The organism is Gemmiger sp. An194, assembly GCF_002160145.1.
GTDB lineage: Bacteria > Bacillota > Clostridia > Oscillospirales > Ruminococcaceae > Allofournierella.
Window position 1 is genome coordinate 171,061 of record NZ_NFKA01000002.1, and the last position, 57,671, is coordinate 228,731.

Annotated in this window: 48 protein-coding genes and 3 tRNA genes (2 of these 51 only partly in view); 12 read left to right on the top strand and 39 right to left on the bottom strand. The window is 62.4% G+C overall.

Going from position 1 to position 57,671, the window contains the following annotated elements; translation table 11 throughout:
• The 4 genes from B5F28_RS15240 to B5F28_RS02025 all read right to left on the bottom strand — a co-directional run.
• On the bottom strand, positions 1–1,166 hold the 5' portion of the coding sequence (locus tag B5F28_RS15240) for a SpoIID/LytB domain-containing protein (RefSeq protein ID WP_087292808.1). The gene continues 1,723 nt to the left of window position 1, outside the view; only the first 1,166 of its 2,889 coding nucleotides appear in the window; the start codon lies at positions 1,164–1,166; its stop codon lies off the left edge, out of view.
• A gap of 45 nt (positions 1,167–1,211) precedes the next feature.
• On the bottom strand, positions 1,212–2,510 hold the full coding sequence (locus B5F28_RS02015; protein WP_087292812.1) for a competence/damage-inducible protein A: 1,299 nt from the start codon (positions 2,508–2,510) through the stop codon (positions 1,212–1,214).
• A gap of 78 nt (positions 2,511–2,588) precedes the next feature.
• On the bottom strand, positions 2,589–3,815 hold the full coding sequence (gene thiI / locus B5F28_RS02020) for a tRNA uracil 4-sulfurtransferase ThiI (RefSeq protein WP_087292815.1): 1,227 nt from the start codon (positions 3,813–3,815) through the stop codon (positions 2,589–2,591).
• Positions 3,816–3,858: 43 nt separating this feature from the next.
• Entirely contained in the window at positions 3,859–5,028 is a 1,170-nt protein-coding gene (locus B5F28_RS02025; protein ID WP_087292818.1) for a cysteine desulfurase family protein, read from the bottom strand.
• A 314-nt stretch (positions 5,029–5,342) separates the two neighbouring features.
• Here B5F28_RS02025 and B5F28_RS02030 point away from each other — a divergent pair, with 314 nt between their 5' ends.
• Positions 5,343–7,004: a formate--tetrahydrofolate ligase gene (locus B5F28_RS02030; RefSeq protein ID WP_206423043.1), complete on the top strand. Its 1,662-nt coding sequence runs from the start codon at positions 5,343–5,345 to the stop codon at positions 7,002–7,004.
• Positions 7,005–7,337: 333 nt separating this feature from the next.
• On the opposite strand, the gene B5F28_RS02035 is transcribed toward B5F28_RS02030, so the two are convergent.
• Together B5F28_RS02035 and B5F28_RS02040 are read right to left on the bottom strand one after the other, a co-directional pair.
• The gene (locus B5F28_RS02035) at positions 7,338–8,351 is read right to left on the bottom strand and encodes a GDSL-type esterase/lipase family protein (protein ID WP_087292823.1); all 1,014 of its coding nucleotides are present in this window, start codon (positions 8,349–8,351) and stop codon (positions 7,338–7,340) included.
• Positions 8,352–8,393: 42 nt separating this feature from the next.
• Positions 8,394–9,437: a GDSL-type esterase/lipase family protein gene (locus B5F28_RS02040; protein WP_087292826.1), complete on the bottom strand. Its 1,044-nt coding sequence runs from the start codon at positions 9,435–9,437 to the stop codon at positions 8,394–8,396.
• 404 nt (positions 9,438–9,841) lie between these two features.
• Here B5F28_RS02040 and B5F28_RS02045 point away from each other — a divergent pair, with 404 nt between their 5' ends.
• The 3 genes from B5F28_RS02045 (at position 9,842) to B5F28_RS02055 (ending at position 12,843) form a co-directional block, all read left to right on the top strand.
• Entirely contained in the window at positions 9,842–10,690 is an 849-nt protein-coding gene (locus B5F28_RS02045) for a helix-turn-helix transcriptional regulator (protein ID WP_087292829.1), read from the top strand.
• Positions 10,691–10,850: 160 nt separating this feature from the next.
• Positions 10,851–11,870, top strand: a complete 1,020-nt coding sequence (gene galE / locus B5F28_RS02050; RefSeq protein ID WP_087292832.1) for a UDP-glucose 4-epimerase GalE — start codon at positions 10,851–10,853, stop codon at positions 11,868–11,870.
• A gap of 76 nt (positions 11,871–11,946) precedes the next feature.
• Entirely contained in the window at positions 11,947–12,843 is an 897-nt protein-coding gene (locus B5F28_RS02055; protein ID WP_087292968.1) for a nucleotidyltransferase family protein, read from the top strand.
• Positions 12,844–12,901: 58 nt separating this feature from the next.
• Here B5F28_RS02055 and B5F28_RS02060 read toward each other — a convergent pair whose 3' ends face one another.
• The 18 genes from B5F28_RS02060 to B5F28_RS02145 form a co-directional block, all read right to left on the bottom strand.
• Entirely contained in the window at positions 12,902–13,555 is a 654-nt protein-coding gene (locus B5F28_RS02060; protein WP_087292835.1) for a YczE/YyaS/YitT family protein, read from the bottom strand.
• Between the two features lie 115 nt (positions 13,556–13,670).
• A complete protein-coding gene (locus B5F28_RS02065; RefSeq protein ID WP_087292838.1) occupies positions 13,671–15,809 on the bottom strand; it encodes a polyribonucleotide nucleotidyltransferase in 2,139 nt (712 codons plus the stop codon).
• Positions 15,810–16,006: 197 nt separating this feature from the next.
• Complete coding sequence (gene rpsO, locus B5F28_RS02070; protein WP_087292841.1) at positions 16,007–16,264, bottom strand: 30S ribosomal protein S15; 258 nt, start codon at positions 16,262–16,264, stop codon at positions 16,007–16,009.
• A gap of 130 nt (positions 16,265–16,394) precedes the next feature.
• Positions 16,395–17,957: an ArnT family glycosyltransferase gene (locus tag B5F28_RS02075; RefSeq protein ID WP_087292844.1), complete on the bottom strand. Its 1,563-nt coding sequence runs from the start codon at positions 17,955–17,957 to the stop codon at positions 16,395–16,397.
• A gap of 15 nt (positions 17,958–17,972) precedes the next feature.
• Complete coding sequence (ribF, locus tag B5F28_RS02080) at positions 17,973–18,887, bottom strand: riboflavin biosynthesis protein RibF (protein ID WP_247643376.1); 915 nt, start codon at positions 18,885–18,887, stop codon at positions 17,973–17,975.
• Between the two features lie 33 nt (positions 18,888–18,920).
• On the bottom strand, positions 18,921–19,796 hold the full coding sequence (gene truB, locus B5F28_RS02085; protein WP_087292851.1) for a tRNA pseudouridine(55) synthase TruB: 876 nt from the start codon (positions 19,794–19,796) through the stop codon (positions 18,921–18,923).
• 4 nt (positions 19,797–19,800) lie between these two features.
• Positions 19,801–20,784 (bottom strand): DHH family phosphoesterase, encoded by a 984-nt coding sequence (locus tag B5F28_RS02090; RefSeq protein WP_087292854.1) that lies wholly within the window; start codon positions 20,782–20,784, stop codon positions 19,801–19,803.
• A 34-nt stretch (positions 20,785–20,818) separates the two neighbouring features.
• Positions 20,819–21,178 carry a 30S ribosome-binding factor RbfA gene (rbfA, locus tag B5F28_RS02095; RefSeq protein WP_087184075.1) on the bottom strand — a complete coding sequence of 120 codons (360 nt, stop codon included), beginning with the start codon at positions 21,176–21,178 and terminating at the stop codon, positions 20,819–20,821.
• Positions 21,179–21,264: 86 nt separating this feature from the next.
• On the bottom strand, positions 21,265–23,580 hold the full coding sequence (gene infB, locus B5F28_RS02100) for a translation initiation factor IF-2 (protein WP_087292857.1): 2,316 nt from the start codon (positions 23,578–23,580) through the stop codon (positions 21,265–21,267).
• The gene (locus B5F28_RS02105) at positions 23,577–23,900 is read right to left on the bottom strand and encodes a L7Ae/L30e/S12e/Gadd45 family ribosomal protein (RefSeq protein WP_087292860.1); all 324 of its coding nucleotides are present in this window, start codon (positions 23,898–23,900) and stop codon (positions 23,577–23,579) included. Before B5F28_RS02105 ends, infB begins: the two co-directional genes overlap by 4 nt.
• Positions 23,890–24,168 (bottom strand): RNase P modulator RnpM, encoded by a 279-nt coding sequence (gene rnpM / locus B5F28_RS02110; RefSeq protein ID WP_058963858.1) that lies wholly within the window; start codon positions 24,166–24,168, stop codon positions 23,890–23,892. The genes B5F28_RS02105 and rnpM overlap by 11 nt, the downstream gene beginning before the upstream one ends.
• 44 nt (positions 24,169–24,212) lie before the next feature.
• Complete coding sequence (nusA, locus tag B5F28_RS02115) at positions 24,213–25,298, bottom strand: transcription termination factor NusA (protein WP_087184073.1); 1,086 nt, start codon at positions 25,296–25,298, stop codon at positions 24,213–24,215.
• A gap of 54 nt (positions 25,299–25,352) precedes the next feature.
• On the bottom strand, positions 25,353–25,844 hold the full coding sequence (locus B5F28_RS02120) for a ribosome maturation factor RimP (RefSeq protein ID WP_087292863.1): 492 nt from the start codon (positions 25,842–25,844) through the stop codon (positions 25,353–25,355).
• A gap of 154 nt (positions 25,845–25,998) precedes the next feature.
• Positions 25,999–27,150, bottom strand: a complete 1,152-nt coding sequence (locus B5F28_RS02125; protein ID WP_087292866.1) for an acyltransferase family protein — start codon at positions 27,148–27,150, stop codon at positions 25,999–26,001.
• Positions 27,147–28,964, bottom strand: a complete 1,818-nt coding sequence (locus tag B5F28_RS02130) for a DUF6020 family protein (protein WP_087292869.1) — start codon at positions 28,962–28,964, stop codon at positions 27,147–27,149. The genes B5F28_RS02125 and B5F28_RS02130 overlap by 4 nt, the downstream gene beginning before the upstream one ends.
• 29 nt (positions 28,965–28,993) lie before the next feature.
• Entirely contained in the window at positions 28,994–30,232 is a 1,239-nt protein-coding gene (locus B5F28_RS02135) for an aminopeptidase (protein WP_087292871.1), read from the bottom strand.
• Between the two features lie 126 nt (positions 30,233–30,358).
• Complete coding sequence (locus B5F28_RS02140; RefSeq protein ID WP_087292874.1) at positions 30,359–31,774, bottom strand: glycine--tRNA ligase; 1,416 nt, start codon at positions 31,772–31,774, stop codon at positions 30,359–30,361.
• 218 nt (positions 31,775–31,992) lie between these two features.
• Positions 31,993–32,358, bottom strand: coding sequence for a helix-turn-helix transcriptional regulator (locus tag B5F28_RS02145; protein WP_087292877.1), 366 nt, complete (start codon positions 32,356–32,358; stop codon positions 31,993–31,995).
• Between the two features lie 164 nt (positions 32,359–32,522).
• On the opposite strand from B5F28_RS02145, the gene B5F28_RS02150 reads away from it, so the two are divergent.
• Positions 32,523–33,401, top strand: a complete 879-nt coding sequence (locus tag B5F28_RS02150) for a GGDEF domain-containing protein (RefSeq protein ID WP_158097487.1) — start codon at positions 32,523–32,525, stop codon at positions 33,399–33,401.
• Positions 33,402–33,929: 528 nt separating this feature from the next.
• On the opposite strand, the gene B5F28_RS02155 is transcribed toward B5F28_RS02150, so the two are convergent.
• From B5F28_RS02155 to B5F28_RS02165, 3 genes are all read right to left on the bottom strand, one after another.
• Positions 33,930–34,005: transfer RNA gene (locus tag B5F28_RS02155), tRNA-Asn, on the bottom strand.
• Positions 34,006–34,010: 5 nt separating this feature from the next.
• Positions 34,011–34,086, bottom strand: a tRNA-Lys gene (locus B5F28_RS02160).
• Positions 34,087–34,091: 5 nt separating this feature from the next.
• A tRNA-Glu gene (locus B5F28_RS02165) sits at positions 34,092–34,166 on the bottom strand.
• 1,522 nt (positions 34,167–35,688) lie between these two features.
• Here B5F28_RS02165 and cuyB point away from each other — a divergent pair.
• The 5 genes from cuyB (at position 35,689) to B5F28_RS02190 (ending at position 40,734) form a co-directional block, all read left to right on the top strand.
• Positions 35,689–36,399, top strand: a complete 711-nt coding sequence (gene cuyB / locus B5F28_RS02170; protein ID WP_087292883.1) for a cysteate racemase — start codon at positions 35,689–35,691, stop codon at positions 36,397–36,399.
• A 265-nt stretch (positions 36,400–36,664) separates the two neighbouring features.
• The gene (gene metG / locus B5F28_RS02175) at positions 36,665–38,656 is read left to right on the top strand and encodes a methionine--tRNA ligase (protein ID WP_087292887.1); all 1,992 of its coding nucleotides are present in this window, start codon (positions 36,665–36,667) and stop codon (positions 38,654–38,656) included.
• Positions 38,657–38,666: 10 nt separating this feature from the next.
• Positions 38,667–39,458: a TatD family hydrolase gene (locus B5F28_RS02180; RefSeq protein ID WP_087292890.1), complete on the top strand. Its 792-nt coding sequence runs from the start codon at positions 38,667–38,669 to the stop codon at positions 39,456–39,458.
• A 42-nt stretch (positions 39,459–39,500) separates the two neighbouring features.
• On the top strand, positions 39,501–39,725 hold the full coding sequence (locus B5F28_RS02185; protein WP_058963870.1) for a hypothetical protein: 225 nt from the start codon (positions 39,501–39,503) through the stop codon (positions 39,723–39,725).
• A gap of 232 nt (positions 39,726–39,957) precedes the next feature.
• The gene (locus B5F28_RS02190; RefSeq protein ID WP_247643378.1) at positions 39,958–40,734 is read left to right on the top strand and encodes an HAD-IIA family hydrolase; all 777 of its coding nucleotides are present in this window, start codon (positions 39,958–39,960) and stop codon (positions 40,732–40,734) included.
• 85 nt (positions 40,735–40,819) lie between these two features.
• Here B5F28_RS02190 and B5F28_RS02195 read toward each other — a convergent pair whose 3' ends face one another.
• From B5F28_RS02195 to proB, 3 genes are read right to left on the bottom strand one after another with little or no spacing between them, the layout of a single operon-like run.
• Positions 40,820–41,704 (bottom strand): hypothetical protein, encoded by an 885-nt coding sequence (locus B5F28_RS02195; RefSeq protein ID WP_087292896.1) that lies wholly within the window; start codon positions 41,702–41,704, stop codon positions 40,820–40,822.
• A gap of 30 nt (positions 41,705–41,734) precedes the next feature.
• Complete coding sequence (locus tag B5F28_RS02200) at positions 41,735–42,991, bottom strand: glutamate-5-semialdehyde dehydrogenase (protein ID WP_087292899.1); 1,257 nt, start codon at positions 42,989–42,991, stop codon at positions 41,735–41,737.
• A 3-nt stretch (positions 42,992–42,994) separates the two neighbouring features.
• Complete coding sequence (gene proB / locus B5F28_RS02205; protein ID WP_087292902.1) at positions 42,995–43,768, bottom strand: glutamate 5-kinase; 774 nt, start codon at positions 43,766–43,768, stop codon at positions 42,995–42,997.
• Between the two features lie 186 nt (positions 43,769–43,954).
• On the opposite strand from proB, the gene B5F28_RS02210 reads away from it, so the two are divergent.
• Both B5F28_RS02210 and B5F28_RS02215 read left to right on the top strand, forming a co-directional pair.
• A complete protein-coding gene (locus B5F28_RS02210) occupies positions 43,955–44,980 on the top strand; it encodes a threonine aldolase family protein (RefSeq protein WP_087292905.1) in 1,026 nt (341 codons plus the stop codon).
• A gap of 5 nt (positions 44,981–44,985) precedes the next feature.
• Positions 44,986–45,276, top strand: coding sequence for a chorismate mutase (locus B5F28_RS02215; RefSeq protein WP_087292908.1), 291 nt, complete (start codon positions 44,986–44,988; stop codon positions 45,274–45,276).
• A gap of 245 nt (positions 45,277–45,521) precedes the next feature.
• On the opposite strand, the gene galT is transcribed toward B5F28_RS02215, so the two are convergent.
• The 9 genes from galT to B5F28_RS02260 all read right to left on the bottom strand — a co-directional run.
• A complete protein-coding gene (gene galT, locus B5F28_RS02220) occupies positions 45,522–47,018 on the bottom strand; it encodes a UDP-glucose--hexose-1-phosphate uridylyltransferase (protein WP_087292911.1) in 1,497 nt (498 codons plus the stop codon).
• A gap of 6 nt (positions 47,019–47,024) precedes the next feature.
• Positions 47,025–48,338, bottom strand: a complete 1,314-nt coding sequence (locus B5F28_RS02225) for a galactokinase (protein WP_247643379.1) — start codon at positions 48,336–48,338, stop codon at positions 47,025–47,027.
• A 29-nt stretch (positions 48,339–48,367) separates the two neighbouring features.
• Positions 48,368–49,384, bottom strand: coding sequence for an aldose epimerase family protein (locus tag B5F28_RS02230; RefSeq protein WP_087292914.1), 1,017 nt, complete (start codon positions 49,382–49,384; stop codon positions 48,368–48,370).
• A 129-nt stretch (positions 49,385–49,513) separates the two neighbouring features.
• Positions 49,514–50,551 (bottom strand): galactose ABC transporter substrate-binding protein, encoded by a 1,038-nt coding sequence (locus B5F28_RS02235; RefSeq protein WP_087292917.1) that lies wholly within the window; start codon positions 50,549–50,551, stop codon positions 49,514–49,516.
• Positions 50,552–50,711: 160 nt separating this feature from the next.
• Positions 50,712–51,638 (bottom strand): sugar ABC transporter substrate-binding protein, encoded by a 927-nt coding sequence (locus B5F28_RS02240; protein WP_087292920.1) that lies wholly within the window; start codon positions 51,636–51,638, stop codon positions 50,712–50,714.
• Entirely contained in the window at positions 51,635–53,449 is a 1,815-nt protein-coding gene (locus B5F28_RS02245) for a sensor histidine kinase (RefSeq protein WP_087292923.1), read from the bottom strand. Before B5F28_RS02245 ends, B5F28_RS02240 begins: the two co-directional genes overlap by 4 nt.
• A 24-nt stretch (positions 53,450–53,473) precedes the next feature.
• Entirely contained in the window at positions 53,474–55,072 is a 1,599-nt protein-coding gene (locus B5F28_RS02250; RefSeq protein WP_087292926.1) for a response regulator, read from the bottom strand.
• Positions 55,073–55,272: 200 nt separating this feature from the next.
• Complete coding sequence (locus B5F28_RS02255) at positions 55,273–56,331, bottom strand: galactose/methyl galactoside ABC transporter permease MglC (protein ID WP_058963882.1); 1,059 nt, start codon at positions 56,329–56,331, stop codon at positions 55,273–55,275.
• Between the two features lie 17 nt (positions 56,332–56,348).
• Positions 56,349–57,671, bottom strand: partial view of a sugar ABC transporter ATP-binding protein gene (locus tag B5F28_RS02260; protein ID WP_481808385.1) — the 3' portion only. 180 nt of this gene lie beyond the right edge of the window; the window shows 1,323 of its 1,503 coding nt (coding positions 181–1,503); its start codon lies beyond the right edge, outside the window; the stop codon is at positions 56,349–56,351.

Genomic DNA, 57,671 nt, shown 5'->3' on the forward strand with positions numbered 1-57,671 from the left:
GTGCCGCCCAGCTTGGGCAGGGCCAGGTAAGCCGCCACCTGGCTGTTGTCCTCCTGGGCCCGGGTCAGGTAATCCCGGGCGGCGGTGTCGTAGTCGGCAGTGCCGTAGCCCGCGCCGCTCATCTGCTGGGCGGCGGGCCGCTCGGCCCGCCACACCACACCGAAGGCAACGGCCGCAATGAGCAGCACCAGGATCAGGCAGGCCAGCGGACGGCTGGCCGGATTCCGTTTTCTGGCGGGCGGCTCGGGCAGCTGGGCGGATTCATCGAACAGCTGCCGGCCGGCACTGCGCAGGTTGGCCGCCCGGCTCACCGGAGGCACCGCACCGCCGGATTTCTGCCAGGCGGCGTTTTGCGCGCTTTGCTGGGGTGCTGCCGCCGGACGGGGCCGGGGTGCCTCGGCTTTTTGAGGAACGGGGGTTTTCAGCACCGGCAGCACCGGAGCGGGCTTGCCGTAGACAAAGCTCTGCACCCCTTCTGCCGTCTCCAGGCCCAAAGCCAGGCGGCGCAGCATGTCAAAGATCCAGTTGGCTGCCAGCATGCCGGGCTGAGCACTGGGAGTCAGCACATGCAGGTAGACGGTCTTTGCCCCGCACACCAGCACAAAGCCGGGCTGCACGCCCTGGGCGGGCTGGTAGCTGACCGCCCAGTCCGCGCCCGAGAGTGCCAGCGCCTGATGGGCCCGACCCGCCGCCGGCTGCACCGGGCAGTCGGGGTATTTGTCCAGCAGGGCCCGGGGCGGCTCCAGTCGGTCCGCCTTGGTGGGATGCCGGTAGCTGTGGTCGCCGAAATCGTAGACCGCTGCGGCCTCTTTCTCGCTTCGGATGCGCGCCTCCAGCAGATGGCCGGTGGCCTCATCCGCCGCCACGAACAGCTTGTGCTTTTTTGCCAGCCCGGTCAGGGCCGCTTTGGCCAGCTCGGTATCGCCTTCACCGAATACCGCCGGGCCGAACTGCTCCCGGAAGTATTCGTTCCACTGCTTGCAGATTCGGCTGGCTTCGGCCTCGCTGTCGGCCTGCACGTTCACGCAGACCACCAGCTCCTCTTCCCGGCTCAGCAGCCGCAGGCCCGGGCAGCCCTGAGCCGCGGCGGCCTTGAGCACCGCCTGGGCCCTCGCCTGGGGCACACCGAACAGCCGCAGCGCCAGCATGCGGTTGGCTTGCGCCATTTTCTCCACCTCGTTTCCCTTTTCTTCCTTGTCGTTGTTACTTCTTCATCTCATCGCCTGTTTCTGCTGCGCCAGTTCCTCGGCGCTCAGCTTGTCCGCGCCGGGCATGGGCAGCCCCAGCGCCAGCCGCCGGGCATAGTCCAGCGCCCGGTTGGCGGCACTGATGCGGATGCTCTGCCGGTCCCGGTTGCCCAGCAGCAGCTTTGCCACATAGACCTCATCGCCCCGGGCTGCACCCACATACACAAGGCCCACCGGCTTTTCGGCAGTTCCGCCGCCGGGGCCCGCGATGCCGGTGAGCGAGACGGCGATGTCCGCCCCGCTGACCCGGGCCGCGCCCAGCGCCATCTGTGCGGCAGTCTGCCGGCTCACCGCCCCCACGGTGGCAAGCGTTGCCTCGCTCACACCCAGCAGCCTGTGCTTGGCTTCGTTGGCGTAAGTACAGAAGCCGAAGCCGAACACCTCCGAGGAGCCGGGCACCTGGGTGATGCGCTGGCTCACAAGGCCGCCGGTGCAGCTCTCGGCAGTGGCAACGGTCAGGCCCTTTTCCGCGAGGGTCTGCACCAGGGTGTGCTCCAGGTCGTTTGTATCCTCGCCGTAGATCACATCCCCCAGAATGGCGCGGAATTGTTCCGCATAGGCCCGGCAGGCCACTTCGCCCTCCTCATGGCTGGCGGCCCGGGCGGTAATGCGAATCTGCACCTCGCCGGTCTTGGCGTAGATGGCAGCGGTGGGGTTCTCGTTTTCAAACAGATGGCCTACCTGTTCCTCCACATGGCTCTCGCCGATGCCGGTGATGCGCAGGGTCAGGCTGTGCAGCACCCGCTGCGTCCCATCCGACAGGAAGGGCCGCACCTGCTCGGTCCACAGGGGCTTTAACTCGCTGGGCGGGCCGGGCAGCAGCACCGCCCGTTTCCCGTCCTTTTGGAACCAGACCGCCGGGGCGGTGCCGTTGTGGTTCTCGAACCAGCCGCCCTTTTGGGGCACCATGGCCTGCTTTTCGTTGTGGGGCGGCATGTGCCGGCCGGTGGCGGCGAAGTAGGCCCGGATATTTTCCAGAACAGAGGGTTCCAGCTGCAGGGTATCGTCAAAGCAGCGGGCCACCGTCTCCTTGGTCAGGTCGTCCGCCGTGGGACCCAGCCCGCCGGAGAAGACCAGCAGATCGCTGCGCTCCAGCGCCTCGCCCACCAGCTGGGCCAGACGGCCCTCGTTGTCGCCCACCACCCACTGGTGGTGGACCGTGATGCCCAGCGCCGCCAGCTCCTTGGCCAGGAACTGGGCGTTGGTATTCAGAATATCGCCGAGCAGCAGCTCGGTACCCACGCAGATGATCTCCGCCTTCAACTTGGTTTCCCTCTTTCCCACGGTTTGCTGATGGCGCAGCCTTCGGGTGAGTTTTCCACCTCCGGCGCGCCTTATTGTTTAAAAGTCCTCCAGCTCGGACAGGTCGTCCTCCTGCTTCTGGTCCCGCATGTCGATGCGGATACGCTCCACGTTTGCGGCCGCCTGCTCCTCCAGCTCGGCCAGGCCGGGCATGGCGGCCTCCGCCGCCTCGATCTCGGCCAGGGTGGGCTTGGTCTTGGGGTGGGGCGGGGTGAAGATGGTGCAGCAGTCCTCAAAGGGCAGGATGCTGGTCTCGAAGGTGCCGATCTTGCGGGCCACCACCGTGATCTCGCTCTTGTCCATACCGATCAGCGGGCGCAGCACCGGCAGGTCCTGGGCCGCGTCGGTACAGGCCAGAGCATACAGGGTCTGGCTGGCCACCTGGGCCAGGCTCTCGCCGGTGACCAGAGCCTTGGCGTCGATGTCCTTGGCGATCCGGTTGGCAATGCGCATCATGCTGCGGCGCATGAGCACGGTGAACAGCACATCGGGGGCATTGTCCTGGATGTACTCCTGCGGGGTGGTGTAGGGCACCACGTACAGCACGCAGTTGCCGGTGTAGGGGGCAATTTCCCGGGCCAGATCCCGCACCTTATCCTGTGCGGCCTGGCTGGTATAGGGCGGGCTTGCAAAGTGGATGTGATGCAGCGCCAGACCGCGGCGGGCCATGTACCAGGCAGCCACCGGGCTGTCGATGCCGCCGCTGAGCATGGTAATGGCGCGGCCGCTGGTGCCCACCGGCAGACCGCCCGCACCGGGCACCTTGGGCCCGTGTACATAGGCGCCGTAGTCCCGCACCTCCACCATGACCACGATGTCAGGATGGTGCACATCCACCCGCAGATGGGGGTGCTTGCTCAGCAAAAAGCCGCCCAGCTCCCGGCACAGCTCGGGGCTTTTCAGCGGGAAGGATTTATCGGCCCGCTTGGCCTCCACCTTGAAGGTCTTGAGACCCCGCAGGATAGGGCCCAGGTATTCCTCGGCGGTGGCCTTGATGGCGTCGATGTTCTTTTCGCAGACAGCGGCGCGGCTCAGCGCGGCCAGACCGAACACCTTGCTCACCCGGTCGTAGGCTTCCTCCATGTTGGCCTCGGCCATCTCGTCCCGGGGCTCCACGTACATGGTGCTCTGGGCCTTGTAGACCTGGAAGTTGCCCAGATCCTTCACCCGCCAGCGCAGGGATTTGCTGAGCACCGATTCAAACGTGGCCCGGTTCAGGCCCTTCAGGGCCATCTCGCCCTGGTAGCACATGATGATTTCTTTCATTGTAATGGTTAACTCCTTTATTTTGGGTCAGATCCTGACGATTTTACCGGATGCGGGCCAGCGTCTGCATGCCCTCGGCAAGGCCGGCCAGCAGCGCGTCCACATCCGCCTCGGTGTTATTGCCGCAAAGGCTGATGCGCAGGGCGGTGTCCGCCCGCAGCGGCTCCAGCCCCATGGCGGCCAGTGTATGGCTGGCCGCGCCTTTCGAGCAGGCCGAGCCGCTGGACACATACACGTTTTTCGTTTCCAGAAAATGCAGCATGGTCTCGCTCTTGATGCACATGGTGCTCACGTTCACCACCTCGGCCACCGCGTCCTCGGGGCTGTTGAATACAAGGCCGGGCATTGCGGCCAGCCCTTCGCGCAGCCGCCGGTTCAGCTGTGCCATGCGGGCGGTGCGCTCGGCCATGTTTTTGTAGCCGATCAGCGCAGCCTTGGCCATGCCCACCGCGTAGGGCAGGTTCTCGGTGCCGGGGCGCACGCCCTTTTCCTGGCCGCCGCCGTGGCCCCGCTCCTGCCCGCCGCCCAGGTAAGGCGGCTCGATGTTATAGCCCCGGCGCAGGTACAACGCGCCCACGCCCTTGGGCGCGTGGATCTTGTGACCGCTCACCGTGAAGCTGTCGATGCCATCCAGCTTCACCGGCACCCGCAGCCAGGCCTGCACCCCGTCCACATGCACGGCGGTGCGCGGGTTCTTCTCCTTCACCCGCTTTGCCAGCCGGTTCACATCCACCTGTGTGCCGATCTCGTTGTTCACCTGCATGCAGCTCACCAGAATGGTGTTCTTGTCCACCGCGTTCACGAAGGCATCCAGGTCCAGATGGCCGGTCTCGTCCGGGTTAATGGTCACCACATCGAAGCCCAGCTGCCGCAGCCGTTCCATGGGCATGGCCACGCTGGGATGCTCGTAGCCGCTCACCACCACCCGTTTGCCCCAGTTTTTCCGGGCCAGGGCCGCGCCCAGAATGGCAATGTTGTTGCTCTCAGAGCCGCAGCCGGTGAAGAACACCTCCTCGGGGGCGGCGCCCAGAGTCTTTGCCACCCCGGCGCGGGCCTTTTCCAGCAGGCGGCGGCTTTCGCAGCCGGGGCCATACAGGCTGGAAGGGTTGGCCCAGTGCTCGACCATGGCCTTGCGGACGGCATCCGCCACCGCTTCGTCCACAATGGTGGTGGCGGCGTTATCCAGATAATGGAGGGTTTCGTTGTGCAGCATTCCGGTCTCACCTTTTACAAAAAGTATTAAACGCTTTTAAATTTACAAAAATCCGGTAAATTCGTCAAAGAAAAAAGCGCATAGGGATACAGAATATAGTATAGCATACCGGCGCGGGGTTTCACAACCAAAACCGCCGGGGGAAATCTGCCGGGCATAAGAAGTGCGACTTCTTGTGTGACGCTTGTAAGATGGGGCGAATTTTGGTACCCTTATAGAAGAAAGAAAAGGATCCCCGGCCCGTCTGCGCCCCGGCGCGGGCAGGCCGATGTTGTTTGCTGGGTGTATGCCCGGAACAGGAAAGGATGAGCGCCATGAAATCGGATATTCAGATCGCACAGGAAGCCACCCTGCAGCCCATTGCCCAGGTTGCGCAAAAGCTGGGTCTCACCGAGGATGAGATCAGCCTGTACGGCAAATACAAGGCAAAGATCGACCACAAGCTGGCAAAGCGGGAGGCAAAACAGGGCAAGCTGATTCTTGTAACGGCCATCAGCCCCACCCCGGCCGGCGAGGGCAAGACCACCATCAGCACCGGTCTGGCGGACGGTCTGAACGCGCTGGGCAAAAAGACCATGCTCTGCCTGCGCGAGCCCAGCCTGGGACCCGTGTTCGGCATCAAGGGCGGCGCGGCCGGCGGCGGCTACGCTCAGGTGGTGCCCATGGAGGACATCAACCTGCATTTTACCGGTGACCTGCACGCCATCGGCGCGGCCAACAACCTGCTGGCGGCCATGGTGGACAACAGCGTATACCAGGGCAATCCTCACAACATTGATCCCCGGCGCATCGTTTGGAAGCGCTGCGTGGACATGAACGACCGCCAGCTGCGCTTTGTGACCGACGGTCTGGGCGGCAAGGTGAACGGTGTGCCCCGTGAGGATGGGTTCGACATCACCGTGGCCAGCGAGGTTATGGCGATCTTCTGCCTGGCCACCGATCTGAAGGATCTGAAAGAGCGGCTTTCCCGCATTGTTGTGGCCTACAGCTACGACGGCCAGCCGGTGACCGCGGGTCAGATCGGCGCGGCGGGTGCCATGACCGCCCTGCTGAAGGACGCCTTCGACCCGAACCTGGTCCAGACTCTGGAGAACAACCCGGCGATCATCCACGGCGGTCCCTTCGCGAACATTGCCCACGGCTGCAACAGCGTGATGGCCACCCGTCTGAGCCTGAGTCTGGCGGATTACGTGGTGACCGAGGCGGGCTTCGGCGCGGATCTGGGTGCCGAGAAGTTCCTGGACATCAAGTGCCGCAAGGCTGGTCTGTCCCCCAACGCGGTGGTGATTGTGGCCACCGTGCGTGCCTTGAAGCATCACGGCGGATGCCCCAAGGATCAGCTGGGTGTGGAGAACCTGGATTATCTGACCGCCGGTGCGAACAACCTGCGCCGTCATGTGGAGAACATGCGCAATTTCGGTCTGCCGGTTTGTGTGGCGATCAACGCATTCCCCACCGACACCGCCGCCGAACACGACTGCGTGAAGAAGATCTGCGCCGAGCTGGGCGTGCCCTGCGCGCTGGCTGAGGTATTTGCCAAGGGCGGTCAGGGTGGTACCCAGCTGGCCCAGACCGTGCTGGACATCATGCAGGACGACACCGCCATCAACTTCACCTATCCGGACGAGATGCCTCTGAAAGAGAAGGTTCTGGCGGTTGCGCAGAAGATCTACCGGGCCAAGGACGTGACCTGGAGCGCACCCGCTTTGAAGACCCTGGCCGAGATCGAGGCCATGGGCTACGGCAATCTGCCGGTCTGCATTGCCAAGACCCAGTATTCCTTCAGCGATGACGCAAAGCTGCTGGCTGCGCCCTCCGATTTCACCATGACCGTGCGTGACGTGCGGCTTTCCGCCGGTGCGGGCTTCGTTGTGGTTATCATGGGCAGCATCATGACCATGCCCGGCCTGCCCAAAAAGCCCGCCGCCGAAAACATCGACGTGGACGAAAACGGCAAAATCACCGGACTTTTTTAACGGACTCGACCGGCAGCGGGGTGCGGGACGGTTACCGGTACGCACCGGATTTTCCTCAGCGACATACTCTAACTGCCTTTTGACGGACCCGACCGGCAGCGGGGTGCGGAAATATTTTTTCTGATAAGCCCACACTGAACTTTTTTCTTCAGTGGCGTACGCTGACTTTCCTTTTCATCAACCCGATCATCAGCCGGGTGCGGAACCTCTGCCGTTCCGCACCCGGCTTTTTTGCGCTTCGCGCCGTTTCCCTCTTCCATTTTTCCCGATGACAAAAAACAGCCGGTGGGAGATACTCCCATCGGCTGCTTTTTGTTATCCCTTTTAATTTACTCAGGCGTTGTCCGCCAGATAATAGGTGCTGCCCATCACGTAGTCCAGATCGCTGCTGTAGGCCACATGCCGCAGCAGATAGTCCATCCAGGCCCCGTAGCCCCCCGAGTTCAGATGCAGGCCCTCGGTGGTGTAGCTGGGGTTCAGCCCGCCGCTCTCGTCCAGCAGTGCGCTGTAAACATCCAGATAATGGCAGCCCTGCGCCAGCGCCATCTGGGCCAGCTGCTGGTTGATGCGCTGGATGCGCTCGTTGTTCAGATTCGTGTTGGTGTAGTCGGTGGTCACCGGCGTCATGGACTGGATGTAGATCTCCACATCCTGCCCCGCCGCCTCCCGGATCAGAGGGATCATCTGCTCGTAGTAGCCGAAATAACCCTTTTCCACCGCCTCGTCCGCGCTGGTGGCCAGTGCGTTTGCACCGAACATCAGGTACACCGCCTTCGGCTGCTTCTGGGCAATGATGTCCAGCGCCACCTCGGTGGCCACCACCGTTTCCGACTGGTACCGGTTCATGCTCTTACGGTTCACAATGTCACTGGGCACCGCGCCCCGGTAGCCCAGCACCGTGGCCACGCCCTTGGCCGGGTTCTCGTAAAGGTCCAGGCCCTCGGTCACACTGTCGCCCAGAAAGACCACGCCCGGCAGATATTTGGTGCTGTCCACCAGGCCGCACTCCGGCTGCACAATGTCCTCATAGCCCAGCGTCTTGATGGTATATTCCCCGGTCTGCTGCACCGGGCCCATCCGTTCAAAGCCGGTCTCGTTGGTATCCACCACCGGGTTCTGCATGGGCAGCGGCGCCAGCACACTGCCGGAAAGCCCCGGCTGCACCGTCTCGCTGGAGGCAGGCTCCTCCTCGTCCCAGCCGGTCACCGCCTGGATGCCCGCCGTGATGATGCCGGAAACGCCCAGCACCATCACCGCCAGCAGGGCCATGCTCAGCACCCGCCGCTGCGCCCGCCGCCGCTGGCGGCTGCGCACCTGATTGCTGAATTCTCGATAGCTGTTTGCCATGTTTTCTCCTGTTATTTCCCCGCCCTGCTCAGAAAGCGGCGGTTATTCGGCAGCCTTATAATAGGGGCTGCCCTCCAGATAGGGGTTCTCCGGGTTGTATACCGTATGGGTGGTCAGGTAATCCCGCACCAGCGGATAGGCCGATGCATTCAGGTGCACACCATCCGCCGCGGCCAGGTCCGCCCGCAGGTCGCCGTTTTCATCCGCCAGCACATCGTGCAGGTTGATGAAGTAGCAGCCCTTCTCCACCGCCATCTTGGCCAGCTCGTTGTTCACCCGCTGGATACGCTCCCGGTAAAGGCCCGGCTGACTTACCCCCGGCCGCACCGGTGTGACCGACTGCACGTAAATGGCCACCTCACTGCCCAGCGCCTCCCGGAATTTGTCCAGCATCTGGCTGTAGTAGGCCAGGTACGACTGCTCGGCCGCATCATCGTTGCGCACCAAAGCGTTGGTGCCCAGCAGAATATAAAGCCGCTTGGGATTGCTGTTGATGATGGTATCGAAGATGGCCTCCGGCTCACGGCCCGAACCATCGCCCGGGTCCGCCACCTCGTTGTTCACCACCTGGCTGGGGCCAATGTTTTTATAGGCGCACACAAAGGCGTGTTCCTTCATATCGGAAGTTCCGAACACGTTCCAGCCCTGGCTCACACTGTCGCCCAGAATGGCGGTGCGGTCGAAGTATTTCATATCCACCTGGCCGTTCTCCGGCACCGCCAGCAGCCGGAAGTCCGGCGAGTTGATCGTTTGGTCCAGCGTTTTGGTCAGCGGCTGCATGGTGTCCCACGCGGCGGCCCCATCCTGTGCGGTAAGGCTGGCAGCAGGCTGGCTCGTGCTCTCACTCTGGGGTATGCTTTCACTTTCCGGCGTGGTCTGGCTCTGGGTGGTGCTTTGCGCCGTGCTGCCGCTCTGGGCCGTGCTGCCGCTCTCACCTGCCCAGGGCAGGCCGCCGGTCAGCCGGATCACACCGTAAGCCGCCGCCATCACCGCGGCTACCACAACCACAAAGAGCAGCGCCCGGCGCATTGCCCGTTTGCGCTTGCGCCGCCGGACCTGTTCTCTGAATTCCCGGTATGTAGGCATCCTTATTCTTCCCCTTTCCCTGCCCCGGCCGCTGTGCTTATACCTGCCGGGGGTGTTTTCTCTATACCTTTATAACGCGGATGACCGCAAAAACATTTCATGCGCCGCGCTGTTATTTTCTGCGTATGTGTTTTATTATACCCCACCCATGTTTGGGGTTCAATAAGAGCCATACGATTTTCACCGCTTTTCTTGGGCTTTGCGGGAAGAAACGAAAAAGTTTTTCAATTTGTTAATATTTTATCCACTATCCCCAAAATTTCCAATTTTTTTCATTTTTGGTCTTGACGAACACTTTTTCACCCTTCATACTTAAAATACACGGACGCACCGCCCCTGTTCGAGGCTTTCCGGCCCGAAGGGAGCTGCTCCGGTTTTCCGCGGGAAGGAGCGAACCCTGGACCATGATCACCCATCATTTTGATATCGAGCCCAAGCAGCCCTGCCAGCTGCCCTCCGCTCAGCTGCTGCACGCCAACATCCACCACGGCGCGCTTTCGCCCCGCTGCGATGTTCACAGCCACATCTTCACCGAACTTCTGTATGTGCTGCAGGGCACCGGCTGGATCGAGGTGGACGGCCAGCGGGTGGAGCTGCAGACCGGCGATGTGCTGGTGCTGCCCCCCCAGTGCCCGCACCACGGCATCCAGCCCGGGCGCGAGCCCTTTTCCACCCTGAGCCTGGACCTGTGCTGCTCCTGCTGCCTGAGCGGTCAGTCTTCCGGCTGGCTGCGGCTGACCGGCCGGGATGCCGCCCTGCTGGAGCCCTATCTGCGCCTGTTTTTGCAGGAGCTGCAAAACCGCCGGGACTATTTTGAGCCCGCCTGCCATCAGCTCACGGCCCTTTTGATGCTGCAGCTGGGCCGCATCTGCCCCCTCACCCAGAACAGCGCGCCCTCCAGCCGCAAAAGCGCCATGGAGTGCGCCCGGGTGCGCCAGTACATCGACGAGCACTACACCGAGTCCATCACACTGGACCAGCTGGCCCGCTACGCCGGGCTGAACAAATATTATCTGGTGCATGTGTTCAACCGGGAAATGGGCTGCAGCCCCATCAGCTACCTGATCGAGCGGCGCATCAGCGAAAGCAAGCGCCTGCTGGCCGCCACCCGCATTCCGGTGCAGCAGATCAGCGGTCGACTGGGCTTTTCCAGCCCCAGCTATTTCAGCCAGAGCTTCCGGCGAGCCACCGGGTTTTCCCCCGCGGAATTCCGCCGCCAGGCCATGGCAATGGGCACCCAACCGACAGAATGATGCAATGATTCTTCATTGACGAACAACATTTTTTATCGTACACTTAAAGCTAGTCAGCAAAGGTCTTTGCCCCCCGCGTTCCATGCGCTGGCAAAGGCCTTTTTGTTTCGCGTCTCTTCGGCGCGAGCACACAGATGAGAATAGAATGGGAGTGTTTTCAATGGCAATTTTGGTATGCGGCGGCGCCGGTTACATCGGCAGCCACACCTGCGTGGAACTTCTGGCCGCCGGCTACGACATCGTTGTGGCCGATAACTTCTACAATTCCTGCCCCAAAGCCGTGGAGCGCATCAAGCAGATCTCCGGCAAGGATTTCCGCTTTGTGGAGGTTGACCTGACCGACACCGAGGCAGTGGAGGCTCTGTTTGCCCAGAATCCGGACATCGACTCCGTGATCCAGTTCGCCGCCTATAAGGCCGTGGGCGAGAGCGTTTCCAAGCCCATCGAATACTACACCAACAACCTGGAGACCACTCTGGTGGTGCTGGATGCCATGCGCCGCCATGGGGTGCACAACATCGTGTTCTCCTCCTCCGCCACCGTTTACGGCGACCCCGCCACTGTGCCCATCACCGAGGATTTCCCCGTGGGCGCCACCACCAACCCCTACGGCACCAGCAAGGTGTTCAACGAGCGCATGCTCACCGACTGCTGCACCGCTGACCCCGAGCTGAACGTGGCTCTGCTGCGTTACTTCAACCCCATCGGCGCCCACAAGAGCGGCCTGATCGGCGAGGACCCCAACGGCATCCCCAACAACCTGGTGCCCTACATTGCCAAGGTGGCTGTGGGCAAGCTGGAGAAGGTGCACGTGTTCGGCAACGACTACCCCACCCCGGACGGTACCGGCGTGCGTGACTACATCCACGTGGTGGACCTGGCCCGCGGCCATGTGGCTGCCATCAAGAAGCTGGAGCAGAAGCCCGGCCTGTTCATCTGCAACCTGGGCACCGGCCACGGCTACAGCGTGCTGGATGTGATCCACGCTTACGAGAAGGCCTGCGGCAAAACCCTGCCCTATGTGATCGATCCCCGCCGCCCCGGCGACATCGCCGAGTGCTGGGCAGACCCCTCCAAGGCCAAGAACGAGCTGGGCTGGGTGGCCGAGTACGGCATTGAGGACATGTGCGCCGACAGCTGGAAGTGGCAGAGCATGAACCCCAACGGCTACAAAGATTGATATTCATCCCATTTTCTACAAAAAGTATAGCAAAAGGAGTTGTTTTCCCTTGGCGAAAAAACCGATTCTGGTGGTCATGGCAGCCGGTATGGGCAGCCGGTACGGCGGCCTGAAGCAGATCGACCCGGTGGGCCGCTGCGGCGAAGCCATTCTGGACTACTCGGTGTTTGATGCGAAGCGGGCCGGGTTCGAGACCGTGGTCTTCATCATCAAGCACGAGATCGAGGAGGCCTTCAAGTCCACCATCGGCGCCCGTCTGGCCCCGCACATGGAGGTGCGCTACGCCTATCAGCAGCTGGAAAAGCTGCCCGCCGGTTACTCCGTACCGGAAGGCCGCACCAAGCCCTGGGGCACCAGCCACGCCATTCTGAGTGCGGAGGATGTGATCGACGCGCCCTTTGCGGTGATCAATGCCGACGACTACTACGGTCCCGAGGCGTTCCAGGTGATCTACGACTACCTTTCCACCCACGAGGACGGCGCTGTGTATGAGTACAGTATGGTCGGCTATCTGCTGAAAAATACTGTGACCGAAAACGGCTATGTCTCCCGCGGTGTCTGCGTGACCAATGCGGAAGGCTATCTGGACAGCGTGACCGAGCGCACCCGCATCGAGACCTGCCCGGAGGGCATCCACTTCTCCGAGGACGGCGGCGAGAGCTGGACCCCCATTTCCGGCGACAGCGCGGTTTCCATGAACCTGTGGGGCTTCGGGCCCAGCTTCGTGAAGGAGATCCGTGCCCGCTTCCCCGCCTTCCTGGACAAGGCGCTGGCGGAAAACCCGCTGAAGGCGGAATTCTACCTGCCCAGCGTGGTGAGCGCTCTGATCGAGGAGGGCAAGGCCCGGGTCAAGGTGCTGCACAGTGCCGACCGCTGGCACGGCGTGACCTATCAGGAGGACAAACCTCTGGTGGTGGCCGCCATTGGCGAAAAGACCGACGCGGGGCTGTATCCCAGCCCGCTGTGGGGTTGAACTTTTCCCGAATAGCAAAAAACCGGAGAGCACACAGCTCTCCGGTTTTTTTGTTGTCTCAGCTCTCCAGAAAGCGCCGGGAAAAGCGCTGCATGGGCCGGTTCACCTGCTTGGCCACCATTCCCACCAGAACGGCGGCGGCCACGGTGCCCTCCCGCACGCCCTCCAGCCGATGCAGGAACAGCAGCGACAGCGTGCTGGCGATGAGCACCAGCGTCACATCAAAGCCCACCTTAGTTTTGTGGAAGGGTGTTCCGAAGGCCCGGCATACCGCCAGCACCATGCCCTCGCCTGCCAGCGTGACCACATTCGCGGTGACCTCAAAGCTCACCCCGACGCCCACCAGCAGAATCCCCACGGCACACACCAGCCAGCGGGCGGCGTAGCCCTGCACCGAAATGCCCTGAATGGCCCAGACCGCTGTGTCGGTGAGGGTGCCGAAAACCAGGGCCACCGGCAGCTGGATTAGCTGGATGGGGTCGTAATTGCGGCGCAGCAGCAGGATCTGCAGCAGAATCAGCGTCACGTGCATGGCGATGGTGGCGGTGCCCACGGTGAGCGGCGTAAACAGGCTGAGCACATAGGGCAGGCTTGAGATGGGCGAGGTACCCAGACCTCCCTTGATGGAAAAGGCCACACCGAAGGCCATGATCACCAGTCCCGTGCAAAGCAGCAGATAGCGGCGCAGCAGGTGTTTTTGTGCCGTCTTCATAAATTCTCTCTCCTCCCCCGTTTTCTTGGTTTCACAGTGGAAAAGCCCGCTCCGGCTGTTGCCGAAGCGGGCTTTTTGGTTTTGTTTCAGGTCCCTTGCGCAGGGCACTCAGGGCTTAGCCCTTGGCCTTCTTGGCCTCGATGGCAGCCAGAGCGTCCTTGCGGCTCAGGTTGATGCGGCCCTGCTGGTCGATCTCGGTGACCATAACGATCAGCTCGTCGCCCACGGCCACAACATCCTCCACGCGCTCTACACGCTTGGAGTCCAGCTTGGAGATGTGCACCAGGCCTTCCTTGCCGGGAGCGATCTCAACAAATGCGCCGAAGTTCATCAGACGGGTCACGCGGCCCTTGTAGATGGCGCCCACCTCGGGGTCCTCCACGATGGTCTTGATGGTGTGGATGGCCCGGTTGGCGTCGTCGATGTCGATGGCGGAGACGAACACATGGCCGTCCTCCTCCACGTCGATCTTGCAGTTGCAGTTGGCGCAGATGTCCTGGATGACCTTACCGCCCTTGCCGATCACGTCCTTAATCTTGTCCACGGGGATGACCATGCTCAGCATCTTGGGAGCGTACTTGCTCAGCTGGGCACGAGGCGCGGGGATGACGGGCAGCATGATCTCGTCCAGAATGAACAGACGGCCCTTGCGGCACTTCTCGAAGGCTTCCTCGATGATCTCGTAGGTCAGACCGTCGATCTTGATGTCCATCTGGATGGCGGTGATGCCCTTGTGGGTACCGCCAACCTTGAAGTCCATATCGCCGTGGAAGTCCTCAACGCCCTGGATGTCCAGCATGGTCATCCAGCGCTCGCCCTCGGTGATCAGACCGCAGGAGATACCGGCAACGGGGGCCTTGATGGGCACACCGGCGTCCATCAGGGCCAGAGTGCTGCCGCAGATGGAAGCCTGGCTGGTGGAACCGTTGGAGGACAGAACCTCGCTCACCAGACGCAGGGTGTAGGGGAACTCCTCCATGCTGGGCAGCACGGGAACCAGAGCACGCTCCGCCAGAGCGCCGTGGCCGATCTCGCGGCGGCCGGGGCTGCGGGGTGCGCGGGCCTCGCCCACAGAGTAGGGCGGGAAGTTGTAGTGGTGCATGTAGCGCTTGTACTGCTCGGTGCCCAGGTCGTCCATCAGCTGGCTGTCCTTGGTGGAGCCCAGAGTGGCGATGGTCAGAACCTGAGTCTGGCCGCGGGTGAACATACCGCTGCCGTGTACACGGGGCAGCAGGCCGACTTCGGCGGCCAGAGGACGGATCTCGTTGATGCCGCGGCCGTCCACACGCTTGCCTTCATCCAGCAGCCAGCGGCGCACCACGAACTTCTGCATCTTGTACATCAGCTCTTCGATGGTGCCGGCGCCCCACTGCTCGGCGTACTTCTCCTCCAGCTTCTCCCGGATGGGCAGCAGGCGAGCGTCGCGGATGTTCTTGTCGTCGGTGTCCATGGCGGCCTTGAAGTCGTCCAGGAACTCGTTCTTCACTTCCTCGAACAGGTCGTGGTCCAGATCCATGTCCTGGAATTCCTTCTTGGGCTTGCCGATCTCGCGCACGATGCCGCCAATAAACTCGATGATCTTCTTGATCTCCACGTGAGCGGCCTTGATGGCGTTCAGCATGGTGACCTCGTCCACCTCGTTGGCGCCGGCCTCGATCATGACGATCTTCTTCTCGGTGGCGGCAACGGTGAGCTGCAGGTCGCTGACCTCACGCTGCTCCAGGGTGGGGTTGACCACCAGCTTGCCGTTCACCAGACCCATGAACACGCCGCCGATGGGGCCAGCCCAGGGAATGTCGGAGATGGACAGCGCGATGGAAGTACCGATCATGCCGGTGATCTCGGGGCTGCAGTCCTGGTCCACGCTCATCACAGTCATGGTGACGCACACGTCGTTGCGCATGGTCTTGGGGAACAGGGGACGGATGGGACGGTCCACCACGCGGCTGGTCAGGATGGCCTTCTCACCGGGGCGGCCCTCACGGCGCATAAAGCTGCCGGGGATGCGGCCCACAGCGTACAGCTTCTCCTCAAAGTCCACGCTCAGGGGGAAGAAGTCGATGCCGTCGCGGGGCTTCTCGCTCATGGTCACGTTGCACAGCACAACGGTCTCGCCGTAGCGCACCAGGCAGCTGCCGTTGGACAGACCGCACATCTTGCCGGTCTCAACCACCAGCGGACGGCCGGCCAGTTCCATCTCGAAGGTTTTGAAATTGGTGAATTCCTCATGCTTGGATGCAAATTCCAAAGCCATAGTGTTACCTCCTAATTGATGATATAGTTTTGAATATTCCATCAGAAAGGCCCTGTGGCTTTAGCAATAAATCCAGCGTTTTGCCCGCCGTCAAAGCGCTCGATTTACCGCTAATGCACACACGGCATTTCTGTTTTGGCAAAAAAATACAGGGAAAGGCAGGCGGTTTGAAAACCGCCTGCCTTTTGGATGCGTGATTACTTACGCAGGCCCAGCTTGGTGATCAGGGCACGATAACGCTCGATGTCCTTCTTCTTCAGGTAGGCCAGCAGGTTGCGGCGGCGGCCAACCATCTTCAGCAGGCCACGACGGCTGTGATGGTCGTGGGTGTTGTTCTTCAGGTGCTCGTTCAGGTGGTTGATGCGAGCGGTCAGCAGGGCAACCTGCACCTCGGGAGAACCGGTATCGGTCTCGTGAACGCGAGCGGACTCAATGATGTTCTTCTTAGCTTCCATTGTGAATACCTCGTTTTCTATATATTTGCCAATGACCAGGTGTGGGGCAATCGAGGCGCTCTGTTGCAGAGCATACACCCCATACTGGGCCATGGTAGCCTATTAACTATAACACAGACAGCGGCAAAAATCAAGGGCAGGTTTTCTCTCCGCGCATCTTTTTGATACGTGCCGCCAGCAGGCCGCAGCCCGCCTGCAGCGTTCCGGCCCCCAGCGCCGCCACCGGCAGCAGCATGGGATAAAAGCTTACCGCGTACTGGCTTTTGCCCTCGGAAAGGGTGAGATAAAACACCCCGCCGAAAAACACCAGCGCGGGCAGAATGGCCCCGGGCGAGGGGCGCAGCATCAGCCGCACCGCCCCCACCAGCCCCAGCAGGTAGACCGCCGTCTGCAAACAGCCCAGAAAGGGATTCAGTCCCTCATCCAGGCTTTGAGCGAACAGCTGCTCCTGATAGTCCTGCGCATGCACCGGCTCGGTGTTGCGCTGCAGGTACAGCCAGCTGCCGAAGCCCGCATCCAGCCACTGGCTCACGGTCTTCTGCCGCAGGAAGGTTTTGGCCTGAGCGGGGTTGTGCACCCAGTAGCTCAGCTGCTCCTTCAGCTCCTGCGTCTGCTCCTGCTTCATGCGCTCGTAGTCAAAGCCCGCGTTTTCGTAGGCCTTTTCGCTGCGCTTGTCGGCGGTGTGCCAGCCCGGCGCAAATTCGTACTGCTCGGGGCGGCTGTCCAGCCCCATGACCAGCCACACCACGGTGGCGGTGCCGGGCTGCACCGGTACTCCGCTGCGCAGGCTGTACCAGTATTGCAGGCCCTTGCCGGGCAGAAAGGCAAACACCGCGGCCGCGGCCACGGCCAGCAGCTGCCGCCAGCGGCCGGTGCGGATGCTGTCCAGCACTGCCACAATGGCGATGGCCACCAGCATGATGAGCGCCGTGCTCTTGATGGTCATGGCCGCCGCCAGCAGGCCCGCCGAGATAAGGCCGAACCGGTGCTTTCTCGTGTCCAGCCAGCGCAGCGCCGCCCACACGGCGGCAAAGCCCAGCGCGGTGGACAGCAGATTTCCGTACAGAAAGAACACATAACGGGCCACCGGCACACTGCAGGCCAGCAGCACGCTGGCCACCATCTGAGCCTTTTGCCCGAACAGATGGCACGCGATGCGGCAGACCGAGACCGCCAGCAGCATCAGCGCCAGAAAGTTGATCCACCGCAGCCAGATGAGGGCCGCGTCCCAGCTGCCGGCCAGCCGCAGCACCGCCTCCTCCAGGGCCACCAGGCCGCTCTGGAAGGGATAGCGGTACATGTAGCCGCCCTGCTGGAAGGCCGACCAGTCCCCCTGCACGGCTCCCTGCGCTGCCTGTAAGCAGAACAGCGAGTCGGCAAAGGGGGTCGCCTTGGTGCACCACAGCCAGAACAGCGCCTGCCCCGCGGTAAGGCAGACGCCCGCTGCCGTGACCGCCCGCATCACGCGCTCTCCGCGCGCCAGCCAGCCCAGAGCAGTCGCAGCCACCACGATGGCCGCCACGCCCCACAGCCGGTCGGTGAGAACGATCTCATAAAAGCCGACCAGCTCATCCTCCCCCATGAAGGAAATGTAGGACAGGCCCCACTTGGTCAGGCCAAGCAGCGCCACCGCGCACAAAAACATGGCTGCACCGCAGCACAGCCGGCAGAACAGGTCCCGATATTTTTCCACTGTTCTCTCCCCTTTTTACTCGTCCATGGGATGCCGGGCGAAGTAGGCCTTCGCCTTTGCCGCCGCGTCGTTCACGCAGGCGGTGAGCTGTTCCAGCGTGTCGAACTTGCGGCTGGGGGCAATGTACTCATAGAATTCCAGCTCCGGCTCCTCGCCGTAAAGCTGGCCGGAAAAATCCGGGATAAAGGTCTCGCAGGTGGCCCCCTCGCCGGTGGTGTTCACGGTGGGCCGGGTGCCGAAGCCGGTGGCTCCCGCATACCACTGCCCGTTCACCTTCACCCGAGTGATGTAAATGCCGTATTTCGGCGCTGCAAAGCCCTCCGGGTAGATCTGGTTGATGGTGGGAAACCCCAGGGTGCGGCCCAGGCCCTTGCCGTGGCGCACCGCAAAGTCGATGCGGTAGGGGCGGCCCAGCATGGCGTTCACCGCCGGGATATCGCCCTCCGCCAGCGCCGCCCGGATGCGGGTGGAGCTGACCAGCTGCCCCTGGTAGGTGGCCATGGGCACCACCTGTACCCGGATGCCCAGCGGCTCACACAGCTGACGCAGGGTCTCCACGTTGCCCGCGGCCTTTTTGCCGAAGGTGAAGTTGTCGCCGCAGAACACGGCCCGGGCCTTGAAGCCCCGGTGAAGAATCCGCTCCACGAATTCCTCCGGGCTCTGGCCGCAGAAGGCCTCGAAGGGAGGCTCCATGTAATATTCCACGCCCAGGCCCTCCATGACCTGGTGCTTTTCGGTTTCGCTTTGCAGTCGGCCACCCTTCATGGTGCTGCTCAGCGGCAGCTGAAAGGTGAACACCGCCGCCGACCGGCCGTTTTCTGCCGCGTCGAGGGCAGCAGCCCGGATCACCGCCTGATGACCCAGGTGAACGCCGTCAAAAAAGCCGAGGGCTACGCTGCACCCCCGGCTGACGGTCAGGTCCGCTTCCAACGCCTGTAATGTTGTATAAACCTTCAGGGCGGTTCACGTCCTTTCCACAAATAATTTTTCAGTTTTCAAGATGGAATCCTCCACCCGGCCCAGGCCCAGAAAGCCCTCGGGCCCCTGCAGCCGATACACGCCGTTCTCCGCCTTGACCCGGTAGCAGGGCGCGCCGTTCAAAAGGCGTGCGGTGTTGCCGGGCGAGACGGTGAGGGCGGGCAGATGGGCGAAGACGGTTTCCACCGGGAGCAGCAGCTCCTCCAGCCGGTTTTCGTCCTTCGCCGCCTGGATCTCCTCAATGGTGTGGCTGTGCTCCAGGCCGAACACGCCGGCCCGGGTGCGCCGCAGCCCCGCCAGAGTGGCGGGCACGCCCAGTGCCTCGCCCAGGTCCTCCACCAGAGTGCGCACGTAGGTGCCCTTGCTGCAGTCCACCTCCAGCACGAAGTCCTGTTCGCCCTCTTTGCCGGTCAACTCCAGCCGGTGGATGGTCACCGGGCGGGCCTTGCGCTCCACAGTCACGCCCTGACGGGCCAGCTTGTAGAGCGGCGAGCCGTTCACCTTCACCGCCGAGTACATGGGCGGGGTCTGCATGATATCGCCGGTGAACCGGGGCAGAACCGCCTTCAGCTGCTCTTCGGTGACGGCGGTCTGCTCACTGCGCAGCGTGGTGCCGGTCACATCGCCGGTGTCGGTGGCAAGGCCGAAGCGGATCAGGGCCCGGTAGGCTTTGGTATGGTCCGGCTGCATATCCACCGCCTTGGACGCGCCGCCGGCGAACACCGGCAGCACGCCGGTGGCCATGGGGTCCAGCGTGCCGGAATGGCCCAGCTTGCGGGTGCCCAAAATGCCCCGCAGCTTGGCAATCACGTCGAAGCTGGTCCAGCCGGTGGGTTTGTCCACGATCAAAATGCCATTCATGGGGTTACTCCTGTTCCTGGGCGGGCGCATCCGCCCGTTTCAGTTCCCGCTCCACCTCGGCCAGGATGGCGGCCTTGGCGTTGTCCAGATTGCCCTCCAGCTCGCAGCCCGCGGCACGGGAATGACCGCCGCCGCCCAGCCGCTTGGCAATGGCGCAGGCATCCACCTCGGCGGTGGTGCGCACGCTGATCTTGTAGCTGCCCTGGGGCAGCTGGCGCAGGGTGATGCCCACCTGCACGCCCTCGATCTTCCGGGGCAGGCTGGTGATGTCCTCCAGCTCGTTGGCAGCCACGCCGCTGGCCGCGATCTGCTCGCGGGTGAGCCACATGAGGGCGCAGCGGTCCTCGAAGTGATACTCCAGGTTCTCCAGCGCGGTGAGCTCGATGGCCATACGGGCCTTGGATTTGCTCTCGAACAGAATCATGTTCAGCTCCGCCACATCCACGCCGGTCTCCATCAGCTTGGCAGCCAGCAGGTGGCTCTTGGCGGTGGTGTTGGAAAACAAAAAGCAGCCGGTATCGGTGGACAGACCGGTGTACAGGCACCGGGCGATGCAGGGGGTGATCTCCACGTTCATGGCGCAGATGATGTCGTACATGATCTCGCAGGTGGCCGCAGCCTCCGCGTCCAGCAGCAAGGCGTTCGCATAGCCGCTGTTGGAGCCGTGGTGATCGATGCACAGATCGATCCGGTCCAGATATTCCTGCAGCGCGTCGCCGAACAGCTGGATGCTGGCCACATCCACGGCCACCACATAGCCCGGCTCAAACTGCCCCTGGAACAGCTCGATCTCCATATAGGAATAGCGGCTGGGGATGGGATCTGCACACAGCACCGCCGCTTCCTTGCCCAACCGCTTGAGGGCGTGCATCAGGGCAGCGGCGCTGCCGATGGTGTCGCCGTCCGGGTTTTTGTGGCACAGGATCAGCACGTTCTCCGCCCGAAGCAGGCGGCCGATGACGGCCAGCAGGTCTAAGATCTCACTCATGACGTTCTCCTCTTCTTGCGATATCCGGGCGGGATTACTCCTCCCGGTTCTTGTTCAGCCCCGCCAGCAGCTCGTTGATGTGAGCGGCGTAGGCGGCGCCGTCATCCTGGGCGAACACAAAGCGGGGCGCCTTACGGATGTGCATGCGGCGGGAAATCTCGGTGCGCACGTGGCCGCTGGCCTTGTTCAGGGCCTTGACCACCTCGGCAGTGCCCTCGGGCTTGCCCATCACGCTCACGTAGACCTTCGCCACATCCAGATCGGGGGTCACATCCAGCCGGGTGACGGTGAGCAGACCGCCCTCCAGGCGGGGGTCCTTCATCTGGCTGATGATGCCGATCACTTCCCGCTTCATATCCTGGGCCAGGCGGCCCTGGTTTTTCGGGTTTGCCATAGCTCTTTCTCCTTGTTCTTATGGGCGGCTGCCGCCCGAAGTCAAAGCACTTCGGGCGGCGGCCGGTTGGTTATTGGGGCGCTCGATCAGTCCCGGTACTCCTCCAGGATGTAGGCCTCGAAGATGTCGCCTTCCTTGATGTCGGCAAACTTCTCCAGAGTAACGCCGCACTCGTAGCCCTGGGCCACTTCCTTCACGTCGTCCTTGAAGCGGCGCAGGCTGGCGATCTCGTCCTCGGTGATGACGATGCCGTCACGCACCACGCGGATCTTGCTGTTGCGGGTGATCTTGCCCTCCTGCACGTAGCTGCCGGCCACCAGGCCCACGCTGCTGATCTTGTAGACCTGACGAACCTCCAGACGGCCCTGCTCCACTTCACGGATCTTGGGAGCCAGCATGCCCTTCATGGCGTCGGTCACGTCGTTGATGGCGTCGTAGATCACGCGGTACATGCGCATCTCAACCTCGCACTGGGCGGCCTCTTCCTTGGCCACGGGGTCGGGACGCACGTTGAAGCCGATGATGATCGCGCCGCCGGCATTGGCCAGCATCACGTCGGACTTGTTGATGGCGCCAACACCCGCGTGGATGACCTTGACCCGGACCTCGTCGTTGGAGATCTTCTCCAGGCTCTGCTTCACGGCCTCGGCGCTGCCCTGTACGTCCGCCTTGACGATGATGTCCAGCTGCTTGCGCTCGCCCTCGGCGATCTGGCTGAACAGGTTATCCAGGGTGACCTTCTGGTAGCTGTTGAACTGGCGCTCCTTCTCCTCGGTGGCGCGCTTGTCGGCCAGCTCGCGGGCCAGCTTCTCGTCGGCCACGGCATCGAACAGGTCGCCGGCGCTGGGCACCTCGGTCAGACCGGTGATCTCCACGGGGGTGGAGGGGCCGGCCTCTTCCAGGAACTGGCCCTTGTCGTTCTTCATGGTACGCACGCGGCCCACGGCGGTGCCGGCGATCACGCAGTCGCCCTTATGCAGGGTGCCCTTCTGCACCAGGATGGTGGCAACGGGGCCCTGGCCCTTGTCCAGACGGGCCTCGATGACGGCGCCCTTGGCGCGGCGGTCGGGGTTGGCTTTCAGCTCCTTGACCTCAGCCACCAGGTTGATGTTCTCCAGCAGGTCGGAGATGCCGGCGCCGGTCAGAGCGGATACGGGCACGCAGATCACATCGCCGCCCCACTGCTCGGGAACCAGCTCGTACTGGGTGAGCTGCTCCATCACGCGGTCGGGGTTGGCGGTGGGCTTATCCATCTTGTTGATGGCCACGATGATGGAAACACCGGCGGCCTTGGCATGGTTGATGGACTCAACGGTCTGGGGCATGATGCCGTCGTCGGCGGCAACCACCAGAACCGCAATGTCGGTCAGGTTGGCGCCGCGGGCACGCATGCTGGTGAAGGCCTCGTGGCCGGGGGTGTCCAGGAAGGTGATGACCTTGCCGTCGGCGGTGACCTGGTAAGCGCCGATGTGCTGGGTGATGCCGCCGGCCTCGCCCGCGGTCACATGGCTCTTGCGGATGGCGTCCAGAATACTGGTCTTGCCGTGGTCAACGTGACCCATAACAACCACAACGGGGGGACGCTCCTGCAGGCTCTCGGCGGGATCTTCGTCCTGCTCGAACAGGCGCTCCTCGATGCTCACGTGCACCTCTTTTTCCACCTTGGCGCCAAACTCCTCGGCGATCAGGCTGGCGGTGTCGAAGTCCACGACCTCGCTCACGCTGGCCATGACGCCCAGGCCCATCAGCTTCTTGATCACGTTGGCGGCGGTCTGCTTCAGGCGGGTGGCCAGCTCGCCCACGGTGATCTCCTCGGGGATCTGCACCTTCAGCTGGGCCTTGCGGGCCTTCTCCAGCTGGATGCGCTGCAGGCGCTCGGCCTCGGTCTCGCGGCGCTTCTGGAAGTTCTGGCCCTTCTTGTTCCGGTTGTTGGCGAACTTCTGCTTATTGCCAGCGGGCTGGGGCTTGCGGCGGTTCTCCACGTTCTTGGTGGAAGCCAGCTCGTCGAACTTCTCGTTGAAGCGGTCCAGGTTCACATCCACGGTGCGGGTGTCCACAACCTTGGTCACAACCTCGCGCTTCACGGGCTCGGGCTTGGCTTCGGCCTTCTTCTTGTCGGCCTTCTTTTTATTGTTGTTCATCTCCACCACGGTGCCGTCGGCCTTCTTCAGCACCTCGCTGGCCTTGGGCTGGGGCTTGGGTGCGCTGTCCAGGTAGGCATCCAGGCTGGGCTCGGAATTGGCCTGGGTGAAATGCTCGAACACCAGGTTCACTTCCTCCTCGGTCAGGTTGGCGCCGGTCTTCTTGACCTCGCCGCCCTTCTGGGCCAGCAGGTCCACGATCTGCTTGGCGGGAACGTTCAGGTCCTTCGCCACATCGCTCACTTTATATTTAATGGTCATTCGTTTTCCTCCTTTTCATCCGCCAGGTACTGGCTGCACAGATTGGCCAGGTTTTCATCCAGCACGCTGTACACGCCCACTTTCTTGTAGCTTATGCCGCACAGCTCCAGCTGAGTCAGGGGCATTCGGCGGCACTCGGTGATGTCCTCGCAGGTGCGGGCCATCCGCTTCGCGGTGCCGTCGCTCACGTCGGCGGCCAGCAGCACCAGCCAGGCCTTGCCGCTCATCACGCTCTCGCGCACGGCATCGAAGCCCATGATCAGCTTGCCGGCCTTGCGGCACAGGGAAACAGCCGACAACAGTTTTTGTTTATTCTCCACGCTCGGCTCCTTCTATTTCGCGCTCGATGCTTTCGTATACCTCGGGCGGAATTTGAGTATCCAGCGCGCGCTCCAGGCGCTTGGCCTTGCGGGCCTTGGCCAGGCATTGGGCGCTGGGGCAAAGGTAAGCGCCCCGGCCGGGCTTTTTGCCCACAAGATCCAGAGAGATCTCCCCTTCCGGGCTGCGCACGACGCGCACCAGCTCCTTTTTCGGTTTGGACTCGTTGCAGCCAAGGCAATGGCGCAGCGGGATCTTACGTTGTTGCATCGCGGTGGGACGCTCCTTTCTGTTGATGGTTTTGGGCGAAGGGCTTATTCCTCGCTGGAAGCAGCGGGCTGCTCCTCTTCCTCGCCGTAGTAGCCGCTCTCGGGGCGGATATCGATATTGTAGCCGGTCAGGCGGGCGCACAGACGGGCGTTCTGGCCCTTGTTGCCGATGGCCAGGCTCAGCTGATGGTCGGGCACGGTGACGCGGCAGGCCTTCTTGTCGCCCTCCAGGATCTCCACCTTGACCACCTTGGCGGGGCTCAGAGCGGCGCTGATGAACTCGCTCACATCCTCGCTCCAGCGCACCACGTCGATCTTCTCGCCGTGCAGCTCCTCCACGATCTTGCCCACGCGGGCGCCGTGCGCACCGATGCAGGCGCCCACGGGGTCGATGTTCTCGTCCTTGCTCCAGACGGCCATCTTGGTGCGCACGCCGGCCTCACGGCTGATGGCGCGGATCTCCACGGTGCCGTCGAAGATCTCGGGCACTTCCATCTCGAACATGCGCTTGACCAGCTGCTCGCTGGTGCGGCTGATGATGACGCGGGGGCCGCGCTCGGTGACCACAACGTCCTTCACGTAGACCTGCACGTGCTGGCCCTCGAAGAACTCCTCGCCGGGCACCTGCTCGGAGCGGGGCAGAATGGCCTCGCCCTTGCCCATGTCCAGAGCCACCAGGCCCCGGTCGGGGTCCACGCGGGTGACGCGGGCGGTAACGATCTCGTGGGCCTTGCCCTGCATGTCGTTGAACAGCTGGTTGCGCTCGGCCTCACGGATGCCCTGACGGATCACGTGCTTGGCGGTCTGGGCGGCGATGCGGCCGAAGTCCTTGGTCTTCAGGGGGGTCACCACGCGCTGGCCCATCTTGTAGGTCTTGCGGATGGCCTGGGCCTCCTCCAGGGTGAGCTGGGTGTGGGGGTTCTCCACCTCTTCCACGATGTCGCGCACCAGGGAAACGTTGAACTTGCCGTTTACGGTGTCGATCTCCACCAGCACGTTCTCGTCCTCCACCTCGTAATCCTTCTTCACGGCGATCACGATGGCGGCCTTGATCTTCTCGATCAGGTACTCGGCGGTCAGGCCACGCTCTTTTTCCAGCATGGTCAGCGCTTCAAAAAATTCTGCGTTCATTTTTTTCGATCTCCTCCAATTTGTCTGGCTACAACTATCCTATATATAAAAAGATTAGAACAGGTCCTCGTCGTCGCAGAGCTTCACGAAGCTGGCGGCGGCCAGCTCGAAGGCGGCCGGGCCGTTTTCGGTCTCCACGGTCACGGTCTGGCCCTCGATGCCCTGCAGCAGGCCCGCGATCTCCCGGTTGCCGCTCTCGTCCGGCCGGATGAGGCGGGCGGCGATCTTCTGGCCCTGGTAACGGGCAAAGTGCTCGGGCCGGGTGAGACGGCGGCCCAGGCCGGGGGAGCCGACCTCCAGGAAGTAGGCCTGGTCGATGGGGTCGGCCTCCTCGATCACCGGGTCAATGGCCCGGCTGGCCGCCTCGCAGGTGTTCATGTCCAGCGGGCCTTCGCCGGCGGGATCGATCAGCACCCGCAGGTACCAGTCCGGCCCTTCCTTTTCGAAGCGCACGTCCCACAGAATCAGGCCCATGCCCTCGATCACCGGGCGCACCAGGGCTTCCACCTGCTGCACCGTGTTCTGGCCGCCTTTTGCTTTTGCCATCTTCAAACCTCCCAACGCATATTTTACCCAAACAAGCAAGAAGAGCGGGCCTTGCGGCCCACTCTCCATTCAAACGTTATTCTTACGGTATCAACTATACCATATTCCGTCGGCCTTTGCAAGCCCCGCCGGAAAAGTTTCCCAGCCGGGCGACTCAGGACACCGCCGCGCAGGGCTCCGCCCGCCTGTTTTTGCCAAGGCTCAGCCGGGCCCGCAGCCATTGCGCGGCGGGCTTTTCCAGCCCGTAGGTGGCCAGCACAGCCGCCGCCAGACCCACCGCCCAGATCAGAAGCAGGTAGGCGTGCATCCAGCGGGTATCCCCCAGCTGGTTGGGCGGGGTGTCGCCCTGCCAGGGCGGGATGCGCAGGTCGTATTTGACGCGCACCGCCAGCCACTGGTGCCAGATGTAAAAGTTATAGCTGATGGCGCTGAGAAAGGCCCAGAGCTTCGCGCCGGGCAGCTGCGGCCCCAGGCAGAGCCCCACAAGGCAGACCGCGAAGCAGAGCGTCAGCGGCAGCCGCCAGATCAGCTGGCCGTGGGGGCCGTCCTGCCAGTAGGCGATGCGGCGCAGCACCCACACAGCGCCCCCAAGGCCCGCCAGCACCGCCGGCACAAAGGCCCACTCCCTGCGTTTGGTTTGCCCGGGCGCCAGCAGGGCCACCGCCTGGGCGACGGCAAAGCCCAGCCCGATCACCCCGAAAAAGGCGGGCAGCTGGTTGAAGCGCATGCTGTAGTCCACCCCCTGCAGGGGCAGCACCCGGCAGCGGGCATACAGCTCCTGGGCCGCGCACAGCCCCGCCAGCACCGGCAGAGGCCAGGCGTAAAAGGCCCGGGCCAGCAGCGGAAACAGCAGGTAGAACAGCACCAGCACCCCCACGGTCCACAGCGCGCCGTTGGTGCGGCAGTACACGTAGCCCTGGGGCACCAGGGTGGGAATGAGCAGCAGGTGGCTGCCCACGTCCAGCCAGAAATCCCGGTCGGGCCGGTGCCCGGCCGCCCAGACCAGAGCGCTGACCAGCACCGCGAAATAATAGGAGGGCAAAAGGCGCACCGCCCGCCGCCGCAAAAAGCCCCGGCAGCCCGGAAAGGGCTTTCGCTGCGCCCAGGCGTGGGCATAGGGCAGATAGAGGCAGAAGGCGGACAACAGAATCATGCCGTCCACCCAGGCGCCGCCGCTGCGGGCCAGGAAGTCCAGGGCGGGCGGGCACACCCAGCTTTGCTGCCAGAAATGGAATACGCCCACCATGCCCACCGCCAGCACCCGGAACAGATCCGCCCCGGTGGGACGCAGATACCGCTCATTCATTCCCTGCTCTTTCCTCCGTCTGTGCGCGCGGCAAAAAGCGCGGCGGCAAGCAGCACCGGCCAGCAGAAGGTCATGGGCCAGCCGTAGCGCCCGTGGCCGAAGAATACCGGCCCCAGCAGGCACATGAGCAGGGTCAGGTACTGCATGGCCAGCGCACCGCCCAGGCCCTTCACCCGCCGGGCCGAGACCCAGGCGCCCAGCGCCAGCAGGCCCCAGGCGGTCAGGCCGAAGTTTTCAAACCAGCCGGTCACCGGCAGCAGGAAAGCAAAGTCCACCTTTTCCAGCGCTGCTTCCAGCGTATCCAGCACCGCCGGGCGGGTCACATAGTCGTTGTCCCCCACCGGGCTGTAGTACCAGCAGGGGTTGACCGCCCCGGGATAGACCCAGCCGTAGCACAGGTTGGCAAAGGCCTCCAGCGCGCTCACGGGATGGCGCAGGGTCTGGGCCATCCACACCTGGCGGTAGGCCGCCCGGTCCGCGTCGGTGGTACCCTCCCGGGCACTGTAGGTCTTGATGGGGTCCGCCACCCAGGAGGTATAGGCCTCGGCCAGGTTATCGTATTCCACCACCCGGTCGATGATCTCCCGCTCCTCGTCGGTCACCTCATCCGGGAAGTCCCGCACAAAGCGGCCGGTCTGCTGCAGCGGCACGCTCAGCGTCTCGTTGGGGTTGGCCTGCTCCACGCCGGGCAGCGCCTTCAGCCCGCTGGAAAGGGCCATGCCCAGCACCAGCGGAAGCACCAGCCAGACGGCCAGCGCCGCCCGGGCCCGGCCGGTCTTCGCTGCCTTCCACAGCAACGGGCCGGAAAAGACCAGTGCGCCCGCCAGCAGCGCAGGGCCGTTGTAGCGCATGGTGCAGACCAGCAGGGCCGCCAGCGCCGCCAGCCAGAGCTTCGCCCGCCCGCGCCGGAACTGCTCCGGCAGCAGGATGGCCTCCAGCAAAAACACGGTGAACAGCAGCACCGCCGTGGTGTAGAAGGTGTCCTTCATCAGGATGGTGGCCGCCCGGGGGAAGGTGGGCACCAGGCCGTACAGCGCCAGCAGCGCCCCCATCGCCACGGGGCGGAAGCCCAGCCGCACCAGAAAATGCACGCTGTAGCCCATCACCGCCGAGAGGAACAGGCTCTGCACCAGAACCACCAGAAATACACCGGCGTTCCAGCCGCCCAGCAGGGTTTTGCCCAGCAGGATCAGCCCGCTCTGCAAAAAGGTGTGCGCCAGCGGATGGCCCGCGTGCAGCGGCTGCACCCCGATCACCTGCTCCAGCTGCCACCAGGTATCGGTGTTGGAGGCGCCGGGGAACAGGCAGATGAAATAGGGCAGCCAGCAGACCAGCAGAATCGCCATGCTGTACAGGATGGTTTTGCCGCTGGCCTGCCTGAGCCAGGCCGGGCCTTTGACCTCTGTGCGGAGGGCGGCGATCAGCCGGTCCAGCCCCAGGAACAGGGCCCGCAGGCCGAAATACAACAGGATGCTGTAGCCCAGCCAGACCGCACCGGCCTTTGCCAGCCGGACAAAGCCGCTGTACAGGAAGGACAGGTCCTCACTGGCCTGGATGCTGATGCCGGTCAGGGTGAACAGACCCAGCAGCGCCGCCAGCGGGATCAGCCGCCGCTGGTCCCGGCCGGTGACCGGGGCCTTTTCCAGCGTCCAGCGGTAAAAGGCCACCAGCAGCAGGGTGAGGGCCATTGCCTCCACCGACTGGTCCTTGGTGCGGGCAACCGGGTCCAGGATGTCCAGCGAGAAGGCCAGGCTGCTCAGCCAGGCCAGCACCGCCGCCAGACCCCAGACTCGGATGGTCGCGGTTTGTTTCATAATCCTTTCTCCTTTGGGGGCCGGGCCGCTCAGCCAATGGCCCACTCGCCGTTTTCAAAGATGGTCACGGTCTCGCCGGATTTGGTCAGGCCGGTGATGGTCATGTCCTCCGCGCCCACCATCACATCCTCGTGGATGGCGGAATCGTTCACGCCGCAGGCCAGCAGCTCCTCGGTGGTCATGGCCGCGCCGCCCTTCACGGTGGTGGGGTAGCCCGCACCGAAGGCAATGTGGCAGGCAGCGTTCTCGTCGAACAGGGTGTTGTAAAACAAAAGGCCGCTGCGGTTGATGGGGCTGGAGGCAGGCACCAGAGCGATCTCGCCGATGCGGCGTGCGCCCTCGTCGCTGTCCAGCAGCTGGCCCAGCAGCTCGGCGTTCTTTTCGGCGGAGTACTCCACCACCACGCCGTCCTTGAAGGTGACCGAGAAGCCCTCGATCAGCTGGCCGTTGTACACGTAGGGCTTGGTGCCCTTGACCACGCCGTTCACCCGCTCCCGGTGGGGTGCGGTGAAGACCTCCTCGGTGGGCACGTTGGCGATGAACACGGTGCCGTTCTCGGCCTTGCTGCAGGCGCCCTCCCAGGTGTGGCCCTCGGCCAGACCCACGGTCAGGTCGGTGCCGTTGGCGCTGGTCATGTGGATGCTCTCCAGCTGCAGCTCATTGAGCTTGTCCCGGCAGGCGGTGGTCTTGGCCACGTGCTCCTTCCAGGCGCTCACCGGGTCGCCGCCGGTGACCCGGCACACATCGAAGATGGCGCTCCACAGCTTCTCCTGAGCCTCGTCCTCAGAAAGGCCCGGGAACACGGAAGCGGCCCATGCGGGAGTGGGGATGGCCACCACGCACCACTGCACCCGGTCCTTCATGGTATATTCCCGCCAGGACTTCATGGCTTCCTGCTTGGCCAGGCTCACCCGGTTGATCTTGCCGGTGTCCAGACCCTTGAAGATCTCCGGGTCAGAGGCATGGATGGCCAGCAGGCAGCAGCCGCCCTCGCTCTCGGCGTAGTCCAGATAGCTGCGCAGCTCGTAGGGCTTGGTTTCGCTCAGGGCTTCCTCCTCGCCCAGCTCCATGCGGATGCGGGCGGCCTTTTCGTCCTCCCAGCGGATGACCACATCCCGGGCGCCGGCCTTGTAGGCGGCCTCCATGCAGGCGCGGCCGAAGTAAGCGCCCTCCACCGGGCAGCGGATGATAAGGGTCTGGCCCTTCTGCACGTTCACGCCCACCTGCACGGTGAAGGCGGCATATTTGTTCAGCAGTTCCTGATTCATTGGTTTCATTCCTCGCTTTTTCTGAAATTTTTGCAGGCCCTTTGCGGATCTGCATTGTACAATTGCCTTTATTATAACGAAAAAGGCGGGGCTTTAAAAGCCCCGCCGGACAGATGTGCAGCTTGATTAGAACTGGATCTTCTTCTCGATGTAGTCCTTGACCTGGCTGATGGGCAGTCGAACCTGCTCCATGGTGTCGCGGTCACGGATGGTCACGCAGCCGTCGCCTTCCTCGGTGTCGCTGCCGAAGGTGGCGAAGTCCACGGTGATGCACAGAGGAGTGCCGATCTCGTCCTGGCGGCGGTAGCGCTTGCCGATGGAGCCGGTCTCGTCATAGTCCACCATGAAGTACTTGCTCAGCTCCTGCCAGATGGGCATGGCCTGCTCGCCCAGCTTCTTGGACAGGGGCAGCACGGCAGCCTTGTAGGGAGCCAGGGCGGGATGCAGGCGCAGGACCACGCGCTTGTCCTCCTTGCCCTTGTCGTCGGTGAGCACTTCCTCGTCGTAGGCCTCGCACAGGAAGGCCAGGGCCACACGGTCGGCGCCCAGAGAGGGCTCGATCACGTAGGGGATGTAATGCTCGTTGGTGTCGGGATCGAAGTACTCCAGGCTCTTGCCGCTGGCCTCCTGATGGCGGCCCAGGTCATAGTTGGTGCGGTCGGCAATGCCCCACAGCTCGCCCCAGTCGGTGAACGGGAAGGCGTACTCGATGTCGGTGGTGGCGCGGGAGTAAAAGGCCAGCTCGGCGGGCTCGTGGTCACGCAGGCGCAGGTTCTCCTCCTTGATGCCCAGGCTCAGCAGCCAGTTCTTGCAGAAGTCCTTCCAGTAAGCGAACCACTCCAGATCGGTGTCCGGCTTGCAGAAGAACTCGCACTCCATCTGCTCGAACTCGCGGGTACGGAAGGTGAAGTTGCCGGGAGTGATCTCGTTGCGGAAGGCCTTACCCACCTGGCAAACGCCGAAGGGCAGCTTGCGGCGGGTGGTGCGCTGGATGTTGGCGAAATTCACGAAGATGCCCTGGGCGGTCTCGGGACGCAGGTAGCAGGTGCTGGAGGAGTCCTCGGTGACGCCGATGGCGGTCTTGAACATCAGATTGAACTTACGGATGGGGGTGAAGTCGTGCTTGCCGCAGACGGGGCAGACCACATCCTCATGCTCGGTGATGAAGGCGTCCATCTCTTCGAAGCTCATGGCGTCCACGTTCACCTCGGGGTGCACGTCGCCGATCAGCTTGTCGGCCCGGTGGCGGGCCTTGCAGCTCTTGCAGTCCAGCAGGGGGTCGGAGAAGCCAGCCACGTGACCGGTGGTCACCCAGGTCTGGGGGTTCATGATGATGGCGGCATCCAGGCCCACGTTCAGGCGGTTCTCCTGCACGAACTTCTTCAGCCATGCCTTCTTCACGTTGTTCTTGAACTCAACGCCCAGGGGGCCGTAGTCCCAGCTGTTGGCCAGGCCGCCGTAGATCTCGCTGCCCGGGTACACAAAGCCCCGGTTCTTGCACAGGGCGACGATGGTTTCAAAACTCTTTTCGCTGTTTTTCATTGTCTACTCCTTACTGCGACGCTGGCTGCGCCGCCGCTTGTTTTTCCCCCGCGGACCGGGGTTTTTTGTCCGTAACATATCTAATATTAAGGCGGCGGGGCCGCTTCGTCAAGACGAAAAGGGCAACCGGAGCGGATTTTTGCGAAAAAAAGGGCGGGATTGTCTTCCCTCGAAAGACAATCCCGCTTTTCTGGCCAGGGAGCGTTTTTCTGCGGCGGTCAATCCTCCTGCTCGGCCCGGCCTTCCTGTACCTTGAGCGCGCCGTCCAGCGCACCCTCCACCACCGGCAGAAACTCCTCGCTGCACAGAGTGAGCTTCTGGCTGACCCGGCGGCGCTGCTCGCTGGGCTGGCCCTCCTCCTGCTCGAAGAAATACCGGTCTGCCGGCAGCTTGCAGATGCGCACCAGCTCATAAAAGATGGGCAGACTGGGCAGACTACCGCTGTTTTCGATATTGGCCAGATAACGGGGATCAATCCCCAGCTGATCAGCCAATGTGCGCCGGGTCATCCGTAAAGCAAGCCGGGCGGCTTTGATGTCTGTTCCCAGGGTTTTCAGATTGCTGCATTCTCGGGTCTTTCGCATAACACATCACCTTTACCAATTATTTTATTCTGCGCGGCTTTTCCGATAAATGATGTGTAACGTATTTATAGTACACTAAATAATTCATATTTTCTCTTGCTTTGGGGAATTCCATGCCGTATAATAGGAAAAAGCTTCTTACTTTTCATCAGGAGACAAACTGCATGAATGTGAACCATGTTTTGAACGAATTCAGCGATACCCTTCTGTTTGAATACGACTGTGATTCCGCTCGTTTGGAATTTACGCCCGCAGCCCCCGCAGCGCTGGGCCTGCCGGATCGTTTGCCCCTGCGCAGCGACGCGGGTGGCCGGACGCTGCCGGAGGCTGCGGACAAACTGCGCCGTCTGCTGCGGGCAGCCCGGCCCGGCGGACCGGTAGTCAAGGCGGAGGTGACCTTTTTGGGGCAGGATGGGCAGCTCTGGGTCTATTTATGCCGCTGCAAGGCACTGGAAGGAGCCGGCGGACGCGGCGGTCAGATCGTGGGCAAGCTCACCGACATCACCGAGCGGTTCGACCGGGAGCAGGATCTGCTGCGCCGGGCCAACATGGACCTGCTCACCGGCGTCTACAACCGAAGCGCCGAGGAACTGATCACCCGGAAGCTGAAACAGAACGGCGGCGGCGTGCTGTTCATGATCGACCTGGACGATTTCAAGCAGATCAACGACACGCTGGGCCACTCGGTGGGCGATCAGGTACTGGTGGCGGTGAGCGATGTGCTCAAGCATCTGTTCCGTGCGGGCGATATTGTGGCCCGGATGGGTGGCGACGAATTTGTGGTGTTTCTGGAAAGCCCGCTGGACCCGGACCTGATGGCACGGCGGGCACAGATGATCCTGACCCATCTGGAACGGATTCCCCTGCCCCAGCTGAACGGTCCGGTCAGGGCCAGTATCGGAGTGGCTCTTTCGCCGCCTGTGCAGCCGGAATATGCCGCACTGCACCAGGCCGCCGACGAAGCGATGTATCAAAGCAAGCGTGCCAGCAAAAACGGTTTCCGGCTTTACGTTTCCTCCGAGATGCAGCAACGGGAAGCATAGCAAAATCAAAAAAGGAACGGCGTACCGGTCTTTCACTGGACTGGTACGCCGTTCCTTTGACAGTTTTATTTTTCGTTGCCCGGCTCCGGCAAAGGGAACAGCCGCCCCGCGCCGTTTTGTTCGTGCGTCTGGTTCCGCTTTGCCGCACCCCGTCAGTTCTTGCGGCTGTGAACGCACAGGGTCGTTTGCGCTTTGCAAAAAGAAAGAGCGTACCGATTGCTTGATACGCATGAAAGAGAGCACGTACAGAACGAACCAACGACCATTCCGAGCCCGGAAATTGTCGCGCTGCACCACGGGCTTTCGCCCGCGGCACATCGCTCTGTTTCCGGGCCCGCCTCCGCCTCGCTGCATCGCCCACTGGGCTCAGATCGGCTCCGGCGCAGTTAACAGCCGCCCCGCGCCGTTTTGCTCGTGCGTTTGGTTCTGTTTTGCCTCACCCCGTCGGTTCTTGCGGCTGTGAACGCACAGGGTCGTTGCCGCTTTGCAAAAAAGAAAGAGCGCACCGATTGCTCGATACGCTCTTTTTGGCTCCCCAAGTTGGACTCGAACCAACGACCCTGCGGTTAACAGCCGCATGCTCTACCGACTGAGCTATTGAGGAATAAATGGTGCACTTCCAGGGACTCGAACCCTGGGCCCGCTGATTAAGAGTCAGCTGCTCTACCAACTGAGCTAGAAGTGCATATGTGGTGACCCGTGGGAGAATCGAACTCCCGTTTGCGGCGTGAGAGGCCGCCGTCTTGACCGCTTGACCAACGGGCCACATCTGACAGCTTCATCATTATACCCCGGGCCTCGCGGTTTGTCAACACATTTTCAAAACTTTTTTGAAGTTTTTTGAAATTTCTTTTTTCAGCCCCTCGCCCTTTTATATATTATACATTATAAGTCTGCCGCTCTTCCCTGCTGCGGCGGGCAGCACAAAGGCGGCGCCCGGTTGCCCCAGCGCCGCCATACACTCCAACATTTTTATTATAGCACCAAGCGCCATCCATTTTCAATACAACAATTATACAAATAATGCATCATAAGTATATTCACCTTGTCAATATACACGGGGCTTTTTGTATGGTATATTATAGACACACCAAGGAACACAAAACCAAGGTCGAGAAACTCTAGGCAACCTGTTAAGGATAACAGGAAGAGCCGCAACGAGGTAAGAAAGGAGCGCAGGACCATCATGGTAATTGAAGAACCCGTTCAGTTTTGGCAGGATGGGACCTGCCGCTGAATCTCCGAAATCACTTTTTCACAGCAAGATGATTTCTTGAATGCCAAAGGCCAAGCTGGAACGCAGGATTCAAAAATGAATCAAAGGAACAATTGATCCGGTATTTCTTGGATCGATGGATCGGAAAAAACCGCAGATCGAACGTGAATGATTCAAAAAAGAATTTTCCGCCACAGCAAAAAACCGGAAGGCGACCACCAAAAAGGTTTTGGATTTTCGGAACAAGATTCAAATAGCGTGTAGATCCCATCCCTGCCCACAAGCAGTTTTTTATAAAAAAACCGAAAGTGGATTTGATCCCGATGGATCATACCAAAAACGGTAAATGCATCGTTTGATGTGAGGAATTGGTATTCAGCCTGGTATGGAGCAAGAGCAATGCGAGTGTTCTGAATCACTTCGCACCAAGGAAATAAAAGTTGAGTTTAGGTCTTGTCTGCAACCTCTTTTAAACCATGGAAGCCGAACAACAGTAACGGAACCACAAGACGCATTCGACCGAATCCATCCAAGTAAACGGCTTTGATCACCAGCAAACCAGAGCAATAAACGGTAGAAATCCTTTTTTGATATGTTTCTTTTCATCCGAATCAAACCAGAAGAGGCTTTGAGTCCAATGTACTAAGCAATATTTTGCGTACCATTTCAAGGCGCTTTGAAATTTGAATTCATCAAATCGTACGAAATGAGGATAACGCCAATGTGCTGAATGTTTGCCCGTAGACCACCACCAGGGATGCAGGCAATGTGAAGCGACAAAGCCTGCCGGTATATGGCAAAGGAACGTGAATCGATATGTATGACGAGAAAGTCGTATTGATGAAGCGTTTTAAATCCATCTAAATCGAGGGCAGACCAATGTACTGAATGACTTTCCGCGGGGTGCCGTGTCCGGCATCCCGCGGTTTTTTGTTGCATTTTGCCGGGCGTTTTCCCTGCCGCGCCGCGCGGCTTGTAATTGTATTAAGGACGCAAAGGTGCTATAATAAGAAAATTGCAGGCGTCGTTTTTCCGCCTGCCAATCTGAGCAAAGGGGCGTGGAACCAGGCCATGCAGAACGAACATCCCGTTTTGGGTATTTTGGGTGGGCTCGGCCCCATGAGCACGGTATACTTTTACCAGATGCTCACCGAGCATACCCCTGCCCAGCGCGATCAGGATCATCTGGACATTGTGATCTCCAGCCGGGCCTCCACCCCGGACCGCACCGCCTACATTCTGGGCGAAAGCGAGGACGATCCCTTCGCCCAGATGGAGCGGGACGCGGAAATGCTGGTGAAGTACGGGGCCACCATCCTGGCCATTCCCTGCAACACCGCCCACTATTTCTACGACCGGCTGGCCCGCAGCCTGCCGGTGCCCATTCTGAACATGGTGCGCCTGACCGTACAGCATGCCAAGGCCCAGGGCTGCACCCGGCTGGGCATCCTGGCCACCAGCGGCACCGTGGGCAGCTGCACCTACCAACGAATGTGCCGGGCCGAGGGCATTGATTTTGCCATTCCTTCCCTGCCCCGCCAGACCCAGTTGATGAACATCATCTACGACCAGATCAAAAAGGGCCAGCGGGCCGACATGAAGCTCTTCATGGAAATTGCCGACGAGCTGCGGGCCGCCGGCTGCGAAAAGGCGGTGCTGGGCTGCACCGAGCTTTCGCTCATCAAGCGGGACGAAGGGCTGGACAGCTTTTTCATCGACAGCACCGAGGTGCTGGCCGAGGAGACCCTGCTGGCCTGCGGCAAAACCCCCATCGGGTTTTAAGGCAACACCGCACACTTCACGCCCAAGGGCTCAGGCGGCGCATCGCGCCAAAATTTTCCGTGGAATTTTCCAAAAATGCTCGCCAATCCACCAAGGATTGGCTGTGCTTTTTGGTTCATTCCGCAAAAAATTTTCCGGCGCGCTCCACCACCTGGAATTATGCAGTATCGCCTTAAACACCAAAGACAAGACCGCCCCAGGCGGGATTGCCCGTAAATTCCGGGACCGTTCCATTCGCGGCCCCGTTATGAAAGGATAGAAGAAAATGAGCCAGAACAACACCTACTACATTACCACCCCCATCTACTACCCCAGTGACAAGCTGCACATCGGCCACAGCTACACCACCGTGGCCTGCGACGCGCTGGCCCGCTTCAAGCGGATGCAGGGCAAGGACGTGATGTTCCTCACCGGCACCGACGAGCACGGCCAGAAGATCCAGGACAAGGCCGCTGCCAAGGGCGTGACCCCCAAGCAGTACGTGGACGAGATCGTGGAGGGCAAAGGCGGCGTCAAGGACCTGTGGAAGCTGCTGGACATCAGCTACGACCGGTTCATCCGCACCACCGACGACTACCACATGGAGAGCTGCCAGAAGATCTTCCAGAAGCTGTATGACCAGGGCGACATCTACAAGAGCGTCTACAAGGGCCACTACTGCAAGCCCTGCGAGAGCTTCTGGACCGACAGCCAGCTGGTGGACGGCAAGTGCCCCGACTGCGGCCGCGAGGTATACGACGCGGAGGAGGAGGCTTACTTCTTCAAGACCAGCAAGTACGCCGACCGCCTGCTGAAGCTGTATGAGGAGAACCCCCAGTTCATCCAGCCCGAGAGCCGGAAAAACGAGATGATCTCCTTCATCAACCAGGGCCTGCAGGACACCTGCGTTTCCCGCACCACTGTGCCCTGGGGCATCCCCGTTCCCTTTGACACCAAGCACACCATGTACGTGTGGGTGGACGCGCTGAGCAACTACATCAGCGCACTGGGCTACGGCAACGAGAAGTACTCCGACTACGACAAGTTCTGGCCCGCCACCATCCACATGGTGGGTAAGGAGATCCTGCGCTTCCACACCATCCTGTGGCCCGCCATGCTGATGGCGCTGGACCTGCCCCTGCCCGGCCGCGTGTTCGGCCACGGCTGGCTGCTGCTGGACGGCGGCAAGATGAGCAAGTCCAAGGGCAACGTGGTGGACCCGGTTGTTCTGTGCGAGCGCTACGGCGTGGACGCCATCCGCTACTTCCTGCTGCGTGAGATCCCCTTCGGCAACGACGGCATCTTCTCCAACGAGGCGCTGATCAGCCGCATCAACTCCGACCTGGCCAACGACCTGGGCAACCTGCTCAGCCGCACCGTGGCCATGATCGAGAAATACTTCGGCGGCACCCTGCCCGCCCAGCGTCAGGCCGGCGACTTCGACCAGGACCTGATGGACACCGTGAACGCCATGCCCGCCAAGGTCACCGCCTGCATGGACGACCTGCTGATTCCCCAGGCTACTCAGGAGATCTTCAAGGCCATCCAGCGCGCCAACAAGTACATCGACGAGACCGCTCCCTGGGCTCTGGCCAAGGACGAGGCCAACAAGGACCGTCTGGCCATGGTGCTGTACAACCTGTGCGAGTCCCTGCGCATGAGCGCCATCCTGCTCACCCCCTTCCTGCCCAACACCACCGGCAAGATGGCCGAGCAGCTGGGCCTTTCCGAGAGCGAGCTGACCTTCGACGCGCTCACCTTCGGCGCCCGCACCGAGTACACCGTACACAAGGGCGAGGCCCTGTTCCCCCGCATCGACGCTGCCAAGGAGCTGGCTGAGCTGGCTGCCGAGCAGGAGGCCAAGCGCAAGGCCGCCGAGGAGGAAGCCGCCAAGGCTGCCGCCGCTCCCGCTGTGGACGAGGCTGCCGAGCCCATCGAGCATCTGCCCGAGATCTCCTTCGACGACTTCTGCAAGGTGGAGCTGCGTGTGGCCAAGGTGATCGCCTGCGAGAACCTGAAGGAGAGCAAGAAGCTGCTGAAGCTGAGCCTGTTCGACGGCGAGCGGGAGCGCACCATCCTCTCCGGCATTGCCAAGTGGTACAAGCCCGAGGACCTGATCGGCCGCAACGTGGGCGTTGTGGTGAACCTGGCTCCCCGGCCCATGCTGAAGGGCAAGTACGTGAGCGAGGGCATGGTCATGGCAGCCGACATGCCGGACGGCGGCGCTTCTGTTGTCTTCTTCCCGGACGACGTGAAGCCCGGCAGCGCCATCCACTGAGGAGAAACGCATGTACTCCATTTTTGACACCCACGCACACTACACCAGCCACCAGTTTGACGAGGATCGCCACACCCTGCTGGGCGAGCTGCCCGGCCGGGGTGTGGTGGGCGTGGTGGACTGCGGCACCGATTACGATACCAGCCGCGCCTGCCTGGCCCTGGCCGACCAGTACCCGTATCTTTATGCAGCACTGGGCATCCACCCGGAAAGCATCATCGAGGAGGATGCCTCCACCAACACCCGCTTCGGCGGCGACTGGGCGGCGGAGCTGGAGGCCATCCGGCCCCTCTTCGATCATCCCAAGGCGGTGGCCGTGGGCGAATGCGGGCTGGACTACCACTGGCCCATCCCCAAGGAGGCCCAGCTGGCCCTGTTCGAGGCCCATCTGAAGCTGGCACTGGAGCTGGACAAGCCCATCATCGTGCACGACCGGCAGGCTCACGCGGACGTATACGCCCTTTTGAAGCAGTATAAGCCCAAGGGTGTGGTGCACTGCTTTTCCGGCAGCGCCGAGGACGCGCTGATTTTGGCTGAGCAGGGCATGTACATCGGCTTTGGCGGAGCACTCACCTTCAAGGGAGCCAAGCGGGCGGTGAAGGCCGCGGCCGCGCTGCCTCTGGAGCGTATCCTGCTGGAGACCGACTGCCCCTACATGGCGCCGGAGCCCTGCCGGGGCAGGCGCTGTGATTCCGGGCTGATCGCCCACACCGGCGAATTTCTGGCCGAAGTCCGGGGCGTTGCACCGGATGTGATCTTCGCCGCTACCACCGAAAACGCCAAACGGCTGTTCGGCGTGTAACATACACCACCAAACAACCCAATTTCAGGAGGAACCAGAACTATGAAAGCTCGTATTCCCAAGCACCGTGAATTTTTGATCTCCTTCCCCGAGGATATGGATCAGGCCCGTCAGGACGAGGCCTGGGGCAAGCTGAACCAGATCCTGGAGGACTACAAAAAGGAGGGCAAGAGCGTTTACACCCCCACCTTCATCGAGGACTGCCAGGACAAGGTGGACGCCCTGAAGGCCGAGTACGGCTTCGATTACACCATCGAGCTGCGCTGAGCATCTGCCTGCTTTCGCCCCGACTCCCACAGGGAGCCGGGGCGTTTTTTTGCTGTTTTTCCTTCCGAAGTGAATTTTCTGTATCTTCTGCCGAATTTTATGCATTTTATGATTTGGCACTGGCGCCGGGGAACATTCCAGAGTACAATAGATACGAATCATGTTCAATTCGCCCGCCGGCACTCTGCTGCTCCCCGCCGGAGCGGGCATTTCACCGAGGAGGCATGTTATTTTGGAACAGCTGCGCAGCAAAAAAGGCTTTATCTGCGATATGGACGGTGTGATCTATCACGGCAACCGGCTTTTGCCCGGCGTGAAGGAATTCGTGGATTGGCTGTACCGGGAGAACAAGAACTTTTTGTTTCTGACCAATTCCAGCGATATTTCGCCCAAGGAGTACCAGCAGAAGCTGGCCCGCATGGGCCTGGATGTGGATCAGAGCCATTTTTACACCAGCGCTCTGGCCACCGCCAGCTTCATCCAGAGCCAGTCGCCTAACGGCAGCGCCTATGTGATCGGCGACCACGGACTGATGAACGCTTTGTATGACGCGGGCATCACCATCAACACCGTGGACCCGGAATTTGTAATCGTGGGCGAGACCCAAAACTACGGCTATGAGCACATTGTAAAGGCCATCAATTTTGTGAATCGGGGTGCCAAGCTGGTGGCCACCAACAGCGATCTGGTGGACCCGGCCGAGGATGGCGTGGTCCCCTCCTGCGGCAGTCTTGTGGCTCCCATTCAGGCCGCCACCGGCAAGACCCCCTATTTTGTGGGCAAGCCCAACCCTCTGATGATGCGCACCGGCCTGCGGCTGCTGGGCGTGCACTCGGAGGACACCGTGATCATCGGTGACCGGATGGACACCGACATGATCGCGGGCATCGAGTCCGGCATGGACACCGCGCTGGTGCTTTCCGGCGTGACCCGCCGGGAGGATCTGGAACAGTTCCCCTTCCGGCCCCGGCTGGTGCTCTCCGGCGTGGGCGACATCCCCACCCCGTAAGCACACGCAGCAACACAGAAAAAGCCCCGCATGGTTTTGCTCAAACCATGCGGGGCTTTTTTGCTTGTGGTGTAACGAGGGGGGCTCAGCCCTCTTCGGTGGTCTCGCCGTTCTCGTCGGTGGCGGCGGAATCCGCCTGCTGGCTGTCGCCGCCCTGCAGCAGGGCACTGTCGGCGTTGCCGGCAATGGCGCTGGTGGGGTCAAACTCCGGCCCCACCGCATCCTCGGTGGGCTGGGAGGCCGTGGTGGTGCTGCTGGCCGCCGGCTTCATCTCGCTGGTCTCCAGCGCGGTCAGGTACCAGGTGCGGCCGTTCTTCTCAAAGATATAATCCATATACTTGGTGGGCTCGCTGGGGGTGGACATGCTGTAGTCGCCGCTCAGCGCCGGGGTGGGCACATAGCCCACGGTGACCCGCAGCTTGCCGTCCTGCTTTTTCAGCTGCTCCACCTTGGGGGTGTACAGACCCATCTGGCTGGTGACCGGGATCAGGTAACCCTGCTGCTCCTCCAGATAGATGTAGCTCATGTCCACGCCGTCAAAGCTGCCGTGGGTGATCTTGTAGTCCGGGCCGTAGAGGGCGGCGATCGCCGCGTCCACATCCACCGCGGGCATGATGAGGGCATCGGTGTCCGGGTCACGCTGGTAGTTGTCCAGCCCGGTGCTGCTCTGCTGGGCGGTGTACAGCGCCGACCAGATCGCGCTTTCCTTCACCAGGGCGGCGGTGGAATCGTCCATCTGGTCCAGGCTGGGGAAAGGCAGCGGGTCAAACATCACAAGGGTCTGCAGCCGGGCTTCATATTCCAGCTTTTTGTCGGTATCGTCGAACAGGGCGGCAACGCCGCTCACCGCCGCAGCCAGCACGTTGAACGCGCCGATCAGAATCAGCAGGCAGAGCCCCGCTCCCAGCAGCTGCCGGAACCGACGGCGTTTGTTGCGCTCATGTTCTTCTTTGGTAATGGAATTTGCCATAATCGCTCTCCTTCCTTTGGGTGCGGGCGGTCAGCGAACCTGCCCGTTTCCCCGGATGATGTACTTGTAGCTCACCAGCTCGGCCAGGCCCATGGGGCCGCGGGCGTGCAGCTTCTGGGTGGAGATGCCCATCTCGCAGCCCAGGCCGAACTCGCCGCCGTCGGTGAAGCGGGTGGATGCGTTCACATACACGGCCGCGCTGTCCACCCCTGCAGTGAAGGCCGCGGCAGCGGCTTCATCGCCGGTCACGATGGATTCGCTGTGGCCGGTGGAATGGGCCTCGATGTGGCGGATGGCCTCCTGCACATCCTCCACCACTGCCACCGCCAGTGTGTAGGCCAGGAACTCGGTGTCGAAGTCCGCCTCGCCCGCCGGGGTGCCGGGAATGAGCGCTGCGGCGGCTTTATCCAGCCGAAGTTCCACCGGCTCCAGGCCCTTTGCCTGCCGCTCGTCCACCAGCCGCTGGCGCAGCCGGGGCAGAAACGCGGGGGCAATGTCCCTGTGTACCAGGCAGACCTCGGCGGCGTTGCACACCGAGGGGCGGCTGGTCTTGGCGTTCTCCACAATATTCAAAGCCATATCCAGGTCGGCGGCCTTGTCCACATAGATGTGGCAGATGCCGGTGCCGGTCTGGATGCAGGGCACGGTGGCGTTTTCCACACAGGCCCGGATCAGGCCCGCGCCGCCCCGGGGGATCAAAAGATCCACAAGACCGGAGGCCTTCATCAGCTCGGTGGCGCTGGCGCGGCTGGTGTCCTGCACCAGACTCACCAGCTCGGCGGGCAGCCCCACACTCCGCAGGCCCGCCCGCAGCGCCTCCACAATGGCGTTGTTGGACCGGAAGGCCTCCTTGCCGCCCCGAAGCACGCAGGCGCTGCCGCTTTTCAGGGCCAGGGCCGCTGCATCGCTGGTCACATTGGGCCGGCTTTCGTAGATGATGGCGATCACGCCCATGGGCACGGTGACCTTTTGCAGCACCAGACCATTGGGACGGGTTTCTTCGCTGAGCGTCCGGCCCACCGGGTCCGGCAGGGCGGCTGCTTCCCGGATGCCCCGGGCCATGCCCGCCACCCGTTCCTCGGTGAGGCGCAGCCGGTCCAGCATCACATCCGGCACGGTGCCCCGGGCATTTTCCAGGTCCGCCTCGTTGGCCTTCAGGATGGCGGCGCACTGGTCCTCCAGCGCGTCGGCCATGGCCAGCAGGGCCTGATTCTTCTGCTGGACCGAAGCCAGCATCAGCGCATTCTTCGCCCCGCGCGCGGCGCGGACGATCTCCAGCGTGGTCATTGGTTATGCCTCCTTCCGGGCAAGGAACCGGGTGCCCACCGGGGCGCCCTCAAAGATATCATACAGCACCGCCGGGGCCGCGCCGTTGGCGATGACCATTTCCACTCCGGCCTCGGTGGCGATGTGCGCCGCCCGCAGCTTGGTGGTCATGCCGCCGGTGCCCAGGCTGGAGCCCTTGCCGCCGCCCAGCGCGTCGATCTCGGGGGTGATTTCCTCCACCACGCTCAGCAGCTTGGCATTCGGGTCCTTGTGGGGGTCGGCGGTGAACAGGCCGTCGATGTCGCTGAGCAGCACCAGCAGGTCCGCCTTCACGCTGCGGGCCAGAATTGCCGCCAAGGTGTCATTGTCGCCCAGGGCGATCTCGGTGGTGGACACGGTGTCGTTCTCGTTCACGATGGGCAGCGCCCCCAGCTCCAGCAGGCGGCTCAGCGTGTTTTTCAGGTTCACGCTGCGCTCCGGGTGCTCCACATCCTCGCCGGTGATGAGGATCTGGCCCACGGTGTGGTTGTATTCGGTGAACAGCTTGTCGTAGGTATACATCAGCTCGCACTGGCCCACCGAGGCCGCGGCCTGCTTGGTGGGCATATCCGCCGGGCGGTCGGGCAGGCTCAGCTTGCCCACGCCCATGCCGATGGCTCCGCTGGACACCAGGATGATCTCGTGCCCGGCGTTTTTCAGATCGCTGAGCACCTTGCACAGCTCCTCGATGTGGCGGATGTTCAGCCGGCCGGTGGAATGGGCCAGCGTGGAGGTACCCACCTTGACTACTGCTTTCATTGTGTTTCTCCTTTGGGCAGCGCGACGCGCCGCATAACATACTGATACAAAATAGAGTATACCATAAAGCCGCCTTAAAAACAAACGACATGCAGTGGACATTCTGTGAAAAAATGGTATGATAAAAGATAGTTTATTCCATTCCAGCGGCAGCGCAATGCTGCCGTAAAAGCGAGGTTTGCAAAGATGTATCGTTTTACCAATGATTACAGCGAGGGCGCTCACCCCCGCATTCTGGAGGCCATGGTCCGCACCAACCTGGAGGGCAACTTCGGCTACTCCACCGATCCCCATTCCAGGCACGCCCATGAACTGATCCGCGCCGCTATCGGCCGGCCGGACGCGGACGTGCACATTCTGGTGGGCGGCACCCAGACCAACGCCACCTGCCTGTGCGCCTTCCTGCGGCCCCACGAGGCGGCCATCGCCGCCGCCAGCGGCCACATCTGCGTGCACGAGACCGGCGCCATTGAGGCCACCGGCCACAAGTGCATCGCCATGCCCGCCGCACCGGGCGGCAAGCTGACCCCGGACGCAGTGCGCGCCGCGGTGGCCGCTCATCCGGACGAGCACATGGTGAAGCCCAAGCTGGTCTACGTGAGCAACACCACCGAAACCGGCGGCGTGTACACCACCGCCGAGCTGGAGGCCCTGCGGGCTGTGTGCGACGAGCTGGGCCTGTATCTCTATCTGGACGGCGCCCGTCTTTCCAGCGCGTTGGCCGCGGGCGGCGCTTCCCTGACCGATCTGGGCCGTATGTGCGATGCCTTCTACATCGGCGGCACCAAGAACGGCGCACTGTTCGGTGAGGCGGTGTGCATCCTGAACCCGGCTTTGAAGCCGGATTTCCGCTACATCATCAAGCAGCACGGCGGCATGCTGGCCAAGGGCTGGCTGCTGGGCATCCAGTTCGAGGAGCTGTTCTGCGATGGGCTGTATTTTGAGGTAGGCGAGCACGCCAACGGCCTTGCCATGAAGCTGAAGGAGGGCATTTCCGCCCTGGGCTATGCCTTTGGGTCGGACAGCCCCTCCAACCAGCAGTTCCCCGTTCTGCCCAACCGGGTGCTGGACCAGCTGAAGAACGACTTCCACTGGGAGGTCACCTCCCGGCCGGACGCGGACCACACCGAAATCCGTCTGGTGACCAGCTGGGCCACCAAGCCCGAGGCGGTGGAGGCCTTCCTCACCGCTCTGGCAAACGCAAAGGAGTAAGCGCCATGGAACAACTGGATCTGAACCAGCTGCGCGGCCGCATCGACGAGGTGGACAGCCAGCTCACCGCGCTGTTTTTGCAGCGGATGGAGATCGTGGAGCAGGTGGCCCGCTACAAGCTGGAGCGAGGCATGCAGGTGCTGCAGCCCGAGCGGGAGCAGGCGGTGATCGACCGGGCCGCTGCCCGCGCCCCCGAGGCCATGCAGGGCTACACCGGGGATTTCTTCCGGGCGGTGATGGCGGTTTCCCGCGCCATGCAGCAGGAGATCATCGACCGCAGCAAGGCCGAAGAATAATTTTTAAAAAAACAAAACGCTGTACCCCAAAAACCGGGGTACAGCGTTTTTTGTTATGCGTTCAGGGCAACACCGCACAATTCACGCCTAACAGCTCAGGCGGCGTATCGCACCAAAATTTTCCGTGATATTTTCCAAAAATGCTCGCCAATCCACAAAGGATTGCCTGCGCTTTTTGGTTCATCTCACAAAAAATTTTCCGGCGCGCTCCACCACCCGGAATTATGCGGTGCTGCCTTAGAAACTCAGCTCAGGCTGGCCACGAACCGCAGGAAGGCCGCACGGCCTTCCTCGTCCCGCTTGTAAACGCCTGCGTGTTCCAGCACCTTGGAGAAGACCATGCCGGTCTCCTTCTGCACCACCGGCCAGGCCTCGCCCTTGGCGAAGGCGCCATGACGGCGGCGGATGTCCTCGGCCCACTCAGCGTGCTTGGCGGTGCGCTCGTCGGCGGTCAGGTCGGCGCCGCTCTCCAGCATCTCTGCCACCAGAGCCAGCTCCTCCTTCAGGCGGGCGGGCAGCACGGCGCGGCCCATTACCTCGATCAGGCCGATGTTCTCCTTCTTGATGTGATGCAGCTCGGCATGGGGATGGTACACACCCAGAGGATACTCCTCGGTGGTGATGTTGTTGCGCAGCACCAGATCCATCTCGTAGTCCGCGCCGCGGCGGCGGGCGATGGGGGTGATGGTGTTGTGGGGCACGCCGTCTGTCTCGGCGAAGACAAAGGCGGCCTCATCGGTGTAGCCGCGCCAGGCAGCCAGAATCTTCTCGGCCAGCTGGGCGATGCGCTCCTTGTCCGGGCCGGTGAGACGCAGCACCGACATGGGCCACTTCACGATGCCGGTCTTCACATCCTCAAAGCCGGCAAAGGTGACCTCCTGCTCCACGGGAGCGGCCTCCATGGGGAACAGGCAGCGGCCGCCCTGGAAGTGCTCGTGGGCCAGAATGGAGCCGCCCACGATGGGCAGGTCCGCGTTGGAGCCCACAAAGTAGTGGGGGAACCGGGTCACGATGTCCAGCAGCTTGTCGAAGCAGCTGCGGTCGATCTTCATGGGCACATGGGCCGCGTTCAGCGCGATGCAGTGCTCGTTGTAGTACACATAGGGGGAGTACTGCAGCATCCACTGTTCCCCGCATACGGTCATGGGGATCATCCGGTGGTTGCCGCGGGCGGGATGGTCCATCCGGCCTGCGTAGCCCTCGTTCTCCACGCAGAGCTGGCACTTGGGGTAGCCGCTCTGGGGCATGGACTTAGCCAGCGCGATGGCCTTGGGGTCCTTTTCCGGCTTGGACAGGTTGATGGTGATGTCCAGCGCGCCGTACTCGGTGTCGGTGGTCCAGTGCAGGTCCTTGGCGATCCGGTCGGTGCGGATGTAGTTGGTGTCCTGGGAGAAGCGATAGTACCAGTCGGTGGCCTGCTCCGGGCTTGCGGCGTACTTCTCCTCAAAGGTGCGGATCACCTGGCTGGGCCGGGGGGTGAGCACCGCCATCAGGGCGGTGTCCAGAATGTCCCGCTGGGTGATGGACTCGCCGTCGATCACGCCGCGGCTGGCCGCGTCGTCCAGCAGGGTGTTCAGGATCTGGGCCAGAGGCACATCCTTCACCGGCTCGGCCTCCTCCAGGGTGTCCAGCCGCAGAGCGGCCAGAATCCCGTTGGTTGCCCATACCTTCTCACAAGGCTCGATCAGTTGTTTTTCCAGCCCGTACTCCACCAGGCTGGCAATTGCCTGTTCCACTGTCATTTTCGCTCATTCCTCCTCGCTGCTCATTACCATGCAGCCGCCCTCCGGCCGCACCGATACCGCGTGGCATGCGCCCTCGCCCAGAACGGCTTCCAGAGAAGCCACAAAGCTCTGCTCCAGATCCTGGGGAACGAAGGCCTGAATGGTGCCCGCGAAGCCGCCGCCGTGCACGCGCACAGCGCCCCGGCCACCCAGGGCCTTTTCGGCCAGCGCCAGCGACAGGGTCACCGCCTGCTGAGCGGGCGCAGCCACAGACCAGATGTTCTGCAGCAGCTCGGAAGAGGAACGGCCGGAAGCACGCACCAGAGCCAGGAAGCCCTCCATGTCTCCCTCGTCCAGAGCCTTGGCCTGGGCCTGGGCGCGGCTGTTCTCGGCGAAGAAGTGCATAGCGCGCAGCACCGCACGGTCGCCCAGCTTCTCGCGCACGGCGGGAATGGCGGCGTAGAACTCGGCCTCGTCCACCTCACGCAGGACCTTCTGGCCGAAGAAGGCGGCCACGGCACCCATCTCCTGGGTGATACCCGCGTAGTCGTCGGTCAGGTCTGCATGGCAGGAGCGGGTGTCGATGATGTACAGCTGGTAGCCGGAGCGGGCCAGGTCGTAGTCCACCTTGCGGATCACCGGCTGGCTGGGATCGTTGAAGTCGATGGCCACCACGCCGCCGATGGAGCTGGCTGCCTGGTCCATCAGGCCGCAGGGCTTGCCGAAGTACTCCCGCTCGGCGTACTGGCCGATCTGGGCCAGCTTCACCGCGTCCAGCTTGCCGTCGCAGCTGAACCGGTTGAACACATTGCCCACCAGGATCTCATAAGCCGCGGAGGAGGACAGGCCGGAGCCGCCGGGAACGGTGCTGCTCACATAGGCGCAGAAGCCCTTCAGGGCAAAGCCCTCCCTGGCCACACCGGCGGCCACGCCGCGGATCAGGGCGGCGGAGGTGTTGACCTCCTCGGAATGGATGCTCAGATCGTTCAGATCGATGGTCAGAGCGGGGTAGCCCTCGCTGACCACCTTCACCACGCTGTCCTCGGTGGGCACCACGCAGGCCAGAATGTCCATGTTCACGCTGCCGCACAGCACGCAGCCGTGCTGATGGTCGGTGTGGTTGCCGCCGATCTCGGTGCGGCCGGGGCCGCTGAACACCGCGGCGCCGGTGCAATCCATGCCGGGGAAGGCCTTTTCAAAGCCCTCGATCACATGGCTCACCTTGGCGCGGGCTGCTTCCAGCTCCTCGGCGGTATCGTGAAATACGTACAGACGGCGCAGGCGCTCGTCGTACTTTCCCTGGCTTACTGCCTGCAAAAATTTTTCCATGTTCTGCATCTTCGTTTCTCCTCCTGTAATCGTAACGCTCATGCCAGAGGGGCAAAGCGGTATTGGATCTGATGTTCCCAGCGTTTGCCCTTCGGCAGCTCAATGGAAGGGAACCGGGAATGGTTGGGCGCATCCGGGATGAACTGGCATTCCAGCGCCGCCGCACTGCGCGCCACCGGCTTCAGGAAGTTGGCGGTGTACAGATGGATGCCCGGCAGGGTGGCGCTTACCTGCAGCGAAATTCCATTGGCGGGGCACTCCAGACGGCACATGGGCCGCAGGCCCTTGCCCGGCACCAGGAAGGTGTGGTCGAAGCCGCTGGCCGCCGCCAGCTGGGGATGATCCTGCTCCCAGCGCTCGCCCAGAGCCGCAGGGGCGGCGAAGTCGAAGGGGGTGCCGGCGGTGGGGATCAGCTGGCCGGTGGGGATGGAACCCTCGCCGATCTCGGCAAAGCAGTCCGCCGGGGTGCTGAACAGCTGACCGGCCACGCTGGTGCTGCCCTCCCCTTCCAGGTTCCAGTAGCCGTGATGGGTCATGGACAGGATGGTATCGTCCAGCGCCAGTGCGTCAAAGCGCAAAGTCAGCGCGCCGTCCTCCTCAAACAGATAGGTGGCGCTCACCTCCACCGCGCCGGGATAGCCCTCTTCGCCATCCTCGGACCGGCGGAAAAACCGAACGCCCCGGTTTTTGGGCAGCATCTGCACATCCCACACATAGCGGTCAAAGCCCTTGATGCCGCCGTGCAGATGGTTTCCGTTCTGGTTGCAGGGCAGCTGGTACTCCCGGCCGTTCAGCACAAAACGGCCCTTTGCGATGCGCCCGGCGCAGCGGCCCACCACGGCGCCCAGATAGGCATCGCCCGCCTCGTATTCCTCCAGCGTCTCGTAGCCTCTGGCAACCTGAACCGGGCCGTTGGCTGTGGGCACCCAGACCGCCCGCAGGATCGCGCCGTAGTTCAGAACTTCCGCCACAATGCCGCTGTCATGCTCCATGCGAACACACTGCACCGCCTCACCGCTTTTGGTGGTGCCAAACTCTCTCGTTGTGATTTTCATGCAACAAAAGTCCTTTCTTTGTCCAATTTTACGAACAGATTTTCCTGCTTAAATTATAACGAATTGTTTTTTGGATTCCTATATCCTTTTTGAAAATCGATACAAAATTCCATGGAATGGGCGAATCGTTCAAACCCCGGCGCGGCCTGCCTCCAGCTCCCGCAGGGTCACCCGCTGGTAGGGCAGCCAGATGTATTGGCCATCGGTCAGCTCCAGGCTGGCCGCCGGGTCTTCGCCGTTTTCCAGCGCCAGCGCCAGGTCCAGCATGCTCTGGGCGATGCCCGCCGCGTCGTTGCGCACCGTGCCGCAGAGGGTCCCCTGACGCACCGCCTCCAGCGCCGGGGCGGTGGCGTCCACACCCACCACCACCGGCATTTCTTCTTCGGTCAGGCCCAGGTCCTGGCAGGCGTCGATGGCCCCCAGGGCCATATCGTCGTTGTTGGAGATCACCACCTCGATGGCGCTGCCGAACTGCTCCAGCCAGCTGCTCATCCGGGCAGAGGCCTGGCTGCGGTCCCAGTTGGCGGTGTCGCCCGCCAGCTTCTCCACCGTCACGCCCGCACCGGTGAGGGTCTGCACCGCGTACTCGGTGCGCAGCATGGCATCCTGATGGCCGGGCTCGCCCTCCAGCATCACATATTGCATCACCCCGTCGCCGTTTTTGTCCACCGGCGGGTCGCCGTTGAGCCAGCGGTCCAGCAGGATCTGCCCCTGCAGCACGCCGGATTCCTCCGCCTTGGCACCCACGTAATACACCTTTTCCCATCGGTGCAGGTCCTCGGCCACCGGCTCCCGGTTGAAGAAGATCACCGGGATGTCCGCCTCCTTGGCCTTGTCGATCAGCTGGGCGGTGCTGGTGCGGTCCACGATGTTCACACACAGCACGTCGTAATCCAGCGCGATGAGCCGGTCGATCTGCTCGGTCTGGGTGAGCTGGGAGCCCCGGCCGTCCACCACATTCAGATTGATCTTGATGTTCTCGGTGCTTTCCCGGGCCTGGGCCAGCTTTTCCAGCTCCTTCACCAGTGTGCTGATGAAGGTGTCGGACTGCAGATACACCGCCACGCCCACCCGCAGGGTACGTGGCTGAGCCGCCCGGGTGCTGCCGCAGGCTGCCAGCAGCGCCGCCGCCAGCAGCAGGCTCAGCCCCTTAAGGCAGCACCGCATAATTCCAGGTGGTGGAGCGTGCCGGAAAAATTTTTTGCGAGATGAACCAAAAAGCGCAGCCAATCCTTTGTGGATTGGCGAGCATTTTTGGAAAATATCGCGGAAATTTTTGGCGCGATACGCCGCCTGAGCCTCGGGGCGTGAATTATGCGGTGTTGCCTTACGAAAAAACCGGGTAGAGCAGCTTTTGATGATCCTTGTCATAGGTTTCTCCTTCCTTCACCAGGGTCACGGGCAGGGTCTGGCTTTCCACCGGTTCGCCCCGGGCAGCTGCCGCCGCCTGGCTCACCGCCAGGTAGCCCGCCGCGTAATCGCTCCAGGCGACCGCCGCCGCAATGCCGCCGTTTTCCAGCGAGGCCACCACCGAGGCGGATACCCCCGCCCCGTACACCAGCGGCCGGTCTTCCCGCTGAGCCGCCAGCGCGGCGGCCTGCTCCAGACTCACCGGCTCGAAGCAGAGCACCGCGGCGGCACCCTCCAGCGCTTCCGCCATGAGTTCATCGCAGACCTCAGGCGCAAAGCCCGCCGCCTCCAGCTCAGCTTTTGCACTCTCCAGCCGCCGGGCCGGGCCCGCGCAGCCGGGGAAGGCATTGACCAGCAGCACCCGGCCGGAGGTCGGGCAGCTTGCGGCCACCTGCCGGGCCAGCATCCGGCCCACTGCTTCGTCGTCGGTGCCCACAAAGGCCCGGGCGCCCTCCGCCCGGGATTCCAGCGTGACCACCGGCAGGCCCTGCCAGCTGTCCAGCAGCTGCTCCAGCGCCGCGCAGTCCGCCGGGATGACCACCGCCGCGTCCACATCCATGTCCGCCTGACGGCGCAGCAGCTCCACCTGACTGATGCCGCCGCCCTCTGCCTCTACCGTCAGAAAGCGCAGCTCGGCACCCAGGTCCTCGGCAGCCTGCTCCATGCCCTGCCGGGCGGTGGAAAAGACCCCGCTGTCGCCCTGGCGCAGCAGGATGGAGATCTCCACCCGTCCCGGGCCGGGCGGGCTGAGCAGCGATTCGGGGATCATCAGACTCACCACCATGGCAGCGGCCAGCAGGCCCAGCACGATCATCTGCCAGGCCCGGTATCCTTTCTGCTTCATCGCTCTGCCTCCTTCCCTGTGCCCTCCTCCGGCTGGGTCAGCACCGGAAGATGGATGCGGGCGGTGGTGCCCTCATCCGGCTCGCTGTGGAACTCCAGCCCGTACCCGGGCCCGTAGGCGAGCTGAATGCGCCGGTGCACGTTGCGCACCCCGATGCCCGAGCCCTTGGCGGGCAACGGGCGGCTCTCGTCCAGCAGGCTGGCCGCCACCTCCGGCGGCATGCCCAGACCGTTGTCGGTCACATCGATGTAGATGTCCTCCCCTTCCCGCCACAGGCGCACGGTGATGCGGCCGTCGTCGTCCTCGGCGGCCATGCCGTGATAGATGGCGTTTTCCAGAAGGGGCTGGATGATCAGCTTCAGGCAGTAAAGGCCGGCGGTGTCGGTTTCCCGGATAATTTCAAAGGTGAATTTGTTCTTGTAGCGGATGCGCTGGATGGTCATGTAGTAGCCCGCGTGGTCCAGCTCGCTGTCCAGCGGGATGACCCGCTTGCCCCGGCTCAGCGAGATGCGGAACAGCCGCCCCAGCGCCGTGACCATGCGGATGGAATCCTCGTAGCGGCCGCTTTCGGTGAGCCAGATCACCGAGTCCAGCGTGTTATACAGAAAATGGGGGTTGATCTGGGACTGCAGCACCTCCAGCTCGCTGCGGCGCTTGTCCTCCTCCTGCTGGATCACATCGTCCATCAGATGCCGCATGGTGGACACCATGGACCGGATGGAGTGCTCCAGCCGGCGCACCTCGTAGCAGCCCTCCTCGGGCACCTGGGGCATCTCGCCGCCCCTGCCGGTCTGGCGCACCGCCTGCTCCAAGCGGCGGATGGGCTCGGCGATGTGGGCGGAGAGCCGCCCGTTCACGAACACCAACAGGAAGATGGAAAAGAGCAGCACAGAAGCCGCAAACAGCACGAACTGGGCGGTGGTCACCGCCAGACCCTGCACCGGCACCACGCCCACCAGCTTCCAGCCGGTATAGCCCACGGTTTTCACCGTCACCTGCCGCCGCTCCCCCTGAAAGTTTTCCCAGTGGGTGCCGTCGCTGAGGGCGGCGGCCTCCAGGTTGTTCTCCTGGGCAAGGCCCGCGTAGATCAGCTGCTGGCGGGGATGGTAGATCAGCTCGCCGTTTGCGTCCACGATGTAAAGGTAGCCGTCCATACCGATGCTGGCATTGCGGCAGATCTGCTCCACCCCGGAAAAGCTCATGTCCACCAGAAGCACGCCGCTCTCGCTGGCGCCGCCCCGGGTCAATTCCACCTGACGGCTCAGCGAGATCACCCAATGGTAGCTGCCGTCCGCGGTCTGGAACAGATTCTGCACGTGAGGGGTGGAAAAGTGCACGTTCTCGATCTGGCCCAGAGCGGTGGAAAACCATTCCTGCCCCGCCGGGTCGGCACTGGTCTTCAGCTCGGAAAGCGGGGCCGCCGTGACCAGCTGACCCTTGGAGTCAAACACCGCGATGGAAACCAGCGAGTCCCGGTTTTCCTCATACAGCAGCGACAGGCTCTGAGTGGGAAGGCCCTCGGCCAGATCGGCGTTTTTCAAAAGCCGGTAATACACCGTGTCCGACACCCGCATGATCCGGCGCAGGTGGTTGTCCAGCGAGAGGTTCACCTGAGCCAGCACCTGCTGGCTGGCCTGCGCCTGCATCTTCTGGTTCACCGCCGAATACCGCAGGGTGATGGAAAGACCGATGAACAGCGCGCCCGCCACCGCCACTGCCGTGAAGGTGAGCGAGATGACCCGCTGGATGCTCATTCGTTCATAGGAGCGGGAGAACCGGCCCCGCAGCTCCCGAAGCGCCCGAAGCAGCATAGGCTGCCCCCCTTTTCGTTGAAATTACTGCCCCTGCTGGCCCGCGGCCCGGTATTTGGAGGGGCTGGTGCCGAAGTACCGCTTGAACACGTAGCTGAAATAGTTCGGGTCCAGATAACCGGTCTGTTCGGCGATCAGATAGGTTTTTTCCTCACTGGTGCGCAGCCGCTCGGCGGCGGCCTCCATGCGCACCTTGGTCACATAGGCGGTGAAGCTCATGCCGGTCTCCCGCTTGAACATGGTGGAGAAGTAGGCCGGGGAAAGATGCAGATGGTCGCAGAGCATTTCCACCGAGAGGTCGCTGTTGGAAAAGTTCTCGGCGATGAATTCCCGGGCCTTGTCCACCGTGCGGGCGGCGGCGTAGCTGCGCTGGCGGCGCAGCAGCTCCTGCAGGTGCAGGCAGCGCTCCTCCACCCAGCTGCCCAGCTGCTCCGGGCCGCTGAAATCCGAGATGCGCACCGCGCCGGTGAAGCCCGGGCCGAACACCTCCTCCTGGGGGATCTCCGCCTCCCGGGCCAGCCGCATCAGGCAGGCCACCAGCTCCAGAAAGAAGCACTGCATCTGGCTCATGGAGCTGTCGCTCTTTGCCTGGCTCAGCCAGCCCTGGGTGAACCGGCGCACCTTTTCCGGGGTGCCCAGCTTCACCGCGTTCACCAGCTGGCGCTCGGCCGCTGCGTCGAAGGGCAGTGCCGCCGCGCCCCGGGGCTCCAGATCCCCGATGTACAGGGTTCTCCCCGGCCCCAGAATGGACCGGTAGTCCAGCGCGCTTTTGGCCCCCTGAACCGACGCGGCCAGCTGGCCCGGCGTCTCCACCGCCAGGCCCACGCCCACAGTGAGCCGCAGCCCCAGCAGAGTCTCGGCCAGAGCGCGCACCCGCTCCAGCTCCCGCAGCAGGTCATACACCGCGGCCTCGCCCTCAAAGGCGGCGATCACCGCCAGGTCATCGTCGTACAGACACCAGTGCAGCTGGCAGCCGGGCAGCTCGGTATTTTCCACAAAGAAATTCTGCAGCGACAGCAGGATCAGCTCGTCCGGGTCGTCGCCCAGATTGCTCACATGCACCCGGGCCGCCGCCCAGCTTTTGCCGGAAAGCTCGATCTCATAGCGGGCGGCACGCTCCATGATCTGGCCGGGCTTCAACTGACCGCCCAGCAGCCGGGTGTAGAACAGCCCGCGCAGCACCGGCAGGTTTTCCTCGTAGCTGCGGCGCAGCTTTTCCATGTCCTGACGGCGCACCCGCTCCTCGTCCATATCCCGCTTCAGGCGCACCAGCACATCGCTCAGCTCCACCGAGGTGATGGGCTTGAGCAGGTATTCAAACACATTCATGCCGATGGCCTGCCGGGCATAGTCGAACTCGTCGAAGCCGGAAAAGATCACCAGCCGCGCCGCGGGCAGCTGCTGCTTCAGGCGGCGGCAGAGGGTGAGGCCGTCCATAAAGGGCATTTTGATGTCGGTGAGCACCACGTCCGGCCGCAGCTGCTCGGCCAGCTCCAATGCGTCCTGGCCGTTGGCGGCCTCCCCGGCCAGCACAAAGCCCATCGCCGCCCAGTCGATGCGGCGGCGGATGCCCGCCCGCAGCTCTTCCTCGTCATCCACCAAAAGGATGCGGTATCCGTCCATTTTCTTTCCTCCAGAGATTGTTTCTCTTGCTCAGGGCGTCACCCGAAATTGTGCGGTGCCGCCTTAGAACAGTATATCATATTTGGCAGGATCTGGCTGCCCTTCCATTATAAACGGAAAAAGGGCGGCCGCCCGTTTTACCGGACAGCCGCCCCTTTCCTGCCGGGTCGGAGCGGCCCGGCGGTGTGTGCACAAAAGGATTATTTCTTGACCAGATATTTCCGCATATCCAGTGCGCAGGCGAACAGGATGATGCCGCCCTTGATGGCGTACTGCAGGTTCTGGTCCATGCCCACCAGCGGCAGAGCCACGAAGATCAGGCGCAGCATGATAACGCCGATCACGATGCCGCTGATCTTACCGATGCCGCCTACGAAGGATACGCCGCCGATGACGCAGGCCGCGATGGCGTCCAGCTCGTAGTTCACGCCGGTGTTGGCAGTGTTGGAAGCGATACGGGCGGACTCAACGAAGCCGGCCCAGCCGTACATGGCGCCCGCCAGGGCGAATACGGCGATGGTGGTGGCGAATACGTTTACGCCGGAAACGCGGGCGGCCTCTTCGTTGGCGCCCAGAGCGAACATGTTCTTACCGAAGGTGGTCTTGTTCCAGATGAACCACATGAGGATGGTGAGCAGCACCGCGTAGATCACGTAGTTGGGGATCTGGATGTTGCCGAAGCTCAACAGCGGGGGGTTGCCCACAACGAAGTTGCGGTACTCGGCGGACAGACCGGAGATGGCCATGCCCTTGTTGTTGCCCTGCTGGACGTACAGCAGCAGGATGGTGTAGAGGATCAGCTGGGTAGCCAGGGTAACGATGAAGGGATGCAGCTTGAACTTGGCCACGAAGAAGCCGTTGAAGGCGCCGATGGCCGCACCGATGGCCACAACGATCAGGATGACCAGGGGGATGGGCAGGGTACCGATGTTGGGCCACATCTTATTGGCCGCGTCGGTGGCCTGCAGCAGGGAGGCCGCCACACAGGCGGTGATGCCTACCGCACGGCCGGCGGACAGGTCGGTACCGGTGAGCACGATGCATCCGGCGATGCCCAGCGCAACGGGCAGATACGCCGCCGTCAGAGACAGCAGGTTGATCAGCGAGTTGGGAGCCAGGAAGGAAGGCTGGGTCACGGCCACGTATGCGGCCACCAGCAGCATGATGATGATGAGGGCGTTGTTCAAAAGCGCGTTGCCCACCTGCTTGGGGGTGATGGACTTTGTTTTCAGCGCAAGTTCCTTGGTGGAATTACTCATGGGTCGGTTCCTCCTCTTTACACATACTTGGCAGCCAGGGTCAGGATCTCTTCCTGAGTGGTGGTGCGGGCGTCCACCTCACCGGCTACCTGCCCGCCGGACATGACCAGAATCCGGTCGCACACGCCCAGAAGTTCGGGCATTTCCGACGAGACCATGATAACGCCCTTGCCCTCGTTGGCAAGATCGATGATCAGCTGATAGATCTCGTATTTCGCGCCCACGTCGATGCCGCGGGTGGGCTCGTCCAGCAGCAGGATCTCGGGCTTGGTGAGCAGCCACCGCCCCAGAATGACCTTCTGCTGGTTGCCGCCGGACAGCGAGCGGATCTGCGTGTGCTGGCTGGGGGTCTTGATGTGCATCGCCTGGATGGCCCAGTCGGTGTTGTCCTTCATCTTTTTGTCGTTTAAGTAGAAGCCGCCCACAAGATAATCCTTCAGGCTGGAGATCACGGTGTTTTCCTTGATGTCCCGGATGCCGAAGATACCGGTGGCCCGCCGCTCCTCGGTGAGCAGTGCGAAGCCGTTTTTGATGGCCTCCTTGGGGGTACGGTTGCGGATGGGCTTGCCGTGCAGGGTGATGGTGCCGCCCTCACGGGTCATGGCGCCGAACAGGTTCTCCAGCACCTCGGTGCGGCCGGAGCCGTCCAGACCGGCGATGCCCAGAATCTCGCCCTTGCGCAGCTGGAAGGTGGCGTCCTTCAGGCGGGTGTATTTGCCCGAAATGTGCTGCACATCCAGGATCACGTCGCCGGGCTTGTTGGTCTTCTCGGGGAAGCGGTTGGTCAGCTCGCGGCCCACCATCAGGCGGATGATCTCGTCCATGGTCAGCTCCTTGGCGGGGCGGGTCGCCACCCACTGACCATCCCGCATGATGGTCACGTCGTCGCTGATGCGCAGGATCTCCTCCATCTTATGGGAGATATAGATGATGCCGCAGCCCTTGTCCCGCAGCATGTTGATGATGCGGAACAGATGCTCCACTTCGGTTTCGGTCAGCGAAGAGGTGGGCTCGTCGAACACGATGATCTTGGAGTTGTAGGAAACCGCCTTGGCGATCTCCACCATCTGCCGCTGGGAAACCGGCAGGGTGGACATGATGGCCTTGGGGTTGACCGTGACCTCCAGGGTATCGAAGATCTTTTTGGTCTCCTTTGCCATGATGCTCTCGCTCACCATGATGCCGCCTACCTTGGGGTAGCGGCCCAGCCACAGGTTATCCTGCACGCTGCGGGTCAGCGCCTGGTTCAGCTCCTGGTGCACCATGGCCACGCCGTTTTCCAGCGCGTCCTTGGAGCTCTTGAAGTCCACATCCTTGCCATCCAGCTTGATGGTGCCCGC

What these genes read in the sequence shown, in the direction of transcription:
- thiI (WP_087292815.1), bottom strand. Translation starts at nt 3,815, where the DNA reads ATGAAAGAAATCATCATGTGCTACCAGGGCGAGATGGCCCTGAAGGGC.
- B5F28_RS02025 (WP_087292818.1), bottom strand. Translation starts at nt 5,028, where the DNA reads ATGCTGCACAACGAAACCCTCCATTATCTGGATAACGCCGCCACCACC.
- B5F28_RS02030 (WP_206423043.1), top strand. Translation starts at nt 5,343, where the DNA reads ATGAAATCGGATATTCAGATCGCACAGGAAGCCACCCTGCAGCCCATT.
- B5F28_RS02035 (WP_087292823.1), bottom strand. Translation starts at nt 8,351, where the DNA reads ATGGCAAACAGCTATCGAGAATTCAGCAATCAGGTGCGCAGCCGCCAG.
- B5F28_RS02040 (WP_087292826.1), bottom strand. Translation starts at nt 9,437, where the DNA reads ATGCCTACATACCGGGAATTCAGAGAACAGGTCCGGCGGCGCAAGCGC.
- B5F28_RS02045 (WP_087292829.1), top strand. Translation starts at nt 9,842, where the DNA reads ATGATCACCCATCATTTTGATATCGAGCCCAAGCAGCCCTGCCAGCTG.
- galE (WP_087292832.1), top strand. Translation starts at nt 10,851, where the DNA reads ATGGCAATTTTGGTATGCGGCGGCGCCGGTTACATCGGCAGCCACACC.
- B5F28_RS02055 (WP_087292968.1), top strand. Translation starts at nt 11,947, where the DNA reads ATGGCAGCCGGTATGGGCAGCCGGTACGGCGGCCTGAAGCAGATCGAC.
- B5F28_RS02060 (WP_087292835.1), bottom strand. Translation starts at nt 13,555, where the DNA reads ATGAAGACGGCACAAAAACACCTGCTGCGCCGCTATCTGCTGCTTTGC.
- B5F28_RS02065 (WP_087292838.1), bottom strand. Translation starts at nt 15,809, where the DNA reads ATGGCTTTGGAATTTGCATCCAAGCATGAGGAATTCACCAATTTCAAA.
- rpsO (WP_087292841.1), bottom strand. Translation starts at nt 16,264, where the DNA reads ATGGAAGCTAAGAAGAACATCATTGAGTCCGCTCGCGTTCACGAGACC.
- truB (WP_087292851.1), bottom strand. Translation starts at nt 19,796, where the DNA reads ATGAATGGCATTTTGATCGTGGACAAACCCACCGGCTGGACCAGCTTC.
- B5F28_RS02090 (WP_087292854.1), bottom strand. Translation starts at nt 20,784, where the DNA reads ATGAGTGAGATCTTAGACCTGCTGGCCGTCATCGGCCGCCTGCTTCGG.
- rbfA (WP_087184075.1), bottom strand. Translation starts at nt 21,178, where the DNA reads ATGGCAAACCCGAAAAACCAGGGCCGCCTGGCCCAGGATATGAAGCGG.
- infB (WP_087292857.1), bottom strand. Translation starts at nt 23,580, where the DNA reads ATGACCATTAAATATAAAGTGAGCGATGTGGCGAAGGACCTGAACGTT.
- rnpM (WP_058963858.1), bottom strand. Translation starts at nt 24,168, where the DNA reads ATGCAACAACGTAAGATCCCGCTGCGCCATTGCCTTGGCTGCAACGAG.
- nusA (WP_087184073.1), bottom strand. Translation starts at nt 25,298, where the DNA reads ATGAACGCAGAATTTTTTGAAGCGCTGACCATGCTGGAAAAAGAGCGT.
- B5F28_RS02120 (WP_087292863.1), bottom strand. Translation starts at nt 25,844, where the DNA reads ATGGCAAAAGCAAAAGGCGGCCAGAACACGGTGCAGCAGGTGGAAGCC.
- B5F28_RS02125 (WP_087292866.1), bottom strand. Translation starts at nt 27,150, where the DNA reads ATGAATGAGCGGTATCTGCGTCCCACCGGGGCGGATCTGTTCCGGGTG.
- B5F28_RS02130 (WP_087292869.1), bottom strand. Translation starts at nt 28,964, where the DNA reads ATGAAACAAACCGCGACCATCCGAGTCTGGGGTCTGGCGGCGGTGCTG.
- B5F28_RS02135 (WP_087292871.1), bottom strand. Translation starts at nt 30,232, where the DNA reads ATGAATCAGGAACTGCTGAACAAATATGCCGCCTTCACCGTGCAGGTG.
- B5F28_RS02140 (WP_087292874.1), bottom strand. Translation starts at nt 31,774, where the DNA reads ATGAAAAACAGCGAAAAGAGTTTTGAAACCATCGTCGCCCTGTGCAAG.
- B5F28_RS02145 (WP_087292877.1), bottom strand. Translation starts at nt 32,358, where the DNA reads ATGCGAAAGACCCGAGAATGCAGCAATCTGAAAACCCTGGGAACAGAC.
- B5F28_RS02150 (WP_158097487.1), top strand. Translation starts at nt 32,523, where the DNA reads ATGAATGTGAACCATGTTTTGAACGAATTCAGCGATACCCTTCTGTTT.
- cuyB (WP_087292883.1), top strand. Translation starts at nt 35,689, where the DNA reads ATGCAGAACGAACATCCCGTTTTGGGTATTTTGGGTGGGCTCGGCCCC.
- metG (WP_087292887.1), top strand. Translation starts at nt 36,665, where the DNA reads ATGAGCCAGAACAACACCTACTACATTACCACCCCCATCTACTACCCC.
- B5F28_RS02180 (WP_087292890.1), top strand. Translation starts at nt 38,667, where the DNA reads ATGTACTCCATTTTTGACACCCACGCACACTACACCAGCCACCAGTTT.
- B5F28_RS02185 (WP_058963870.1), top strand. Translation starts at nt 39,501, where the DNA reads ATGAAAGCTCGTATTCCCAAGCACCGTGAATTTTTGATCTCCTTCCCC.
- B5F28_RS02195 (WP_087292896.1), bottom strand. Translation starts at nt 41,704, where the DNA reads ATGGCAAATTCCATTACCAAAGAAGAACATGAGCGCAACAAACGCCGT.
- B5F28_RS02200 (WP_087292899.1), bottom strand. Translation starts at nt 42,991, where the DNA reads ATGACCACGCTGGAGATCGTCCGCGCCGCGCGCGGGGCGAAGAATGCG.
- proB (WP_087292902.1), bottom strand. Translation starts at nt 43,768, where the DNA reads ATGAAAGCAGTAGTCAAGGTGGGTACCTCCACGCTGGCCCATTCCACC.
- B5F28_RS02210 (WP_087292905.1), top strand. Translation starts at nt 43,955, where the DNA reads ATGTATCGTTTTACCAATGATTACAGCGAGGGCGCTCACCCCCGCATT.
- B5F28_RS02215 (WP_087292908.1), top strand. Translation starts at nt 44,986, where the DNA reads ATGGAACAACTGGATCTGAACCAGCTGCGCGGCCGCATCGACGAGGTG.
- galT (WP_087292911.1), bottom strand. Translation starts at nt 47,018, where the DNA reads ATGACAGTGGAACAGGCAATTGCCAGCCTGGTGGAGTACGGGCTGGAA.
- B5F28_RS02225 (WP_247643379.1), bottom strand. Translation starts at nt 48,338, where the DNA reads ATGCAGAACATGGAAAAATTTTTGCAGGCAGTAAGCCAGGGAAAGTAC.
- B5F28_RS02230 (WP_087292914.1), bottom strand. Translation starts at nt 49,384, where the DNA reads ATGAAAATCACAACGAGAGAGTTTGGCACCACCAAAAGCGGTGAGGCG.
- B5F28_RS02235 (WP_087292917.1), bottom strand. Translation starts at nt 50,551, where the DNA reads ATGCGGTGCTGCCTTAAGGGGCTGAGCCTGCTGCTGGCGGCGGCGCTG.
- B5F28_RS02240 (WP_087292920.1), bottom strand. Translation starts at nt 51,638, where the DNA reads ATGAAGCAGAAAGGATACCGGGCCTGGCAGATGATCGTGCTGGGCCTG.
- B5F28_RS02245 (WP_087292923.1), bottom strand. Translation starts at nt 53,449, where the DNA reads ATGCTGCTTCGGGCGCTTCGGGAGCTGCGGGGCCGGTTCTCCCGCTCC.
- B5F28_RS02250 (WP_087292926.1), bottom strand. Translation starts at nt 55,072, where the DNA reads ATGGACGGATACCGCATCCTTTTGGTGGATGACGAGGAAGAGCTGCGG.
- B5F28_RS02255 (WP_058963882.1), bottom strand. Translation starts at nt 56,331, where the DNA reads ATGAGTAATTCCACCAAGGAACTTGCGCTGAAAACAAAGTCCATCACC.